The organism is Ochrobactrum chromiisoli (assembly GCF_026241335.1).
GTDB lineage: Bacteria > Pseudomonadota > Alphaproteobacteria > Rhizobiales > Rhizobiaceae > Brucella > Brucella chromiisoli.
The window spans coordinates 1-57671 of record NZ_JAPHAV010000018.1 but is presented as its reverse complement, the minus strand read 5'-3'; the positions used below and the strand labels follow the sequence as shown (position 1 = coordinate 57671).

Below are 57671 nucleotides of genomic sequence, written 5' to 3'. Positions count from 1 at the left end.
GCCAATACCTGTATTCTCTAAACGTGCGACCGCGCCCACTACGCTATCTGCGCGGCAGGCATTACACCGCTCGTCCTCGCGATTTCCTTGCCGCCCCTGAACAAGATCATGGTGGGAATGCCGCGGATCCCGTAACGGTCGGTGATCTGCTGTTCGGCTTCGGTATCGAGCTTGCCGAGACGGAACTGGGGTTCGAGCGAACGCGCCGCAGCCTCGAACTGAGGTGCCATCATCTTGCATGGCCCGCACCATTCCGCCCAGAAATCGACGAGCAGGGGCAGATCGGCATCGGCGTGTCGGTCGAAACTGGCGGCGGTCAGTGTGACTGGCCGGCCCTCGAACAGGGCGGCGCCGCAGCGGCCGCAGCTGGGGTTATCCGTCAGTCGTTCCTGCGGAACGCGATTGACGGAACTGCATTTCGGGCAAGCAACGGTGGGCATTCTGTTCTCCCTTTGAGTGTCGTTTCGGAGGGGCAGGCAGGGCGGCGCCGTTCAGCGCGAGGTCGTGACCCGCCGGGCCTCTCGGTGGCGGGGTTCGGGCAGGTATTCGACGCCGCCGCCCAGACGCAACCCCGCCGGTGGCCGTATCTCCGAGCGACATCAGACCGGGGATGAGCTGCATGACGAACCAGATCATCGCGAACGCCAGCGCGCTGATCTCAAAGAACAACGGGATGACCAGGATCGGCACGATCACGACCAGCCGCGCCGCCGGAAACATCCGCGCTTAGCACCCGATCACTCCCGCGATCGCGCCTGATGCTCCGAGGGCAGGCACGACCGAGTCGGGGTTGGCGAGGGCATGCGCCAGCCCAGCGGCCAGGCCGCAGAACAGATAGAACAGTGCGAACCGCACCGGCCCTAGCCGGTCTTCGACCGCTGGGCCGAAGATCCAGAGCGTCCACATGTTGAGGATGAGATGAAGCCATCCCGCGTGCAGGAAGATGTTTGTCAGGAACGGCGTCCAATCGGACGGGGCGATGAGATGGAGCTGACCGAAGACGCGCGACGGCACCAGCGCGAAGTCGAACAGGAACCGGTTGAGCGCACGCGGCGGCAGGCCGCTCTGGTAGAGGAAAGCGAGAAGGCTGATCCCGACGACTGACCAGACGGCCACGGGGGGGTATCTGCGAGCAACGGTATCGGCCCATGGAAACATCTTATTTCCCGAGCGCATGCAGCTGGCCGTCATCACGTCGTCTTTCTTGCAATTGTCACACCCGTCCACGCCGGAGGATCAGAGGCGGGGAAGGATTCGAGCGAGGCTTCGAGGACCGGATCGAAACTCTCCCTGTCGCTGGTAGACGGGTCGGCCGTGCTCTCATGCTGGACGCCTCTTGAGAGGCGGCGATCGGGGCGGAACGGGACCCGGAAGGCTCCCGGGGCATCGACGCCCCTGTGCAGCCGGTGGCGCGTCTCACCCGCCCAAGGGTTCGCCATCCGGGCTCCCCCAGCGTCCTCGCGCACGACATAATGCCAGTCCTGCCGCTCTGCGAAGTCCACGGCGCTGTCGCGATCCGGAAACTTCAGCCGAATCGGACGATAGGGATCGCCGCTGGACGTGTATCCCATCAGCGGCTCGATCTGCGGCGGCCGGGACGGCTCGAACTCGAGGACCCAGTAGTTGGGCCGAGGCGCCGATGTCATCGCGGAACGGGCAGGACGGTAGATGATTGCCGTCGGCACGTCCCAGGATGGCAGATCGGTTCCGGGAATTTTCGGCGGGAATGGTGGACGATTATGGCCGCGCATATCAGTTCTCCCGGGTGTCGGTGGATACGAGAAGGTGACGTTCGAGATCGTCGAGTTTTTCCATTCGCCTCGAATTCAGGCGAACGGCGCGTTCGGTGTTCTGCGAAGGAAAGGCAGCAGCGTGCAGGACGTCCGACCGCATCGCTATCGTGAGATCGGCGACGGCATTCATCACGCCCTCTCCGTCCCCGTCCGAGAGCGTGCCGTCAGCAAAACCGGACTGCAAGCTCTCCAGTACCTGCTCGAAGCTGGACACGACCCCTGCACTCGCGACCACAGCCAGCTTGTGGCTGAGAACACGCAGTTCATCGATCAGCTTCGCATCGTGCCTTGCGGTTTCCACGATCTCTGCGACCTTCTCGATGCAGGCCATGTAAATGTCGCATTGCTGCTGGAGGATGATGACCCTTCCTTCCTTGCGAAGCTCGAGATCGGTCTGGCGATTGAGAAGCGCCGCGGTCAGAATGATCGTCACGACAGCGCCGAGGAAGATGAGCGTCATCTCCTGCGCGAAAGGCAGTATGTCTTCGGCAAGATACATCGAACGAAAAACGAAAACGATGCCGATGCCCAAGGCAGCGGCCGCAGCAGCAAATGCCAAGTCAGGCAGGCGGTTCGACATCAGCACCTCGCATTTTCGGTGTCAGGTGGCATGCACGGCTTCGCATCGGCGTCCGGCGCCTCTGCGTCCCGGTGCCGCAGGAAGATTGGCGTCGGACCGCTGCCGAACGGATTGAAGCCGGTGCTCAGGCAACGGTCGAAGATCGTTTCGTCCCATCGGGTGAAATCGTGCTCCTCGCCGGCAAGTCGCCCGTCATCCACCACAGGGCACCTCACGCCTTTGCCGATGGGGGAGCGTCATCGAAGGCCGCACCGTCCGAACGATCCGCCTTGCGAAGCCGTAGCCCGAGGAGGATCATCATCACCCCGAAGACCGCGGCGTAGAAGCCGATCAGCCAGCCGAGCGCGAGGAAGCTTTCGACCGGGCGCGTCAGCAGCATCCAGGTCACGACGACACCGAGAACGACCGAGAGAAGGCCGCTCAGGATCAGCCAGATTTCGCCGTTGATTTCCTTTCGCAGGCGGATCGCTGCCGCGATCTCGAGGGCACCCGAGAACACGGACCAGAATGCGATGCTGGCCCAGAGGAATGTCGCAAGCACAAGCGTCGCCACGAACGGCGAGAAGACCACGACGACCCCCGTGGCGATCCCCAGAATGCCGCTGAACATCAGCCAGCCCCAGCGATCGCCCCCGCGGATGTTGCGGACGGCGGCGACGAGGCCGAACACGCCATCGGCGAAGGCGAAAGCGCCGAAGACCAGCGTCAGAGCAAGCAGCGACTCCGCAGGCATGAGGAAGGCGAGAACCGCGATCACCAGCGCCAGGACACCGCGCAGCACGAACAGCCACCAGTTCCCGGACAGGCTGCCCAGCATGTCCTGCATCGTGTCGGATTGCTTTGCAGAGGTTGTCGTCATTGGTCCATCTCCTGTTCAGGTTTCAACTCAGTAGTGCCGATTGTCTCCGCGCCGGCCAGGGCGGCCGCCACGCGGCGGCGGTCCTCGACCGGTTGAGGCAGACACTGCGTCCGGGCAATTTCCCTTTCCACGGGCGCGCGCCCCGATGCCTCGCCGATCAACCCGGCTTCGACCAGCGTGCCGCGCAGTGTCTCCGCCGCGTTCTCTGCAATCTTCAACACTTCCGCCTCAGTGAGACCCAGGAGGTGCGCCGTCTCCGCGATCGTGGCGTCTTCCAGGTACATCCGATACAGGACGCGGCGCTCGACCGGAGCAAGATCTGCGATAGCCCGGTGCAGTGCCATGGCGATATCATGACGATCCACTTCGGTCTCGGGGTCTGTGCCGCCGTCGTCGGCGATGAGATCCTCCAGCATCAGCACTTCGTCGGGCTGGTAGAACTCGAACATCGCCTGATCCGCCTCGGTCGGATCCTCCGCCGGGGCCTCGGGTTCCGCCTCGATGGAGGCGGCATCCTCGGGCACCGCGCGGCGCGCAGCCTGCGCCTCGGCCTCGACGGTCTCGAAGGCCAGCTGCGTCAGCCAGTCCCGGACGGAGAATTCGGTCGGCCGCCGCTCGAAGCGGTTGAGCCCGTTGAGGATCGTCGCATCGACAATATCGCCAACGCTCAGGTAGCCAGCCGGCACAGACCCGCTACACTCGAGATAGGTCAACTCGCGCCTGACTGTATCGTAGACCGTATCGAGATGATCCTCGATCAGGTCGAAGAAGAGTTGGCGCCGGTCCGCTTCCGCCGCATCCCGCGCGGGCGGCAGCGGGGCGCCGATCCGGCGCCGGCGGGCGGGACGCTTGTATTCAGGCTCGTGCTTGAGGCGCGCCACATGCCGATCGACCTGGTGGCGCAGGTCGGCAAAGGCCTTGCGCAGGACAGGCTCGATCTCGAATCCATCTTCCCGCGCCGCGATCACGCCCGACGGCAGTTGCAGGCGCAGGCTGACTTTGATGCGCGTCTTGCCCCTCGTCTGCGAGGCAACGACTTCGAGCCGGACCAGATCCTCGCGAAAGCGCGCAAGGTGCGGTTCAAGTTGCCGCACCTCTTCCTCGATGACCTCAGGCGCGCGCTGTTGGCCGTGCCGGTCGAGATTGCGGAATGATCTAATGACGTTCATGCCGTGGACCTTCCTATAACTCTCCGAAGAATTGGTCCGGCGCGACCGATATCGCGCCGGGCCAGTCTTTTGCGCTGTCACTCGGCGGACTTGTCGTCCTTGGACTGCACCTCATCCCCAACGCTGGGCTTCGGAACGTCCGTCTTGTCTTCGGCAACTTCGCTGGGCTCCTCGATCCCGGCCTTGACCTGATCGTCCGGGCTGTCGTCACCGGTGTCCTTTACGATCTTTTCGAACACGACCCTCTGTTCGTCTTCCGACCAGGCGACGCGGACCTTGTCACCATCCTCGATCCGCCCGGAGAGCATTTCGCGGGCCAACTCGGTCTCCAACTCCGACCGGATCAGCCGGCGCAGCTCGCGGGCGCCGAATTCGGGGCGGAAGCCGACCGCGCCGAAGTGATCCACGACGCTCACGTCGAATTCGAGTTCGACGCCCTGGGTAAGGGCGGTCCGCTTCACCCGGTTGAGCTGCAACTCGACGATCTGGCGGATCTCCGACTGATTCAGCGAATGAAAGACGATGATCTCGTCGATCCGGTTGATGAACTCTGGCCGGAAATGACCGCGCAACACCTCCATCAGTTCGGATTTCTGCTTGGCCTCGTCGAACTCACTGCTGCCGCGCTTCTTGAGGTTGCGCTGGATGATGTCCGAACCGAGGTTCGACGTGGCGATGATGATGGTGTTGGTGAAGTCCACCACGCGCCCCTTGCCGTCGGTCAGCCGACCGTCGTCGAACACCTGCAACAGAATGTTGTAGACATCCGGGTGCGCCTTCTCGATCTCGTCGAGCAGCACGACCGAGTAGGGCCGACGGCGCACCTTCTCGGTCAGTTGCCCGCCTTCGTCGTATCCGACGTAGCCGGGAGGCGCGCCCACCAGCCGGGCGACCGAGTGGCGCTCGCCATACTCGGACATGTCGATGCGGATGATTGCGTCCTGATCGCCAAAGATTACTTCGGCGAGCGTCTTGGCCAGTTCCGTCTTGCCAACCCCGGTCGGCCCGAGGAAGAGGAAGGTCGCCGTAGGTCCGCGTCCCTCGCGCAGGCCCGCGCGCGCCAGCCGCACAGCATCGGCCACGGCGCGGATAGCCTCTTCCTGGCCGATGACGCGCTCATGCAGCTTGTCTTCGAGCTTCAGAAGCTTGTCCTTCTCCTCGGCGGTCAGCTCGGTGACCGGAACGCCGGTGATCTTGGAGACGATCTGCGCCACATGATCGGCGCGCACCTCGGCGGTCGCCGAAGCCTGGTCGCGCTTCCAGATTTCCAGAAGCTCGTCCAGCTCCTTCTGCTTCTGCTCGAGTTCCTTCTTCAGTTCCGCTGCACGGTCGAATTGCTTGCGGGCTGCGGCATAGTCCTGCTCGCGCTTGATCTGCGCGGCTTCGGCCTCCAGCTCCTGGACTTCCACGGGGCGCGCCGTGGCGCTGATCTTCACCCGTGCGGCTGCCTGATCGATCAGGTCGATCGCCTTGTCGGGCATGAAGCGACCGGTGATGTAGCGATCCGAAAGCTCGGCCGCCGCAACGATGGCCTCGTCGGTGATCGTCACCTTGTGGTGTGCTTCCAGCGTGTCGCGGAGCCCCCGCAGGATCATGATGACCTGAGCTATCGTGGGTTCCTCGACATAAACCGGCTGGAACCGTCGCTCGAGCGCCGCGTCCTTCTCGATGTATTTCTGGTACTCGTTGAGCGTCGTCGCACCGATCAGGTTCAGCTCGCCCCGCGCCAGCGCCGGCTTGAAGGTGTTGGCGATGTCGAGACCACCTTCGCCACCGCCCTGGCCGGCGCCGACGATGGTGTGGATCTCGTCGATGAACAGGATCAGGCTGTCCTTCTCCTCGGTGATCTCCTTGAGGATCTTCTGGACTCGCTCCTCGAACTCGCCGCGATACTTCGACCCGGCCACCATCGAGTTGATGTTGAGCTCGACCAGCCGCTTGTCGCGCAGCGCCTCGGGCACTTCGCCCGCGACGATCCGTTGGGCAAGTCCCTCGACGATGGCGGTCTTGCCCACGCCGGGCTCGCCGATCAGCACCGGGTTGTTCTTTTTCCGGCGGGCCAGCACTTCGATCGTCGTCTCGATCTCGCGGGCGCGGCCGATGACGGGATCGAGCTTGCCCTCGCGGGCGAGCTTCGTCAGGTCACGGCTGAACTGGTCGAGATCGGGCGTGCTGGAAGGCGCCTCCACGCGGCCCTCCTCGGCTCCCTTGCCCACGACCTTGGTCACCTGCTGGCGAAGCGCCTGCGGCGTCAATCCGTATTTGCGCAGGATCGACGCAGCCAGGCCTTCACCTTCCTCGGCAAGGCCGATCAGCAGGTGCTCGGGACCGACATAGGAATGGCCGAGTTCGTTCGAGGCGATGAAGGCCCGGTTCAGCGCGTCCTTGAGGCGAGGACTGACGCCGATTTCGCCCTCCGCCTTGGCCTCTCCACGCTTCGCTTCCTTCTCGATCTGGTGCCGCAGATCGTCCACATCGACCTTGAACTGTTCCAGGATCGTCTTGACGACGTCAGACGAGGTCAATGCCAGAAGCAGATGTTCGGTATCGACCTCGCTGCGCCCGAATTCCCCGGCCTTCTGTGCGGCATCCTGCAGCAGCTTGTTGCCCTGTTCGCTCAGCCGGTCGGCGATGGTGCGTCCGCCGCCGCGCCGCGATCCACGCCGCGGCGCGCCCTCGCCGAAAGTGGCGTCGACGACAGCGTCATCGCCATCACCCATGGAGCCGAGCGTGCCGCCTCGCAGCGGACTGTCACCAAAGAGGCTGCCGAAACCGCTCTCGCCGAAGAATTCGTCAAGAAGGGAACGCCGTCCGAACAGGGACTCCAGCGGCGAGGCGCTGCGCCCCGACCGGCGCGCCATTTCGCTGTAATGCTGGTCGCACAGCTCCATGTTCTGAACTCTGCCGTTCACCGAAGCGCGCACGCGCGCCGTCGCCGGGCGACCGCAAATATCGCAAGTTCCGTTTGCCATTTTTCCTCTCCGTTTCTTTATCCAGTCAGGGTTGTCCGCGATCATCTGCGTCAGTGACGGTGTCAGGCAGCGACCGCTTCCGTTCTTTTCATCTTGGACCCAATTGCCACCAGATCGGGCTCGTCCAGTGTCTCGCGTTGCAGGAGATCCTGCGCGGATTGCTCGAGCAGCGCCCGGTTGGCTTCGAGAAGCGAGAGGGTGCGCTTGAACACGCCATCCACGATGTCGCGCACCTTCGCGTCCATTCGCTCGGCCGTGGCCTCGCTATAGCGGCGGTTCAGCCACGACGACTGGTCGCCGGTGCCGAGAAAGCCTGGCCGATCGCTGTCGTAGCTGACATGCCCGAGGTCTTCGTCCATCCCGTACCGCGCGACCATGGCGCGGGCGATATCGGTAGCCTTGACCAGATCGTCGGCCGCCCCGGTCGAGACATGATTGTAGATGATCTTCTCGGCCGCGCGCCCGCCAAGCAGGACTGCGATCTTGTTCTCGAGTTCCTCCCGCGTCATCAGGAAGCGGTCCTCGGTCGGGCGCTGGATAGTGTAGCCGAGCGCGCCAATTCCGCGCGGGATGATCGAGACCTTGTGCACCGGGTCCACCCCCGGCAGAGCCATCGCCACCAGCGCGTGCCCCATCTCGTGGTGCGCCACGATCTCGCGTTCGCGCGGATTGAGCACGCGGTTCTTCTTTTCCAACCCCGCGATGATGCGCTCGACGGCATTGTTGAAGTCGTCCATCGTCACCGCATCCGCCTTGCGGCGCGTGGCGAGCAATGCTGCCTCGTTGACGAGATTGGCAAGATCCGCGCCAGAAAAGCCGGGAGTAAGCGCTGCGACATTCTCGGCATCAACGTCTGGGGCGAGCGTCACTTTCTTCATGTGCACGTTCAATATCTGCACACGCCCCCTCTTGTCGGGCCGGTCCACCAGCACCTGACGGTCGAAGCGTCCCGCACGCAGCAGCGCGGGGTCGAGGATCTCGGGCCGGTTGGTGGCGGCCAGGAGCACGATGCCCACCGAAGGGTCGAAGCCGTCGAGCTCGGTCAGAAGCTGGTTCAGCGTCTGCTCACGCTCATCATGGCCACCGGCGATCTGGCCGGAGGAGCGCGCCCTCCCAAGAGCGTCGAGTTCGTCGATGAAGATGATTGCCGGGGCCGATTTCCTGGCCTGCTCGAAGAGGTCGCGCACCCGTGCGGCACCTACGCCCACGAACATCTCGACGAACTCGGAGCCCGAGATCGAAAAGAAGGTCACGCCGGCCTCGCCTGCCACCGCGCGCGCCAGAAGCGTCTTGCCGGTGCCCGGCGGCCCGACGAGCAATATGCCTTTGGGGATATGTGCGCCCAGCTTTCCGTATTCGGCGGGGTTTCTGAGGAACTCCACGACCTCCTCGAGCTCAGCCTTGGCCTCGTCCACACCGGCCACGTCGGCGAAGCTGACGCCGGTTTCCTTTTCCATGTAAACTTTGGCCTTGCTGCGGCCGACCTGCATGAACCCGCCGAAACCCTGCTTGTCGGCGAACTTGCGGAACAGCAGCATCCAGATTCCGAAGAAGACAAGCGCTGGCGCCACCCAGGAAATCAGCGTGCCGAAGAAAGTGTTTTGCGGAACGCCAGTGATCTCGATACCTGACCGGTCTATCCGTTCCAGGATTGCGGGATTCACTACAGTCGTCACGAACTGCTTCTTGCCGTCGACGGGTTCGGTGAAGGTGCCTGTGATAGTGTCTGACCCGACCGCGACAGAAGAAATTTTCCCGTCAGCGAGATACTTCTCGAACTGGCTGTAGCTGATCGGCGCGACGGATTGCCAGCCGGCGATCAGATCCTGGATGAAGATCACGGCTATGAAAGCCATCACCCAGTACCAGATGTTGTATTCGGTCTTCTTTTCCACACGGCTTTTCCTTTTCCCTAGCGCCCGAGCCGCGCCCTGATCCGCTCGAGCAGCGCCAGCAGAATGCGCCTCTCGTCCGCCGACAGATCCTGCAGGATCTCATCTTCGAGCGCCGATTGCCGCGGCGCGAGTTCCTTCAGCATCGCCCGGGCCTTCGACGTTGCCGTGACGATCTGCGCCCGTCGGTCGTCGGGTGACGCCCACCGCTCTACCCAGCCGCCCCGGACCATGCGATCGACGAGCTGGCCGGCTGTGGCCTGGCCGACCTCCAGCAGGTCGGCCAGATCGCCGATGGTCAGCCCAGGCGCATCCTCGACATGCGCCGCCGCCATCCAGGACAGGCGGGTCAGGCCGCTGCCGCGGATGTCTTGGTCGATCCGCTGCTGGATGAGCTGCGCGACCCGGTGGATCGTCGTCCCGATCAGCGCGATGTCCGAAGAGATCATGGGGATCCTTCCTCCGATTGCATGGTACACAGGAGAAACCGCCCCCCATCCAAAACACAATGCATCCATCATACATGCTTGCATAATAAATGGAACGGCCTATCTTGATAGGCGTTCTCCGAACCCACATCCGGCCGGCACCGTTGCCCGGTCCCTCCATGCCGACGGTTCGGGGGTATCGATCAGCAACAGGAGGCCAGCAATGCTCTACCCGACATATCTGCGCCGCAGCGATCCCTTTGCGCTGATGCGCTCCATGATGCGCGATCTCGACCGCGGTTTCTGGCCGCCGTCCCGCGCGGCGTTCCCGGCGGTAAATGTCTGGCAAGGCCCTGAGGCCGTTGCAGTCACCGCTGAACTTCCCGGCATCGAACCGGGCGACATTGAAATTTCGGTCAAGGACAACGTCCTGACGCTTTCGGGCGAACGCAAGGCGCCCGAGGTTCCCGACGGTGCGCGCTGGCACCGCAACGAACGCAGTTTCGGCAGGTTTTCCCGCACTATCCGCCTGCCGTTCGCGGCCTCGGATGACAAGGTCGAGGCGAGGATGACGAACGGCGTATTGCGGATCGTCATCTCCCGGCCCGAGGAAGAAAAGCCGAAGAAAATCGAGATCAAGGCAGCCTGAGAGGAGCTGGAACGATGAGCACCGACATCACGCAAGCCGCCGAAAAGACGCCGACCGACTCGCCCGAGACCACCGGCGGCGGACGCATCTACCGCCCGTTGACCGATATCGTCGAGACCGATCAGGGTGTCTCCATGATGCTTGAAATGCCTGGGGTCGCCGCCGATGCGATCGAAATCACGCTCGAAAATCGTGTGTTGACGATCCGCGGCAAGGTTGACCCGGTGCGGCCGAAAAACCTCGAACTTGCCTATGCCGAATATGGCGAGGGCGATTTCGAGCGTGCCTTCACGCTTTCCGAGGACTTCGACCCCGACAGGATCGAAGCCGAGATGCGAGGAGGCGTCCTAACTTTAACGCTCCCCCGGGCCCCTGAAGCGCAGCCGAAAAGGATCGCCGTCAAGGGCGCCTGAAAACCTAAGGAGACCAATCATGCAGATTAAAGACCTCATTCCCTGGGCGCGCAAGGACAGCACGCCAGATGCGAAGAGCAGCCAAGACAACCCGATCGCGACGCTCCAGCGCGAAATGAACCATGTGTTCGAGAGTTTCTGGGATCGGGCCGGTCATTTCGAATGGCCCTTTGGCAGTGGAGAGACGAAGTCCGACGTGGTTGAGACCGACAACGCGATCGAAGTGTCGATCGAACTGCCGGGCATGGAGATCAAGGACATCGAGGTGACGGTCAACGATGACATGTTGACTGTGAAGGGGGAGAAGAAGATCGAGCGCCAGGAGGAGAAGAAGGGATACTACCTCTCCGAGCGCAGCTACGGCGCGATCTACCGGACAATTCCGCTCCCCCCCGGCGTGGATGGCGAAAAGGCGCAAGCATCCTTCAAGAACGGGGTTCTGACGATCAAGCTGGCACAGACTCCCGAGGCGCAGGCCAAGGTCAAGCGCATCGAGGTCAAGAACGGCTGATTTGCCACATGGGGTGTCGCCGGTTTGCGGCGTCCCCTCCGCTCCGTGCGATATCGCACCGTCTGGCAAAGCCCCGGGGAGCTTGTCTCTCCAGGGCGGCTTTCGAGAGGCAATCATGAAAGACTTGCAACGATCTGGGCTGACCCGTGAACAATGGTCGGCGATGACGCTCTACGAGAAGTTCGAGCAAGTTGTCATTCTCGTCCTCAGCGTCATCATTGCGGCGATCGTCGTGGCGTCGGTCTGGGCGCTGATGCGCGAAGTCGTGAACCGCTTGCTTCTGGGGGCATTTGACACTCTCGACTACGCCACCTTCCAGGTGGTGTTCGGCATGGTCTTCACCGTGGTGATCGCGCTCGAGTTCAAGCGCTCCCTTCTTGTTGCGACCGAACGCAGCTTCGGGATCCTCCAAGTCCGCACGATCGTGCTGATCGCGCTCCTCGCCATCGCGCGCAAATTCATCATCCTGGACCTCGGCGAGACGGAATCATCCAAGATTGCCGCTCTTGCCGGCGCGGCGCTTGCGCTCGGCGCTGTCCACTGGCTGGTGCGCGATCAGGACCGGCGCGAACTCGGAGGCCACGAGACGCGATGACCGCGGCCTCCGCCAGCCACCGCCTGCTCAATTTCGTGCAATCGGCGCTGCTGCTCGGGCTCATGGCCGCGATCGCCTGGATCGCGGTGACAGCGATCGTCGGACCCGAGACCGGTCTCCTCATGGCGCCCGCGCTGCCACGCCGGCGCTCCTCTCGGCTTACCAGGCGCAGCGGCTCACCGGTCGTGATGCCCCCGGTCTCGTCGCGGCCCTGGCCGAACTCGCCCGCAGGGCCGGGCTGCAGCGCGTGCCGAGCCGGCTGCCGAACGCCTTCGCCCTAGGCAGCCCCGAGGACAGCGCCATTTGCGTCACCGACGGGCTGATCGACCTGATCGACGGCCGAGAACTGGCCGGGGTTCTGGCGGCATCGTAACTTAAGGGACAAATGGCCAGCGAAAGAGGCTGTCCGCGGATATTTCTCATGCTCGGGCAATTTTCGCCCATAGGCTCATCGCCTCTGCGCGCAGTTCGCGATGATGGCCGGAGGTTATGTCGTGGCACGGGATGTGAAACAGGTTGGCGATCGGATCGTGGATGGAGACGAAGCATTGTAGATGTCGCTGCGATTTGAAGCGCTTCATGATCCGCTCTCGTCGCCGGATCGGCTAGTGAGAATTCTCCGCCCGATTATTCAACCCTTTGTGGGAGTGATGCTCGACACTCAGCATGATCTCTCGCCTTGCTGCGCTATAGGATCGCAGCTTATCGGTGATGATCACACGGGGCATCCGTCCCTAACGCGCCGCTCTGTGGAACAGACGCCATACACACAGGCCTTCATCAAAGATCTCGTGGCCGGCACCACGAGGAATATGTGAGCGTCGGCGAACCTATGGCCAGCCAATCTTGTATTCTGATCAGTTCGTGAAGATCCAGTTTTCCAAAAGGCGTAAAAGCCAGCAATCAAGGAGCCCCTGTTCGACACTCCTCAAGAGCAGGCGTCTCGATCGCCCTCAGTGGAAAACCTCGAGCCTATGGGCTGCGAGAGGTTCAATCTTCGCTCTCCTATCGGCCGGCACAACCAAGAGTTTGCGGGAGTGGTGTCACCCTTCGATGGCGACCACTCCTCATATTCACGTAGTCCTGCCGCGAGTGACAACTAGGGTGGGTACGGAGAATTCGCTTTTGGCTCCGGTAAGAAGCAGGGTGCCAAAGAGGTTGGTGACCACGCAGGCACGATCCGGACCTTGTCGCCGACGGCGAGGCCGATCGGTCCGGAACTCAGCAGACGCCCGTGCTCCCCGGATATACTGGTCGATGGCGATATCATCGTGGCCGAGCACGTGCCCGTGACCCTGAGGGCCAAGCAGATCCGAGGTCAGGGCCTTGGAGCCGGCAATGATGATGGCACGGTTTTCCATTGGCACCGAGACGACGGTTGCCAGCACGGTCAGCGCGCAATCTGCCCAGCTGCAGACGCCAAGTGAGACGAGTGAGCGTTCATTGTAGACATAGGTGCCTGGCCGGTACTCGCTGACCACGGGTGCGTTGGCCGTCCGCATCATCGACGGCGTGCCGCCTGAGGTGATGACAGGCACTGCCAGGCCGCGGGCGTCGATGAGCGCTTTCGCCTCGCGCATGTAACGTTGCACCGCGGCCTCGCCACCGGCGGGAGGGGGATAGGTCATTAGGCCACCGAAGGCGAGGCCCGACGCGGCATCGAGATAGGCTGCGAGCGCGTCCGCCGCCTGCGGATCTCCGACACCGCAGCGGTTGGCACCGGTATCGTGTTCCACCAGCACGGCAAGCGGCTCGGCCGCGTTTTCAAAATGGCAGAGAGACCATCCATCACCGCGCGGCTGTCGGCGACCACCAACAGATGGACCTTGAGGGCGAGCGCCTTGAGACGTGTAAGCTTTTCGGCGCCGATCGCGAATGACGGGGCTGCCGGCCACCATCGCTGCGGCTTCCGACACCTTCTGGCAGGTGATACCGAATGCGCCTGCGCCCAGCTGCATTTCGGCGAAAAGAGGCAGCTTGTGCGTCTTGATATGCGGTCGCACGCGCAGACCGTGTTCCTGTGCATAGGACTGAAAGCGCTCGATATTCCGCTTGGCAATGTCGAGATAGACCAGAATTCGCTCCGGTTAGTCGGCAGCTTTGGCGTGATCTCAATTAAAACAGCGAAGCGCCCGATGGGGTGCACCGGGTACTTCTTTCTCAAAGCAACTCAAGATTACTTGGCAGCGAGGATGTCGAAATTGCGGACGTTAGCCACCACACCGTCGTCCCATCCGCCTGAGACCAATTCTGAAGCCTTTTCATTCAAGAGTCCGGCGACTTGTCCGGCAAAGTGCGCTTCGCGGCCAGAGTTGTCGGCAAAGATGTCGAAGATGGCGAAGTTGTTCTCGTCAATCTGCAGCGCCGCCCAGAACAATGTCTTGGGTTCGGTATCTCCGACGATGGGGCCGGCGGCGGTCAGCAAAGCTGCCAGTTCGGGGCCTTTACCCGAAGCAGCTTCGAGCTTGATGTACGTTGCGGTCGTTGCCGTGTAGAGATCAACCGGCGCCTTTGCCGACAGGACATCGGAGTTGTTGATGTTCGCGACAACACCGTCTTCCCATCCTCCGTTGACCAACGTGTCGGCATTTTGGTTCAAAGCCGCAGCAACCGCTCCTGAAAAGTGAGCGTCGCGTGCGTCTTCATCTGCAAAGATGTCAAAGATTGCGAGCGTATCATCGGCTTGCAGAGCAAACCAAAGCACAGTGCCCGGCTCTGTTTCCCCCACGATGGGCGCGGCGCTAGTCAGAAACTCCGCGAAGGCTCCGGTCTGGCCTTCGGCGGCGGGCATGGTGATGTAGCTGGCAGCATGATTTTCCATTGGGCTGTCCTGTGCAGTTGAAGAAGTTGTGATTAGAGCCAGTGCGCCGAGTGCCTGAAGAATTCGCGTTTTCATGGTCGGCGCCTGCTTTGAAGTGCATCGTGCTTGTTCTCGATGCACTCTTGTCCCATGCCGGATACATCACATTCCAATTCCGAAATTCTATTCTTCGATAGACACGGACTATCGAAGTTGGTATGAGGTAGTGACGGAGAATGCGACAATGGAAATGAACCAGATCAGGTATTTTCTTGCTGTCTGCGAGCACCGAAACTTCACCCACGCAGCCAGTGCTTCCAATGTCTCCCAGCCTTCCTTAACGACGGCGATCAAGAAACTTGAAGGCGAACTTGGAGCTGAGCTGTTTGTCAGAGACCGTGCGGGCTGCAGGCTGACGGCCCTCGGAAAACTCATGCGGCCGAGGCTCCAGAAGATATACGACGAGACGCGACGGGCGAAGGCCGAGGCGGTCCGTCATATGCGTTTGGAGCGGGTGCCACTCTCTGTCGGTGTCGGCGAAACGATTGGCCACAGCAGAATTTCGGCAGCTATGGAGCGTATGCGCAAGCGAGTGCCGCAAGCCGAAATCGAATTGATCGTTGCGTCATCCTCCGGGCTTCTTGCCGCGTTGCGAGATGGTGACCTTGACGTTGTCGTCACCTCGGACAAGGTCAGTGAAGACCTCTATCGTATAGATCATCTCTATGAAGAGGACTATAGGGTCGTCGTGTCAAAGTCGCATCCGTTGTCTGAACTAAAGACGATTTCTCTTTCGACACTTGCTGAAACTGACATGCTTGACCGACTGAATTGCGAAATGCGGGATACTTTGCATGGAGCCTGCGCGGATCATGGTCACGAACTTTACGCGGCCTATCGGTCAAATCGCGTGGATTGGTTAGTCGATCTTGCCCGGCAGGGATCGGGTGCGGTGATCCTGCCAGTCACAGCTATTCCTTCAGACATCGGCTTGGTGTCGAAACCCATCGATGGCCTTGAAATATCTAGAACTGTTTGGGCCCTTCGATATCGGCACCAAGCGACGAGAGCAGAAACAAACGATCTGATCCGCGAGATGATGCGAACGCAAGCGTAGTGAGTTCGGCAATCGACAGTCGCCCATCGTGTATCATTCTGCACTTAGGCCTCAGACTAGGTCCTGTTGACAAAGTGGATTGAACGAAGCCGCTTTCGCGGCAATTGGGGCGTCTGATGATCTGTCTGATTTGCATGGCGTGGCTCTGGTTTGAAGGATTGGCTGCTTTGGCCAACCTTTGAACGGGAGATTACCATGAGTGAGATGAGCCCTCTACGCCGGCGGATGATCGAGGACATGACGATCCGGAACCTGTCGCCGGCGACGCAGCGATCCTAATCGCATGCGGTGACGAAGTTCTCGCGCTAATTCGGGCGATCGCCAGACCGACTTGGACTGGAACACGTGCGCGCCTTTCAGGTGCATCTGGTATCGACGGGTCTGTCATGGCCGGCCTTGAACCAGACGGTCTGCGCGCTGCGGCTCTTCTTTGGCGTCACCCTTGGGTATGATGAGATACCGGAGCGCTTCGCCTATCCCCGACGCCATCCAAGCTGCCGACGATATGTCAACATGTTCGCAGAAGCGATCAGCAAACCTCTTGATGGAAAGGGCGGCATTTTTTGGACTGCAGCTACGTCGTCCATTTGGCTGGTCCTATATGGGATACAGGACGTTATCACGTATTTTCAGTGCCTTGGTGTCAACTGAATTACGGGTCGTGCGTCCAGTTCCCATCAAGGCGTAGCGGTCTATGCTGTAACGATAGTTCGCTTCTTGAATGGCAATCTGGATGGGGCGTGCATGTCGCATTTGTCAATGCTGCTTGCCATGCCTGCGATAAGCACTTGCCGAGCGATTGCATTTCACTAATAGGTTTTAGGAATCTGAATTAATGGTAATGCCAATCGACTATATCAGAGACTTCTTCGAAGCTTGGTCCAATTAGAGACATTGATTATCAAATCAATTTGGTTTGAATGGAAGGAAGAAAACTCGTTCAAGCGAGAGGAAGTTTCATCGCCGGTTCATCAGCGAAGTGTCGATATTTCGTTCCTGATTAATTCTATTTTGGTTGCGCGTAATCAAGCTTCGCATTTGCTTCGAAAGAGATTCATTCAGCCGCGAGTCCTATGTGGATTTGTTGACCTAATTTGGGTCAGCACCACCGTTTTCAATTCCGGTTGAGCTGGTCAATCTTCCAAGCTTCGATAGCGAATGCGCAGCAGTTTCACGGTTAGGTGGAACAACTCGAAACGCAGAATCCACGACGAAAGAAAATCCTTTAAAGCTCTCTACGGGTCATCCCTTATCTGGCAGCGGTTAGTCATCCCGATTGACAGACAACCCACTGTGTGCAACAAATATTGCAAAATATAAAAGTAAGAAATTTTTGCTGTATTGCATGTTGGGATGTCGTCGCGAATTGGGAGGAGAGCGTGAAGAAGACAGGTATATTGCAGTCCCAGCCCCCCCTTCTGGAAGCAAGGGGCGTTTCCAAGTATTTCGGGGCGATTACTGCGTTGCGAGACGTAAATTTTCATGTTGATCCAGGCGAAGTACTGGGTGTTGTTGGCGATAACGGGGCTGGCAAGTCTACGTTGATGAAGATCCTGTCTGGTCTTTACGCGCCCAGCGAAGGAGAACTCATTTTCCAAGGCGTTCCGGTGCGCTTTTCGGGTCCGAAGGACGCCCGCCTGCACGGTATCGAGATGGTCTATCAGGACTTCGCGCTGGCCGGAAATATGCCGATCTACGAGAATATCTATCTAGGCCGAGAACCGGGCCGTAAATTCGGGCCGTTACGGATTGTCGATCACGCCAAAGCCCGTCTCATGGCGCAGGTGCACCTGGAAAAACTGAAGATCAGCGTCAAATCTATCGATCAGAATACTGAGAATTTGAGTGGTGGCCAGCGTCAGGCTGTTGCGATTGCACGTGCTACCGCCTTTGATGCCAAGCTAGTTATCATGGATGAGCCGACGGCTGCACTGGCGATCAAGGAAGTTGGAAAGGTGCTCGATCTGATACGCTCACTCAAGGAACATGGGGTCGCGGTTATCATCATTTCGCATCGCATGGACGACATTTTCTACTGCTGCGATCGTGTGATCGCCCTCTTTCATGGGACCAACTTCGCCGAGGCCAAGCTTTCAGAGACGAACCGTAACGAAGTTATCGGTTGGATCATGGGCGCAAAGGACCATGCCGATGAATTGGCTCACGATCGGGTGAAATAAAGTGCTGCACAATCCAAAATTTTCAAAATTTCTCGAAACTTACGGCATTGTCGTGGTCGTCATCGTCATGATGACGGCTCTGGCTATCATCAAGCCCGGTGTCTTCCTGTCTGCGGAAAACCTCTCCAATATCCTCAAGCAGAACGCCTCGCTAGCATTGCTCGCGCTCGGCATGCTGCTGGTGATCATAACCGGTGGTATTGATCTTTCCGTAGGTTCGACCATGGCACTGGCGATGGTCTGCATTGCCATGGCTGCCCAGGCGGGCGTGCCATGGCCGATCTGTTTGCTGGTCGGACCTGTAGTGGGACTGGCGGTCGGCTATATTAACGGCGCCGGACTGACGAAGCTAAGACTTCCGCATCCTTTCATCATGACCTTGGGCACGCTCAATATCGCACGCGGACTGACGTATCTGCTGACCGGCGGAGCACCTGTTTCCGGGCTTCAACCGGAAGTTCGTTATCTCGGTATCGCCTATTGGGACCTGGGACTGTTCGCGCCGCCAGCCGGGTTGCCGGTCAGTCTCGTCGTCGTGCTCGTCAGCGCCGTACTTGTCTGGTTGTTCCTCAACTACACTTCAACCGGACGTCATATCTACGCGATCGGCGGCAATCCGCAGGCTGCGCGCGTATCGGGCGTCAATGTCGATAGAATTCTGGTTCTGGTCTACATGATCTGCGGCTTCTTCGCAGGACTTGCCGGCCTTTTGCTCGTTGGTCGAAGCGGCAGCGGCTTTCCCAATGCCGGTATCGGCATCGAGTTGGATGCTATCGCGGCGGTTATCATCGGCGGCGCTTCCTTCTTCGGCGGACGGGGAACCGTTCTCGGAGTGTTGGCCGGGGTGCTTATCATGGGCCTGCTCCGCAATGGTCTCAACATCAACAATGTCAGCGCCTTCTGGCAGATGATCCTGATTGGTTTTGTCATCATCATTGCTGTCTACATCGACGTTTTGCGCAAGCACGCCTCTGTCCGGCGCTGAACGCCCAAGATCCCGGATGCTTTTGTCTCGGCACGCCCGGTGAAAAAACTCCAGCGAGACGTTCAAATTATGGGAGGAAACCGAAATGAATAGAATTCTTCTTTCCGGCGTCGCTTTCGCCGCCATGATCGTAACGGCCCAGGCCGCCGACACATATGTGGTCACCATGAAAGGGCCAGCCGCTGGCAATCCATACTGGGCCGCTTTTGAGGAAGGGGCTAAAGCGAAGGGCAAGGAACTAGGTGTCGATGTGGTTGTGGTATCTCCGCCAAGCGAAACGGATGTTCAGGCGCAGATCGGCCAGGTCGAAGACCTGATTGCACAAAAGGTGGCGGGCATCGCCATCGCGCCGACCGATCCTGCCGCTCTTGCGCCAGTCGTAGACCAAGCGAAAGAAGCCGGCGTCAAGGTAGTTTTCGTTGATGGAGCCGGTACGAACAAGGATGTGCCGTTCATCGGGACCAACAATCTGGAGGGCGGCAAGCTCGGCGGCGAATTCATGTGCAAGCAACTGCAACCTGGTTCCGAGGTTGCCATCCTGCAGGGTGTCATGACCACGACGAACGGTGCCGATCGTTATAACGGAGCCAAAGAAGCGCTCGAAGGTTGCGGTATGAAGATCGTCGCCGCACAACCAGCTGACTGGGATCGTGCCAAGGCGCAGTCGGTAACCGAAACCATCCTGACCGGCAATCCAAACATCAAGGGCGTTTTCGGTTCAAACGATAATATGGCGCTCGGTGCCGTGGAGGCTTTGAAGGCCGCCGCTAAGCTGAAAGACGTTCTGGTCGTGGGCTACGACGCCAACCCGGACGCGGCGAACTCTATTCTTGCAGGTGAGCTTACCGCATCCGTCGCGCAGGCGCCGCAGAAAATGGCAGGCCTCGGCATCCAGGCGCTCGTGGACATGAAGGCCGGCAAGGATGTGCCGATGGTGACCGATCCTGGCACCGTTCTGGTCACCAAGGAAAATGCCGAGCAATACAAGTGACGGTGGCACGGTCCCGCCACCGAGCGGGACCACATTTCTCCAGATGAGAAGAATTTGTCCGATGGCTGTAAACGCATCCTTTTCAGGTTTTCCACCACCTTCACGCCTGCTCAGGCTCGGCTTCGTCGGCGGCGGCGAAGGTGCATTAATAGGCAACGTTCATGCCAACGGCGCGCGATTGTCCAATCGGTGGCACATAGTCGCGGGTGCCCTTTCCTCCGACCCGGAACGCGCACGCCGCTCCGGTCGCGCATGGATGCTCGATGATGATCGCATCTACAGCGGTTTTGGGCAGATGGCGCAGGGCGAAGCCGAACGCTCCGACGGCATCGACGCCGTGGTAATCGCTACTCCGAACCATTTACATCACGCTGTTGCGTCGGCATTTCTGGACGCCGGGATCGACGTCATTTCTGACAAGCCGTTGACGACCAACCTCGATGACGCGCTCGAGCTCGTACGTCGCCAGCAGACCACCGGGCTTGTTTTCGGCGTCACCTACGCCTATGCCGCCCATGCCATGGTGCGGCAGGCACGCGAGATGATCCGCGACGGCATGCTGGGGGATGTTCGCCAGATACATGTCGAATATTTTCAGGAATGGGCAGTCAACCTGACGGACCAGGATGGCGAGTGTCCCTGGCGTCTCGACCCAGCGAAGGTAGGTGCGGCGTTCACAGTAGGCGACATCGGTACGCATGCCATGCATCTCGCGTGCTTCGCCACCAGCAAGGAGCTCGAACAGGTGCGGGCGTTTTTCCATGTCGCCGGCGCGCCGAAATCGCTTGAGGACACCGCCTTCATGCACTTGCGTTTCGAAGGCGGGTTGCCCGGCACATTGATGGTGTCGCAGGCGGCAGCAGGAACGCAATGCGGCTTGCGGCTCAGGGTGTTCGGTAGCCTGGCTGGACTCGAGTGGAACCAGGAGAATCCAGAACACCTTCTGTTTACGCCGCTGGATTCCCCGACGCAGATCATCAGTCGAGGTTATAGCGCGGGCATGTATCCCGCCGCCGCACGCTTCGTGCGCATGCCGCGCGGTCATCCCGAGGCGTTGACCGACGCCTGGGCCAATCTCTATACGGAGTTTGCGGTCGCGATCGATGCGCGTCGCTCTGGCAGGACGCTTCCCGAAGAGCTGCTTGCCTATCCCGATGTTATCGACGGTGCAAAGGGAGTCAGGTTCGTTCAGGCTGCGGTCCAGTCCAATGCGACCGGCGAATGGGTGGATTGCAGATTATGACCGCCACAAATTCCGGTAAACCCGTCATCCTGATCGCGGATCCCGAGCCGCGCACACTCGACATGATCTTCGAGCCGGACGTTATGGCGAGGTTTGCGCAGTTGGGAACCGTTCGAGTGCATGCGGATGGGCGTCGCCTTTCGAAACCGGACCTCGACGCCGCCCTGGTGGAAGCGACGATCTGCATCGGGCAGATCGATCTGCCGGCGGAACGCCTGGCGCAGATGACCAGCCTGCGGGCCATATTCAACGTCGAAGGCAATTTCCTTCCCAATATCGACTATACTTGGTGTTTGGACCACGGCGTCCATGTGCTCAACACCAGCCCGGTCTATGCAACATCGGTCGCGGAGACGGCGCTCGGCATGGCCCTGGATTTGTGTCGCGAGATCACGGCAACGCACCAAGCGTTTCGAACACGATCGGAAAAATGGGGGGTGGCGAGCAATGTCGACAGCTTCCTTTTAACTGACGCGCGGGTGGGTATTGTGGGCTTGGGCGATCTTGGCCGGCGCCTGCGCGAAATGCTGGTGCCCTTTCGCTGCCAAGTGCGGGTTTTCGATCCGTGGCTTGCCGAACGACGGATCATTGAACAGGATTGTATTCCATCCTCGCTCGATGATCTGTTCCGGCAATCGCAGGTCGTGTTTCTCTTTGCGAGTGCCACCAGCGAGAACCAGGGTTTTATCGGTGAGCGTGAGTTGTCGTTGATGCCGCGTGGTTCGGTGGTTCTGGTCATGAGCCGGGCCGGGATCATCGATTTCGACGCGCTGGAGTGTGCGGTCCGAAGCAGACATGTACGGGCGGGAATAGATGTTTATCCCGTCGAGCCACTACCGGGGGACGCACCTCTTCGACAACTCGACGGTGTGGTCCTGTCCAGTCATCGCAGTGGCGGTATGCGAGAGAGCTTTCTGGAGATCGGCAGGCTCGTCCTCGCCGATACGGAACTTATCCTGCGCGGGCTACCACCCCAAATCTGTCGACGCGCCGAGCGGGAAACAGTGACACGTATGCGCAGCCGTCCGGTGGCGAAATCCTAGAAGGATTTTATGGTCGAGCGAAACCGCTCGTGTCACATAAGTGCCCGCGTAGCTGGAGATGGCCCATTCGCGCCCATCGGCCAGCCCCAAGGAGACATTTCAGTTCCTGATTTGCGATGGCTGGGGTTTGTCAGCTGGATATCGCATCGAGAACAGATATTGCAAGAAATAATTTCTGCAATTTTTGTTGAAATGTTATTTTACCGTGGCTATGATGCTATCGGGAGCAGGAGGTTGCCCGTTGTCGGTAGAAATGGCGGATATTCAAACCGCCATGATGGGTAAGGCTTTCTCATTCGCTTTCGAATGATGACGACTGAACGTTCCGACCGCACGAACCAAGCGGCCGGACGATGGCGCCGCATTGCCTCCAGACAGGCGGTGGCGTCGAAAGATCAGGGAGGCGTCCCCGATAGACGCTGAGGAGGAGCGAACAGCATGATTAGGAAGATTACGTTTGCGGCCGCGTTTTGCGCGGTACTAGCAGGGCAGGCTCATGCCGAAAAGATCGGTGTTGCGATGTCGTTATTCGACGACAATTTTTTGACCGTCCTGCGCCACAACATTCAGCGTCACGCCGGCGAAGTCGGCGTCGAAGTGCAGATGGAGGATGCGCAGGGCGATATAGCGCGCCAGCAGTCCCAGATCGAAAACTTCGCGGCATCAGGTGTCGACGGCATTATTACGATGCTCGTTGATGCGGATTCGGGCCGGGCAATGTCGAAGATTGCCGAAAGAGCAGGGGTACCTCTCGTATTCGTGAATATGCTGCCTGCAAATATGGATGAATTCCCTGAAAAACAGGCATGGGTTGGTTCCGATGAGGAGCAGGCGGGACGGCTCGAAGCCACGGAAATATGCCGTTTACTCGGTGGAAAAGGCGATGCCGTCATTCTTATGGGCCAACTCGGCACTACTGGACAGCGAGGCCGCACGAAAGCAACAGAGGAAGTTCTCAAATCCGATGCATGCAAGGACATAAAGGTGCTCGATTCACAATCGGCGAACTGGATGCGAACGCCTGCTATCGATCTCATGACCAACTGGATAACGTCCGGTATGAAGCCCGCCGCCGTGATCTCGAACAACGACGAAATGGCGCTCGGTGCCATCCAGGCGATGAAGTCTGCTGGCGTTGACATGAAGGGCGTCATCGTCGGTGGTGTCGATGCTACGCAGGACGCTTTGGGCGCAATGGAAGCCGGCGATCTCGACGTTACAGTTTATCAATCGGCCAAAGGGCAGGGTGAAGGTGCGCTGGACACGGTCCTGAAAATCGCGCGCGGGCAGCTGTTCGAGCAAAAGGTGGTCGTTCCGTTCGAACTCGTGACGCCAGAGAATCTCGCGCAGTACAAATCCAAAAACTGAAAACGAGCGGCGCCGGAATGCCCGGCGCCAATCCCATGGGGCAAAACAAACGATTTGCTCGGCAGCGCATTGGGGATTGAGCAAATGATTTCCACGACGACGATGCAGGCAGTTGAACAATTCAAGGCGCAACAAGGCGACTATCTTCTTGAAGTTGAGGGAATACGCAAGGAGTTTCCGGGCGTCGTCGCCCTTGACAATGTGCAGTTCCGCTTGCGCCCGGGAACGGTTCACGCGCTGATGGGCGAGAACGGCGCGGGCAAATCGACCCTTATGAAGATCATTGCAGGCGTTTACACGCCGGACGAAGGTCAAATACGCCTTCGCGGTGAGTATATCAGCCTGAAAAGTCCCCGAGATGCTTTGGAACGTGGCATCGCCATGATCCATCAGGAGCTCGCTCTCATGAATTTCATGACCGTGGCCGAGAATATCTGGATCAGGCGCGAGCCAACGAATTCAATCGGGCTTATCGATCACGCTGAAATGGCGGACCGAACGAGGACACTATTCAAACAGTTAAAAATCGACATCGATCCTCTGGCAGATGTTCACACGTTGACGATCGCCCAACGACAAATGGTCGAAATCGCCAAGGCCGTCAGCTACGAATCCGGCGTCCTGATCATGGATGAACCGACTTCCGCATTGACCGAAACCGAGGTGGAACATTTGTTCGACATCATCCGCGATCTGCGCTCCCGGGGGATCGGGATTGTTTACATCACCCATAAGATGAACGAGCTTTTTGAGATCGCGGACGAATTTTCGGTGTTCCGTGACGGTTCCTATGTAGGCACTCATGCCAGTTCCGATGTAACGCGCGACGACATCATCCGTATGATGGTGGGGCGCGAAATAACCAACATGTTTCCCAAAGAGAAGGCCGAGATCGGCGACGTTATATTGTCGGTAAACGGTCTTACCCTTCGTGGTGTGTTTCACGATATCAGTTTCGATTTGCGGCGCGGTGAGATTCTCGGTGTCGCCGGGCTTGTCGGTTCTGGCCGTTCGAACGTAGCCGAAGCCCTGTTCGGCGTAACACCCGCGACCTCGGGTAGTATTCGCATCAACGGAAGAGAAACTGATATTCGGGCACCCTCGGATGCGATGCGGGAAGGCATGGCATTATTGACGGAGGACCGAAAGGAAACCGGCTGTTTCCTGCCTCTTTCTATTCTTGAGAATATGCAGATTGCCGCATTGCAGGAAAACTATGCCCACGCCGGGTTTGTCGATGAGCGGGGGCTGACACTTCAATGTGAGGAAATGCGCAAGACGCTGCGGGTGAAAACACCCAACCTCGACGAGCGGATCGAAAATCTTTCGGGCGGTAATCAACAGAAGGTTCTGATCGCACGCTGGCTAATGACCCAGCCTGAAATTCTCATCCTTGACGAACCCACGCGCGGCATCGATGTGGGCGCCAAGGCGGAAATCCACCGGCTGATATCGCAACTGGCGCAACGAGGTGTCGCTGTCATCATGATTTCGTCCGAACTGCCCGAAGTGCTGGGCATGTCGGACCGGATACTGGTCATGCACGAGGGCCATATGACCGGCATTCTTGATCGTGCCGACGCCGATCAGGTGAAGATAATGGAACTGGCAGCTCGGTGAAGAGGAAACAATGGATAGTATGAAAATCGAGCCGGTTGGGGAGCAAAAGCGCAAACTGCCGCAGGAAGTGAACATTCTAAGCGTTCTGATCGGCGTGGCGTTGGTCTTTGAGATTCTTGGCTGGATTTTTCAGGGGCAAAGCTTCCTGATGAATCCACAACGTTTGACAATTATGATATTGCAGGTCTCGGTCGTCGGTATCATCGCTGTTGGGGTGACACAGGTCATCATTACGGGCGGCATTGACCTCAGTTCGGGTTCTGTGGTCGCCATGACCGCCATGATTGCAATGAGTTTCGCTCAGGCAGGCAGCTATTCCCGCGCAATATATCCAGCCTTGACGGACCTGCCGGTCATCGTACCGCTGGCGATCGGCCTTGGCCTTGGTCTACTTGCGGGAATCATCAATGGTGTCCTGATCGCACGCACCGGGATTCCTCCATTTATCGCCACGCTTGGCATGATGGTCACCGCCAGGGGCATTGCGAAATGGTATACGAAGGGTCAGCCGATTTCGTTTCCGACGGATAGCTTTGCGGCCATCGGCAGCGGCGCGTGGCCCGTCGCCATATTTCTCGTGGTGGCGATTATCTTCCATATTGCGTTGCGCTACACCCGCTATGGCAAGTTCACTTATGCGATCGGAGCAAATGCGCAGGCCGCCCGTGTGTCCGGCATCAACGTTCAGACCCATATCATCAAGGTCTATGCTATAGCGGGGCTTCTTTCCGGATTGGCGGGTATCGTTACCGCTGCCCGGGCCGAGACAGCACAGGCAGGGATGGGTATGATGTACGAACTTGACGCCATCGCAGCCGCAGTTATCGGTGGAACTTCCCTTTCAGGCGGACGTGGGCGGATTTTTGGAACTGTGATCGGAACCGTCATCCTGGGACTGATGCTTTCGGGTTTCACATTTCTTCGCGTTGACGCCTATTATCAGGAAATCATCAAAGGCCTTATAATCGTCACTGCGGTCATTGTGGATGTCTATCGGCAAAAGGCCCGTAGCGCGAAGAATTGATGCCAACCATTCGTATTCAATGAACAGCCCTGCGGTCCTGATACCGCAGGGCTTTCGTGTTCCCCGACGTCATTTTGATACATTCCCGGGACCATAACGGCCTGGATACCCTGTTGCGGGGCTCTCGGCATAGATACCGAGCGTCAAAATTGTCGGACTAGTCGCAAAGTCCAGCCAGGGATAGAAGCTTTTATTGACATATTATTTATTCTGCAATTAGTATTGCATTATTGTTGGGAGGGACTGCAATGCATGAAGTGAGGCTACCTACAAAGCCACGGATATGCGGCCTCTGGCGCGCTAGTCATAGCGTGTCGTTTTCTGCCACGCGTTTGTGCTGACCATGGCTCTCCTCTCATTCGAGAAGGTTGCCAAGACGTTTGCTGGCATCCCGGTGCTTCAGAGCATCGACCTTGATGTGGACAAAGGGCAGGTGGTGGCACTCGTCGGCGAGAACGGCGCGGGAAAATCCACGCTGATGCGCATCGCGGCAGGTCTGATGGCGCCTAGCACGGGAAGGATAACGTTCGACGGTGCGCCGGCACCCGCCACATTGGTTGCGGCCGAACAGGCCGGCATCGTCATGGTTCATCAGGAATTCTGCCTGGCTCCCCATCTCAGCGTGGCGGAAAATGTCTTTCTCGGGCGTGAGATCGTCCGTGGTCCTTTCATCGACCGCCGTGCGAGCGAGGCGGAGGCCGCGCGGATGCTCGCGGAACTCGGTTCATCGGCTTCGCCGAAGGCGCGTCTTCGCGACCTTCCCGTTTCCGACTGGCAGATGATCGAATTGGCCAAGGCTTTCGCCCGCCGTCCGAAAATCATTCTTATGGATGAACCGACAGCTGTTCTTTCGGCAATGGAAGCTGCAAGGCTTTTCGAGCGTATTCGTGCTTTCACGGAAGGAGGCGGAGCGGTGATCTTCACGTCACATCGTCTCGACGAGGTCGAGGAGATCGCCGACCGTGTCGCTGTGCTGCGCGACGGACGGATCGTGCGCGTGGAAGACGTCCCCCAGATTTCGCAGAAAGACATGGCCGAAGCCATGGTGGGCCGCCCGCTTTCGGAAATATATCCGGCACGACGCTCGGCCCGTGATGGAGACGTGCTGATGGAGGTCTGCAACCTCACTTCTCCAGGTGCGGTGAGCAATGTATCACTCGCGATAAGGCGCGGCGAAATTCTCGGACTATCCGGTCTCGTCGGGTCGGGCAGGACCGAGCTTTTCGAGGCGCTGTTCGGCCTGCGACCTGCCTCTTGCCAACATTTCCGGGTATGTGGCCGGGATCGGGCCCTGCCGAATGCACGTGACGCCTGGCGGTTGGGGCTCGCCTATCTGACCGAAGACCGAAAGGGCAAAGGCCTGCTGCTCACCCAGTCCATTGCGCAGAATGTGGCACTTGTGAAGGGCGCACTTGCCGGGCCGGGCTGGATCGATGCGGCAGCCGAACGGCGCGGCTTTCAGGAAGCGGTGCGCGCTTACGATATCCGCGGTACCCGTCTCGACGGGATGGTCGGCGCCTTGAGCGGTGGCAACCAGCAAAAGGTCCTGATCGCGAAGACGCTGGCGATCGAGCCCGAGATTGTGGTTTTCGATGAACCTACGCGCGGCGTCGATATAGGGGCCAAACAGCAGATCTATGAAGTCATTGCTCGTCTCGCGGAGGCAGGAAAAGGCGTCGTCGTCATTTCCTCCGAGATGCAGGAGATAGTGGGGCTCGCGGATCGGGTTCTCGTCATGCGTCAAGGCCGTATCACCGGCGAACTGCGAAACGGCGAAATTAGTGAGCAGGCGATCATTCGCTTCGCGATGGGGTTGCAGGAGGAAATGCAGCATGTCTGATCGAACCGCTGAAACGACCGGTGCAGCTGCGGAGAACCGCGCGGCTCTGTCGAGGATACTCACTTCTACGGGACCGTTGCTGGCACTTGTACTGTTGATGCTGATCGGCCTTCTGATGAGTGATAGTTTCCTCACCTACGAAAACCTGACCAATGTCTTCACCCGCAGCGCGATCATAGGCATCATCGCCATCGGTGCGACCTTTGTGATAACTGCTGGGGGCCTTGATCTTTCGGTCGGTTCGCTGTCGGCGCTAATCGCTGGTCTTACCATCATGGCGATGAACGCCTTGGCGGACTGGTCCGACACAGGCTGGTTTGTGGTGATTGCCGGGATCGCGGTTTCCTTGCTTCTCGGTGGTTCGGCGGGCTTCCTTAATGGAGCCATGGTCGTCAAGGGTCGTGTCGAGGCTTTCATTGTCACGCTTGGTACAATGGGCATCTTTCGCGCGCTCGTGACCTGGCTTTCCGACGGTGGCGCGATCTCACTGAATTTTTCGCTGCGCGATGCCGTGCGCCCGATTTACTACGATGCCGTACTGGGAATCCCTATCCCCGTGATCGTGCTAATCGTGATCGCGATCGCTGCCGAACTCGTTTTGTGGAAAACGCGTTTCGGTCGCCACACCGCGGCCATCGGTTCCAATCGCAATGTCGCGCGGTTTTCAGCCATTCCGGTCGATGGGGTGCGCATCGCCACTTATGTGATCCAGGGAATTTGCGTCGCCATTGCCACGGTTATCTACGTGCCGCGTCTTGGATCGGCCACACCTTCGACGGGTCTGATGTGGGAGCTTGAGGCAATCGCTTCGGTCATCATCGGCGGTACGGCGCTAGCGGGCGGTTATGGGCGCATTTGGGGCACCATCGTCGGTGTGCTGATCCTGGGTTTTATTGCCAATATCCTCAATCTGACGGGCGTTGTTAGTCCATATCTCAACGGAGCCTTTCAAGGCGTCATCATCATCATCGCCGTGCTTTTGCAACGGAACAGAGCGCCCGATTGAGTTGGGACATCGGCAGTGCCGCATCCATGAACTATCGATCACAGGAGGAGACGAAACATGCGAGGAAGAATAAGGACATATTTTGCCGCAGTCAGTATCGCGATCGCAGGCTGGGCCATGCCCGTACATGCTGCGGACACGCTGATCGGTGTGTCGATCCCGGCCGCCACGCATGGCTGGACCGGGGGATTGAACTACCATACAAAACGCACGATTGATGCGATGAAGAAGGCGTTTCCAAATGTCGACTTCGTGCTGACGACATCATCGAGTGCCACGCAGCAGGTCAACGATATAGAGGACATGATGGCGCGCGGGATCAAGGCGCTCGTCGTTTTGCCCATGGAATCGGATCCTCTCACCGAGCCCGTCAAGACCATTAAGCAGAAAGGCGTTTTCGTTACCGTCGTCGATCGCGGGCTTTCAGAACCGGGTATAGAGAACCTCTACGTGGGTGGCGACAATCCCGAATATGGCAAGGTAGCCGCCGAATACTTCAAGGGAAAATTCCCTGACGGCGCAAAAATCGTGGTTTTGCGCGGTATTCCGACGGCCATCGACAATATTCGCATCGAAGCGTTCAACGACGTCCTGAAAGGAACGAAGATCGAGGTTCTTGATATGCAGTATGGGAACTGGAACCCCGACAAGAGTTTCGAAGTGATGCAGGACATGCTGCAGCGCTTCCCCCAGATCGACGGCGTTTGGGCGGGAGATGACGATGCAGCTTTAGGTGCAATGGAGGCGATCAAGCAATCTGGCAGGAAAAATGTCGCAGTGCTTGGCGGCTCTGGCATGAACAAGGTCGTGAAGATGGTAATGGATGGCTCCGACCATGTGGACGCAGACATTTTCTATCCGCCGACGCTGATCATCCCGGCAATTGAATTGACGACCATGAAGTACGCTACGCAGGCACCAATTACCGGTCGCTATGTGCTTGGCAGCCCGCTCATCACGAAGGAGAATGCTGCGGAGTTCTACTTCCCGGATTCCCCATACTGATGACGGTCAACCTCACAGTTTTACGTCCGGTGCCACGTGCACCGGACGTTTTCATTTCCGCATTCATTTTCGTGCGTCGGCACCTGTTACGGTAGGAATTCGAGGGGCCGAATGATCATGCTGTACCCGCGCTGCCACGGCAACGACCAGAGCTTGCGCCAGACACATGGGTGCAGCGAGCGAGCGAGAAAATGTGTAGTCATGTTCGGGAACAGCAAAGAGCACCCGGGCGGATTTTGCCAGCGGCGAAAGCGTGCTGTCTGTGATCGCAACGATCTCTATTCCCTTGGCACCCGCTTCCTCGACGATGTTCACGACTTCATTGGCGTAAGAGCGGAACGACACTGCCACCAGCACATCGTTGTTGCGCATCGTCCTAGCCATATGCGTGGCGAGCCCACCGGAGGAACTGAGCAGAACGCAGCGCTTGCCAAGCATTGTCAGGACATAGCGCAAAAGCTCAACGACAGGCTCAGAGCGTAGCTGTCCGAGCAGATAGATTGTATCCGCCTTGAACAGAGCGTCGGCGGCATAGGTCAGATATTCCTGTGAAATATCCTCCAGCAATTCCTGCAGGGAGGCGATATCGCGCACAACCAGTTCACGGAGCAGGCTTATTTCCGAATGGTCGCTGCTCTGTCGCAATTCAGTTTCCAGTGCCCTGACGCGGGCTTCGAATCCCGGTGCTGCTGTGGCCAACCTTTGCTGGAATAGAACCTGCAGTTCCTTGAAGCCCTTGTAACCGAGTGACTGGGCAAAACGCACAAAGCTGGACGCATGAATCCCGCATCGTTCCGCGATGGCGTTGACCGACTGGACAGCGACGTCGTTCGGATTTTGCGTCAGGAATACGGAGATGCGCTGATAGGTCTTGCTCATCTGATCATGCTGCTCGTGAATGAGCTTGATCAGTTCTTCATAATTGCTCGGAATGTTCGCTGAACCCATACAATTCTCCGTTGCGTCATTGTGCAATAAATATTGCAGCAAGCCAAGTGTGGCATAACCGCAAGGAACAAAAAGGCGCCCGGCTCTACTATCCGGGCGCCAGGAAGGCGATCGTTGCGCCTTGGGAAGCAATTAGCGTGGTAACTTCATCCATCGCCCCGCCTTCGAAGATTGCTGGATTGTCTCCACTAGCGTCTGGATGCGCAGGCCAGCGGTGAAGCCGAATGGCTCGGGAATTTCGCCCGCAATGGCGCGTAAAAAGCCTTCGATCTCGATGGCCTTGAGATCATTGAAGCCGAGCTGGTGGCCGGGCGCGACGCAGAAACGGCCGTAAGGCGCATGATCCGGCGCCGCCTCGATCCGTCGAAAACCCCGGCGGCCGGCGACATCTTGTGTCGAATAGAAATGTAGTTCGTTGAAGCGTTCCTGGGTGAAGGCGAGCGCGCCTTTTTCGCCATAAATCTCGAAATCGTGCTGCATTTTGCGGCCGGTAGCGATCCAGTTGCCCTCAATCGAGCCCTGCGCGCCGCTGGCGAAGCGCAGGAACGCGCGGCCCACGTCGTCCACCTCGACTTTGCGCACCCCGCCTTTCCCGTCGGGGCGTTCCGCGATCATGGTGATGCAGTCGCCCATGACGTCACTGATCGGGCCGATCAGAAATTCGGCTGTCGCCAGCGCATGGCTGCCGATATCCGCAAGCGCGCCACCGCCGGCGGGATCGTGCCTGAAGGTGAAGGTACCCGTTGCGTTTGCCATATAATCCTCGGCGTGCAGGCCGCGATAGCCGCGAATTTCCCCCAGTTCGCCGGCGGCAATCATATCACGCGCTAGACGCATCATGGGATTGCAGAGATAGTTGAACCCGACTTGGGTCTTAATTCCTTTGGCTGTCGCAGCCTCGGCCATTTCCCGCGCATCCGCTGCCAGTGGCGCGAGCGGTTTTTCGCAATAGACGTGCTTGCCCGCAGCGATGGCGGTCAGCGCCATTTCCTTGTGCAGTGCATTGGGCGCGGTGATGTCGATCAGATCGATTTCGGGGTTGGCGACCAGGTCACGCCAGTCGGCGGTCGAGTGATCGAAGCCGAAATCCGTTGCCGCGCGTTCTGCTGCCTCAGGGGTGATATCGGCCACTGTATGCAATTCGATCCGATAGGGAAGGTCAAAAACCTTCTGGGCGGACGCGAAGCCGAACACATGGGCCTTGCCCATAAAGCCGGTGCCGATCAGGCCAACGCGCAGTTTCGGCTTGTCACGCATGGGCGAACTCCTGATTGACGATCAGATGCGGCTCGATGGTTCCCGCCAGAAAATTGACCGCATTTTCGATCGATGCGATCGCCATTCGCTCCCCGCACTCGGCGGTGAGGCCGGCGATATGGGGAGAGAGAAGGACTGCGTCATGGAAGAACAGTGGCGATCCGTCAACGGGCGGCTCCTCTTCGAACACGTCGACGCCCGCAGCCCCGACTTGTCCGGATGCGAGCGCGTCCGCGAGCGCCTTTTCGCACACCACACCTCCGCGCGCTGTATTGGCGAGGATGACGCCGGGTTTCATTTTCGCGATTTCCGCGGCGCCGATAGCCGGCGTGTCACTTCTGGGGATGTGGACCGAAATGCAGTCTGCCCAGCCCAGTCCCTCATCGAGCGAAACCGGCGTTACCGCGCCTTCCGGCCAACCAGCCTTTTCGAGCAGGGGATCGCAGGCGCGAACTTGCATTCCGAAGCCAGAAGCCATGCGGGCCAGATGCCGCCCGATGCGGCCATAGCCGAGGATAAGCAGGTTCTTGCCGGATATTTCCCGCTGTTGCAGCTTGTTGCGCCAGTCCCACTGGCCTGGCTCGCGCACGGCGCGGTCAGCGCGGAGCGCCCGTTTGGCCCCGGCCAGAAGCTGCATCATTGCGTGTTCGGCGACCGACACCGAATTGACGTCGCCGACGATGGTGAGTGCGATGCCGCGCGCATTCAGCGCCCCAAGATCGACGGCGTCATAGCCAACGCCGTGGCGCGACACCACCTTGAGATGCTCGGCCCGCGCGATGGTCGCAGCGGAAAGCGGCTGCGTGCGCAGCACCATTGCATCCGCCCTGGCGATCAGTGGCGCATAGGAGGCTTCCGACACTTCCTCGACGTAATCGACGGTGAAATCCCGGCTTTTCAACTGCTCTAGCAGCGCCTCGCCGGACGGGTGAAGTTTTCCCGCCACCAGAAGATGCGGCATCAATAGGCTCCTTCCGTCGCCTTTGTGAGGGTCGCGCCGGTTAGTTCGCGCCATCTCGCGACGGAGGCGGCAGCGGCGGCGGCGAGCAGGCGCGTGTCGCCGGAGACGGTGGTGAGATCGAAACCCCATTCTACTGCGCGGGCGGCATATTCGGCCGTTCCGCAATGCAGGCAGGCGCGGATATCATTCTTTCTGCAGACGGCGACAATATACTGGATTAGTTTAATCATTTCCGGCTCCTCCCGATCGAAACCGGGCGGCAGACGACCTTCCTGCGTGCCGAGTGTCAGATCGGCGGGGCCTACGTAGATGCCATCGAGGCCCGGCGTCGCGGCGATCTCCTCTAGATTGTCTACGCCCTCGCGGGTTTCGATCATGGCGAGCGCCACGACCTCGTCATTGGCAGCCACGCCATAGCTTCCATAGGCGAAGGCGGCACGGGTGGGGCCGAAACTGCGCTGGCCCTTCGGCGGATAGCGCATATAGCTGACGAATTCCGCAGCTTCCGCTGCCGAATTGATCATCGGGCAGATGATCCCCTGCGCCCCGGCGTCGAGCGCCTTCATAATGACGCCGGGCTCGCGCCATGGCGCGCGCGCCATGACCGTGACGCCCGAAGCGCGCATGGCCTGCAGCATCGGCAACGCCGAATTATAATCGAGCGCACCATGCTGCATGTCGATGGTGATGGAATCATAGCCCTGCGCCGCCATGATTTCGGCGGTGAAAGGATTGCCGATGGAAAGCCAGCCATTCATGGCTGGCTGGCCCTCGGACCAGAGTTTTTTGAGCCTGTTGGTGAACATGCGGCCTCCTCAGAACACGATCTGCGCTAGTTTGGTATCGAGATAGTCCTGTATCCCCTCCAATCCCCCTTCGCGCCCCATGCCGGAATGATTGGTCCCCCCGAAGGGCGCTTCAGAAGCGGCGAGCGCGAAGCTGTTGATCCCGACCATGCCCGCCTTGAGCGCGGCAACGGTGCGCCGGGCGCGATCCGGCGAGCGGGTGAAGGCGTAGGCCGATAAGCCCATATAGGACGCGTTGGCACGGGCCAACGCCTCTTCTTCGCTCTTGAAGCGGGTGATTGCGGCGATGGGGCCGAAATTTTCCTCCGCGAATACTTTCATGTCATCGGTCACGTCGGTGAGAACCGTCGGTTCGAAAAAATATCCGGCGTTGAACTGGGCCGGGCGCTTGCCACCATGGGCGAGCGTCGCCCCGGCGGCGATAGCGCTCGCGACGATGGCATCGATTTCCGCGAGCCGGTTGGCGTTGATTAGCGGCCCCATGCCGGTTTCGGGATCGAGTCCGTCGCCGAGCCGGATCTTCTTTGTCCGTTCGATGAAGCCTTCGACGAAGGTGTCATGCAGGCTCTCATGAATGAAGAAGCGGTCCGGCGTGACGCATACCTGCCCGCAGTTGGCGAATTTGGTTGGCACGGCGAGATCGAGCGCCGTTTCCAGATCGGCGTCGTCATAGACGATCAGCGGCGCGTTGCCGCCGAGCTCCATCGAGACTTTTTTGACCGTATCCGCGGCGTCACGGATCATCTGCTGGCCGATGCGGGTCGAGCCCGTCAGCGACACTTTACGTACGCGGTTGTCCGCCATGATCGGCGCATAGGTCGAGCCCGTGTCGCCGACCACCAGATTAAAAGCGCCGTCAGGCAGGCCCGCCGTACGCAGGCAATCCACCATGACCATGGCGACGCCCGGCGTCTGCGACGAGGGACGCAGCACGACGGAACACCCGGCGGCGAGCGCTGGCGCGAGCTTTCGCGCCGGCAGCGCCGCCGGAAAGTTCCAGGCGGTGAAGGCGCCGACGACGCCGAGCGGTTCATGCGTGACCTCGAAGCGCCCGCCCGCCACGCGGCTGTCGACGATACGGCCATAGATGCGCCGTGCCTCCTCCGCATACCAGCGGAACTGGTCGCAGGCGAGGCCCCATTCGCGTCCCGCCTGCGCCGCTGGTTTACCGGTTTCGGCGGTTATCATTCGCACGGCTTCGTCCGTGCGGCTGATCATTTCGTCGGCGGCCTTGTGCAGCGCGTCGGCTCGCGCGAAGCCGCCCATTGCGCGCAACGGCTGCAAACCCGCGGTGGCGGCGTCGAGCGCTCTGCGGGTATCTTCGAGCGACGCCAGCGGCACGGAGCCGAGCGGCTTTTCGGTGACTGGCGAAACGACCTCTCCCAAGGCCGAACCTTTCGACCAATGGCCGCCAATGAAGAGTCCAAAATTCGTATACATGATCTATCCAATATCGCGGGTGGGAATGGTGCGTCCTTCGGTCAGAGAGCGGATCGCCGCTTCGGCCAGAATGAGTGCCTGCCTGCCGTCCTCGAAGCTGACTTCCGGTTGACTGCCCTGTTCGACGGCGTCGACAAAGGCGCTGATCTCGGCGGCGAAGGCTTCGGCGTAGCGGTCGATGAAGAAGTTCATCAGTGCCGGCTTGCGGTCGGTGAATTCCGCGCCGTATAGGCTGAGTTTGGTGAGGGTGCGGTTTTCCGAAATCGCCATGCCGCCGCTGCCGAACGCCTCGACGCGCTGGTCGTATCCGTAAACGGCTTGGCGAGAATTATTGATAATGCACTGCCTGCCGGACGCGGTTTTCAGCAACACCGTGACCGTATCGTAATCATTGCAGTTTTCCATCAAAGCTGGATCAACCAGCCTCGAACCGGTAGCGAAGACCTCCTCGATTTCCTCACCCAGAATAAAGCGCGCCATATCGAAATCGTGGATAGTCATGTCGCGGAAGATGCCGCCCGACACCTCGATATAGGCCGCGGGAGCCATGCCGGGATCGCGCGAGGTGATGAAGACCTGATGTACGTCGCCGATCTGGCCATTTTCGATGGCCTGGCGCACTGCGCGGTGGCCGCTGTCGAACCGGCGCACGAAACCGAGCATGATCGGCAGTTTGCTGCCCGAGATCGCTTTCGCACAGGCGTTGACGCGGGTGAGCGACAGGTCGATCGGCTTTTCGCACAGGACAGGCTTGCCAGCGGCGACGGCCTGCTCGATAAGGTCCGCGTGGGTGGCCGTGGACGTGGCGATCAGCACGGCGTCGACGGCGTCGGAGGCGAAGATCGCCTCAGCCGAATCGAACAACGGAACGCCGAATTTCTGAGCTATTTCCTGCGCAGCCGGGACATGCAGGTCAAAAACGCCTGCCAATCCGGCGCGCGGATGCGCTGCGATATTTTCGGCGTGCATCCGTCCAATGCGGCCGACGCCGAGCACTGCAATATTGAGCATGAAGTCTCCTCCCGGAATTTTGTGCAATAATCATTGCAAGATTGTTGCATTGTCAATATGTATTCCGTAATCTTCAGAAATACCCATCCGCAGGAGGAGGCGAGATGACCAGAAACACAGTGCGTCTGACCATGGCTCAGGCTCTTGTCCGTTACCTTTGCAACCAGTTCACCGAGATTGACGGTGTGCACGTGCCGCTGTTTGCTGGCGTATTCGGTATTTTCGGCCATGGCAACGTGACGTGTCTTTCGGAAGCGCTGGAGCCGGTTCAGGACCAACTGCCGACATGGCGCGGCCAGAACGAGCAATCTATGGCCCTGGCCGCCATCGGCTTCGCTAAGGCGAAGCGCCGCCGACAGATCATGATCGCGGCGACCTCCATCGGGCCGGGCGCGGCCAATATGGTGACGGCAGCGGGCGTGGCCATGGCCAACCGCCTGCCGGTGCTGCTTCTGGCCGGCGATACTTTCGCCAACCGCCTGCCGGACCCGGTCCTGCAGCAGGTCGAGCACTTCGGCGACCCGACGATCACCGTCAACGACGCTTTCAAGCCCGTCGTGCGCTATTGGGACCGCATCACCTTACCGGAGCAGATCATCCACTCGTTGCCCCAGGCGATTGCGACCATGCTTGATCCCGCCGATTGCGGGCCGGCCTTTATCGGTCTGGCGCAGGACACGCAGGAAATCGCCTTTGATTATCCCGAAATCTTCTTCAAGCCGAAAGTCTGGAAAATCCCGCGCCCGCGCCCCGATCGTGACGCGGTCACAGCGGCCGTGGAACTGCTCAAATCGGCCAAACGCCCGCTGATCATTTCGGGCGGTGGCGTGCGCTATTCGCTGGCCGAAAACGAAGTGGCCGACTTCGCGCTGAAGCGGGGGATCCCAGTCGTCGAAACCATCGCCGGCAAGGGCGCGATGACGCACGAGCATCCCGCGCATGCGGGGCCGCTCGGCATCGTCGGTTCGACCTCGGCCAACGCGCTCGCCAAAGAGGCGGACGTCATTCTAGCCATCGGCACGCGCTTGCAGGATTTCACCACCGGCTCATGGACCGCCTTCGCCGAGGCCGCGCAATTTATTTCGGTCAACGCGGCGCGCTTCGATGCGGTCAAGCACCGGGCATTGTCCGTAGTCGGCGATGCGCTGGAGACAGTGCGGGAACTGGACGCGGGACTTGGCGATTACAAGGCTGACGCCGGCCTGATGAAGCAGGCCAAGACGCTGTTCGCCGACTGGAACAAGGTGCTCGACGAGCACCAGATGCGCACTAACGCGCCAGTGCCGTCATATGCGCAAGTGGTGGGTGTGCTCAACGCGGTGGCGAAGCCGGAAGATACCCTGATCGCGGCGGCGGGCGGCACACCCGGCGAGGTGGTCAAGGGCTGGAGGGTCAAGAATCCAAACACGTTCGATTGCGAATTCGGCTTTTCCTGCATGGGGTATGAGATTTCGGCGGGCTGGGGCTGTGCCATGGCGCAAGAGGGCCCAGGAGCAACCGGCGGCACGCCGATCGTCATGCTGGGCGACGGCACCTATATGATGATGAATTCCGATATCTATTCGGCAGCGCTCACCGGCCACAAGATGATCGTGGTGGTGTGCGACAATGGTGGCTATGCGGTGATCAATCGATTGCAGCAGGCTAAGGGCGTGCCGGGCTTCAACAATCTCCTGACCGATTGCCGCGTAAAAAATCGCCAGAATCCGCTTCATGTCGATTTCGTCAAGCACGCTGAGGCCATGGGCGCTCAGGCTCGCAAGGCCGACAGTCTCGCCGACCTGGAGGAGGCGATGAAATGGGCGCAGGGCAATGACGGAGTGACCGTCATTTCCATCGTGTCCGACGCATGGAAATGGGTGCCGGGCGACGCCGACTGGGACGTAGGCGTGCCCGCTGTCTCAACATTCGAGAAGGTTCGCGCCGCCCGCAAGGCACAGGAAAAAATTCGTGAAGCGCAGCGGACAGGTGTTTGATATGAAAGCCAAACTGGGGATAGCCCCGATAGCCTGGTGGAACGACGATCTGCCGGAACTCTCGGATGATGTGAGTTTGGAAGAATGCCTGCGTCAGGCCTCCATTGCCGGTTTCACCGGCATGGAGACGGGACGCCGCTTTCCGATGGATATGGGGGAACTCGGGCCGGTTCTGAATAAATACGGAATTTCCGTCTGCGGCGGCTGGTTTTCAGGCCAGTTGCTCGACAGCGATATTGAGGCGGAGAAAGACCGTATCTCCCAGCAAATGGCGTTCTTCATCGCCGCGCGCGCGCCCTGTATCGTCTATGGTGAGACGGCGCGGTCAATTCAGGGCGTGCGCTCTGCGCCGCTTGCAACCAAACCAAAGCTGGACGAGGCCGAAATGGCGGCTTATGGGCGCAAGATGTCGGATTTTGCCGACTGGTGCGCCAGGCAGGGCATGCCGATTTCCTATCACCACCATATGGCGGCAGCAGTCGAGACGGAAGCCGAACTTGACCTGTTCATGAAGCATTCGTCAGTGCCGCTGTTGTTCGACGCCGGGCATATGGCTTTCGCTGGCGGCGACGTCATGCGCGTGATCGACAATCATCACGAGCGCATCAGCCATGTCCACACCAAGGACATACGCTGCGCGGTGGTGGACGGGCTCGACCGAACCCGGGAAAGCTTTCTCGACGCCGTCATCAAGGGCGCGTTCACGGTTCCAGGCGATGGTGATTTGAACTTCGAAGCCATCGTTGGGGCTTTGATGGGCAAGAATTATGAGGGATGGTTCGTAGTCGAAGCGGAGCAGAATCCGGTTGCCAATCCGCCATTGGAGATGGCGCGTAAGGGTCACATGGAGTTGCAGCGCGTTATGGCGGCGGCGGGATATGAGGTTGTAAAATGAACAGGATCGAAGGAAAGGTCGTCGTTGTCACCGGTGGCACGCAGGGACTTGGCGCGGCTGTTGCCCGGCTCTTCTCGCAGGCCGGCGCGGCGGGTATCGCCATTATCGGGCGCGGCGTCGAAAAGGGACAGGCGGTCGCAAAAGAGATCGCCGAAGGCACTGGTGTTCCTGTCGAGATGATTGCAGCCGATCTGGCTGATATCAACGATGTGCGCGGCATCGTTCCCGCCGTTGACGAGCGGTTTCGTCGGGTAGACATTCTGGTCAACGCCGCTGGCCTGACCGATCGCGGCAATCTGCTCAACACCACACCCGAACTTTTCGACCGCATGTTCGCGGTTAATACGCGCGCGCCATTCTTTTTGATGCAGGATGCCGCCAAGGTCATGATCCGCGAAGGGATCGAGGGCCGCATTGTGAATATTGGTTCGATGTCTGGATTGGTTGGACAGCCATTTCTTGCTCCCTACGCCGGTTCCAAGGGCGCGCTGGCCACGCTGACGCGCCATGCCGGCTTCGCCCTGATGCGCCACCGCATCCATGTCAACCAGTTGGATATCGGCTGGATGAACTCGGACCATGAGCGTGCGCTGGTGCTGTCGGAAACCGGCGACCCGGATTTCATCGACCGTGCGGCCACGCAAAAGCCGTTCGGTCGCATTCTCGATCCTGCCGAGGTCGCCCGCGCTGTCCTTTGGATGGCGTCGGACGATAGTGGCATGATGACCGGCGCAGTGGTTCCCTTCGACCAATCGGTCCATGGCGGTTACGACGACGCGCCGGTTCCCGCCAGCAAGCTGGAGGCATGATGATGCGCACCATTAAGGGCCCCGGCGTCTATCTGGCGCAGTTCGCGGCGGACGACGCTCCCTACAATACGCTTCCTGGACTGGCGAGATGGGCCGCGGACAAGGGTTTTAAAGGCGTGCAGATTCCCACATGGGACACGCGCCTGATCGATATGAAAAAGGCGGCGGAAAGCGACGCCTATTGCGACGAGATCAAGGGCATGCTTGCCGATTTTGACTTGCAGATCACCGAATTGGCATCGCATATCACCGGGCAGCTTGTCGCTGTGCATCCGGCGCACGACACGATCATGGACAGTTTTGCACCTGAGCATGTTCGGGGCGCTCCGGCGGCACGGCGCGCGTGGGCGGAAGAACAATTGCGCTTTGCCGCCCGGGCCTCGAAGCGGCTCGGCATTGACCGGCACGTCACCTTTTCCGGCGCGCTGCTCTGGCCTTATCTCTATCCCTATCCGCAATGGCCCGAAGGGCTGATCGAGGAAGGTTTCGATGAACTGACGAAACGCTGGATGCCGATCCTGAATGACTTCGACGCACATGGCGTCGACGTCTGCTACGAGATTCATCCGAGCGAGGACCTGCATGACGGCCATAGCTGGGAGTTGTTCCTCGACAAGGTTAAGGAGCATCCCCGCGCCAATTTGATGTATGATCCGTCGCACCTCGTTTTGCAGGCGCTGGATTATCTGGCATTCATCGATCATTACCACGACCGGATCAAGACGTTTCACGTCAAGGACGCGGAGTTCCGCCCCGATGGAAAGTCGGGCGCTTACGGCGGTTATCAGCCTTGGTCGAAGCGGGCGGGCCGGTTCCGTAGTCCTGGCGACGGTCAGGTCGATTTCGGTGCGATCTTCACGAAGCTGACGACCTACGGTTTCGACGGCTGGGCTGTGCTGGAATGGGAATGCTTCGTCAAAAACCCCGAGGACGGTGCCGCTGAAGGCGCGAAATTCATAGCTGATCACATCATCCGCGTTTCCGATCGCGCCTTCGACGATTTTGTCAAGTCGGGGGCCAATCGCGGCGCGAACCGGGCTATGCTCGGATTGGAGGAAAAATGAGCGCTCAACGCGTATTGCGTCTTGGTATGATCGGTGGAGGGCATGGTGCCTATATCGGCAACATCCACCGGCTGGCGGCGCGGCTCGACGGCCAGTGGCGGCTGGCTGCCGGAGCTTTCGACGTCGATCCCGTCCGGGGACGGGAATTCGCCATCGCCCAAGGGCTCGACCCAGCGCGTAGCTACGGGACCTATCAGGAATTGATTGCCGGCGAGACGGCGCGGGACGACCGGGTCGACGCGGTCGCCATCTGCACGCCGAATTTCACGCATTACCCGATCGCCAAAGCGCTGATTGAAGCGGGCTTCGACGTCATCTGTGAAAAGCCGTTGACGGCGACGTTGGACGACGCCATGTCACTGGAAAAGCTCGCGCGCGAAAGTGGGCGCTTCGTCGGTGTGACCTACACCTATTCCGGCTATCCGATGGTGCACGAGGCTCGCGTGCGGGTGGCACGCGGCGAGATCGGCGACATCCGCACGGTGCAGGTGGAATATCCGCTGGAATGGATGGCGACGGCCATTGAAAAACAAGGAAACGCGCAGGCCGCATGGCGTACAGACCCTAAAAAGAATGGCCGCGGTGGCTCAATCGGTGACATTGGTACCCATGCCTATCATCTCGCAGGCTCCGTGACCGGGTTAAAGCTACAATCGCTGACGGCGGATCTCGCCACCTTCGTCGAGGGCCGCGCGCTGGACGACAACGCCCATGTGATGATGCGCTATGAAGGCGGCGCGCGGGGCCTTTTGTGGTCGTCGCAGGTGGCGCTCGGCAATTCCAACGGCGTGCGCCTGCGCGTGTTTGGATCGAAAGGCTCCTTCGCATGGTTTCAGGAGCAGCCTAACGAATTGATCTATGCGCCTCTTGACGGGCGCGTGCAGGTCATAAAGCGAGGGGCCGACGATTTGTCTGAAGACGCTAAATTGCGCAGTCGTACACCTCCCGGTCATCCGGAGGGGTATTTGGAAGCCTTCGCCAATCTCTATGCGGGCTTCGCCGAAGCAATCCTGGCGAGGAGCGAAGGTCGAGAGCCCTCCCTGCTTGGTAAAAACCTACCGCTTGCTTATGATGGGCTGAAGGGTGTCGCCTTTGTAGAGGCCGTGGTCGATAGCAGTGAAGCCAAGGATTGTCACTGGATCACGCCAGTTGCGATTTAAGCGGATGGACTGATGGGTATCAAGCGATGTTCGATCTGAACGATGCACGTTTCAAGCCGCTCTGGTTGCGGGTAATGTTGGTTGCCATTTGCTTTGGCTGGGCTGCATTTGAGTTTGTTAGCCGCAGCCCGGGATGGGCTGCAATCTTTGCTGCGATAGGTGCATGGGCCGTCTGGGGTTTCTTCATTAATTTCCATCCAGATGGGAAGAATGCGCCGGAGTGACGAGATCGTATCAAGGCATCAAACACACGATAGAATGCGCCAATACGGATATATTTGAGTTATTATCTGTAGCCTCCGCTGCGCGAATGACTGCTATTGTGAGGTGATTGTTACCGCGGATCGGGTGTCGATTTGTGCGGCTTACCGTCAGGGCTGGATCAGTGAATAAGGTCACGATTCTTGACTGGCAATCAATGCGTCACGCGCTTTTCAGATTCTCGGAGAGGCAAATACCTTTCACACTGCCGGACATAGCTAGAATAACATGCACACGGCATCAACTGTGCAAATATAGTTATGTCCGAAGAGCGCTATAATCGGATTCGCATTTGAGGTTGATCGCTCAAATAACGCTAGGCCTCCTCCGCTGCTTTCACAGGACGAGTGACGCGATAAATTTCTTCTAGGCTCATCATGTTCGTGAGGTCCACGCTCATGGAACTCTGATGTCCAAAAGCGCCGTGCATCTGGCACGTATGAGCAGCAGCTTCTGCTGCTTGCCGAAGGATAGTTTCGGGCTTCAGGTCGCTCAATAAGCCGACAAGGACATTGGCGATATAGGTGTCACCGGCTCCGAGCGTATCGAGGGCGTCGACGGGTTTGGCCGGAACCTCGAAAACACCGGTGTCACCGGCGAGGATAGCCCCTTCGATGCCGCGAGTGACTAGACTCCAGCGAGCGCCAGCGGTGCGGACACTCATAGCTAACGCAAGTGCCTCCTCACGCGAACCTCCACCGGCGGAGCAGGCCATCAGAAAACAGTGCGGTGCTATTTGGGCGATGCGGGCAGGGTCTTGTACGGTGGCAAGATCGTAGGACACTTTCGTGATCTCGGCAAAATGGGGCAGCCAGGCGTCGACATGGCTTGAACGGCCGGTGTGAATGGCGTCGAAATCCGAAAGTCGAGCAATATCGGCCCTCGACGGTGCGATAATCGAGACACCAAGATTGGCGCCGACGAATACGCGATCGCCATCTTGCGTCTCAATCACGCAATAAGCCGTTTGCCCAGACACCACGCGTAGCGAGGAGACGTCCACCCCTTCTTCGATCAATGCGCGCCGGATCAACCGCCCGGCGTCATCATCGCATACGGCACCCACATAGGCAGTTTCGGCCCCGGTACGGCGCGCAAAAACGGCATGATTGACGCAGTTTCCGCCTGGAAACATCAGGTTTCGATCACGGTAGCAGTCAACGACATTATCGCCGAAGGCGAGGATTTTGACGGGACGGGGCATTAGACGAGCTCTCCTGAGAAGAAACTGAGAGCGTTCTCATTTATAGGGCTGTAGCGAAAAAGGCAAATGGTTTCCTTCACCGGGCGATGAAGAGCCGAGAAACTGCGAGGAGATAAGCGGACGTGCTGGCGTCCGTTAAAACAGGCACGTCCGCATGCGGAACACTAATAGATAACTGGGCGACTGCCGTCATGCATCAGCATGCGATGAAGGTCTTCTTGCTCGATTTTGCGGAATCAGCGTTGTGCGACAGAACCGCGCTCGATCAGTTCCGCCGGCATAAGAACGGTGCGTGGCGGATAATCCTCGCCGCGAATGCGCTCAAGGAGCATCCGTGCAGCGGCTTCCCCCATGGCAAGGCGCGGCTGCGCAACGGTGGTGATGCCGGGGCGATGAAAACTCATCCAGTCAAGATCGTCGAAGCAGATAAGCGAAATGCTCTCGGGGATCGAAAGCTTCATTTCCGCGAGCGCACGCATCGTGCCTTCCGACATGGTGCCGTCTGTTGTGAAGAGCGCCGTCGGTGCTCCGGAAGTCGCCATTAAACCGAGCACAACAGCCTGTGCAGCGAGCGCTGAATAGCTTCCGGCTCGGAGCGTCAGGCGTGGGTCGACAGGCAGACCTTCGATCCGATGGGCGCGAATATAACCGAGCAGGCGTTGCCAGCTGGGATAGAGTGTTTCGCTTTCGATCGGATCACCCGAGATCGCCCGAGCGAGGAAGGTTTCCAAACCACCACCTTCTTCATCGACAAGTTCAGCGACGATGCCGATCCGACGGTGTCCGGCAGCGATCAATCGGCGTACAGCAATTTCAGCGGCTGTGACGTTGTCGGTTGCAACTCGGTCCACCACCAAGCCGGCGACTGCACGGTCGATGAGGACGAGAGGGACGCCCATAGCTCGCAGATTATGCAGATGTCGCGCTTTGCGCGTATCGCTGGGAGTGACGATCAGCCCGTCTACCTGCTTTCGAGCAAGTAGCTCGACCGAATTAACTTCCTTGGGCTGGGCTTCATCGCTATTGGTAATCAACAGACCAAAGCCATTGGCTTCCGCGACGTTGGAGATGCCACGCAGGACTGAAGCGTAGAAGGGGTTCTGAATGTCACCGGCCACGACACCAAGTGTGCGGGTCTTGCCGGTAATGAGACTACGCGCCAGTGCGTTGGGCTGATAGCCCAGGCGCTGAGCTGCCTTGAGGACCTGTTCCTTCTTGTCTTCGCTGGTATAACCATAGCCGCCGAGCACACGTCCCGCGGTCGCCGTGGAAACCCCTGCTGCACGCGCAACATCGGCAATCGTCGCTTTGCTTTTCGGAGCCAATTGGCAATTCCTCTCACATTTATCACTCGCCGATCTGAGAATAGTATCATACGTGGCGTTGGAAAACGACATATCTGCTTAGGTGTTAGCAGATCATCACCGGTTTTCAATGGCCATAAGCGCAATGCTTTGATAAAACGGTGCTTGACGGATGGGTTATGTCCGTGTCTCTTATATGAGAACGTTCTCTAAACTTTTTCAAGGGGAACCAGAGGACGCAGATGCGAACCCATCGGGTTAGCCACAACAAGGAGGACGTCATGTTTAAATCCATTCTCGCCGGATGTGTCCTGAGCACGGCATTGGCAATGCCAGCCATGGCCGACGCCATTCCTGCGTTGCACGATGCGCTAACGCAGGAATACAAGGACAACGGTATCAAGGCTGCAGTTTTCAATGACTGGGCGCCGGACGAATATCAGGATGCTGATGGCCAACTCAAAGGCTGGAGCGTCGACATAGCCAAGGAGATGCAAACACGCCTTGGCGTGCCGTTCACCTTCGAGGGCACGAGTTTCGATGCCATTATCCCTGGGCTTCAATCCAAACGCTTTGACGCAGGTTTCGCTTCTTTCGGTACCACGGCTGACCGCTTGAAAGCGCTTGATTTCGTGTCGCAACGGAGAATAGGAACTTCGTTTGCCTATCCCGCGCAAAGCTCGCTTGATATCAAATCCGCAGCCGATGTCTGCGGTCTGACGGTAGCTGTTCTCAACGGTTCGTGGGACATAGGTCTCTTGGAAAAGCTGAATGCGAATGAATGCAAGGACAAGCCGGTGCTCATGCAGACGCATGGCACACAGGCGCAGGCCGAACTTGCCGTGCGCTCTGATCGCGCCCAAGCCACGGTAGGTGGTTCAGTCAAGCTGACCTATATGGCAAAACAGACCAGCGACATGAGGGTGTCCGAACTGGTTTTGTCGCCGGTGAACAGTTGCATCGGCGTGCGCAAAGGAGATCCGCTCGGCCAAGTGCTGACGAACACGATCCAGTCGATGATCGACGACGGCACCTATGAGAAGATCATGGCCAAGTGGGGCCTGAACGACAACGGGATGCTAAGTAAGGCATTGTTGATTACTGAAGAGAACCCCGCCGATCTCTAAGGCGTCCGGCTTCCGGAACAAAAGCCAAATGGCGGCCCGCGGAACCGTGGGCCGGCTCCGCAAGGTTGAAGAAGAGCAGCAAGGAATTAGGATGTCTGAAAAACCACTGCCACCGCCCTCAATCCACGAGACAAAGCCTATCGCGGTGCCAAGGATCGGTCATTGGATCGGTGGCGTGGCGCTTGCCATTCTTGCAGTCGTCTTCTTGCAACTATTGTTTACCAACAGGAACATGCAGTGGAGTGTGGTTGCTGAATATATGTTCAGCTCCGCCATCCTCTCGGGTCTGGGTATGACATTGCTACTCACCGTGCTCGCCATGGTACTTGGCCTTGCCCTCGGCGTGGTGCTGGCTATCATGCGCCTTTCAACCAGTCCCATTTTTCGGTCGGTCAGCTGGGGCTGGATCTGGTTCTTCCGCGGTGTGCCTCCGTTGGTCCAGATGATTTTTTGGTATAACCTTGCTCTGCTCCTGCCAGAACTCTCAATTGGCATCCCGTTCGGCGGGCCGAAGCTCCTCTCCTGGAACACCAACCAGCTCATTACTCCTTTCAGCGCTGCCATCATGGGGCTTGCCTTTACTGAAAGTGCCTATGCCGCTGAAATGATCCGCGCGGGCATTCAGGCCATCAACATCGGCCAGACTGAGGCAGCCGCGACGCTCGGTATGACGCGCGGTCAGACGCTTCGCCGCATCGTGCTGCCGCAGGCATTGCGTATTGTCATTCCACCGATTGGCAACGATACGATCTCGATGCTGAAATTCACTTCGCTCGTCTCGGTACTCGCCTTGCCAGACCTGCTTTATTCGGCCCAGATGGTTTATGCCCGCACCTATCAGACGGTGCCGCTGTTGCTTGTAGCAACCATCTGGTACCTCGTGCTTACCACCATATTGACCGCCATCGAACATGCGGTCGAGCGCCGGCTGAAATCCGAACATCGTGCTGGAGCGAATTCCGGCGGTCTCTTCCGTTTCTTCGCGCGGCAGCAGGAGACCTTATCATGAATAACCAGACCAATGCTCAGCCACTTCTGAAGGTGGAAAAGCTACGAAAAAGCTTCAGCGCACATGAGGTGCTGCGAGGCATTGATGTTGCGGTAAACCGCGGAGATGTGACCTGCATCGTTGGACCGTCCGGCTCGGGCAAGAGCACGCTCCTCCGTTGTTTGAATTATCTCGAAAAGCCTACATCTGGCGCTATTTTCCTCAACGGCGAACCAGTAGGCGTGCGCTGGAAAGGCGCGAAGCTTTATGAAATGAGCTTCAATGAACTCGCCCGTCAGCGCCAGCGTATGGGGATGGTGTTTCAGGGGTTCCATCTCTTTCCACACAAGACCGTACTCGAAAACGTTATAGAAGCGCCGATTCTCGTGAAGCGAGTGCCGCGTGCTACCGCCATTCAAGAAGCGATGGTTCTTCTGGAGCGTGTCGGCATGAAGGAGCGAGCAAACTATTATCCCGTTCAGCTTTCAGGAGGCCAACAGCAGCGAGCGGCAATCGCCCGTTCTCTGGCAATGAAGCCCGACGTGATGCTTTTCGACGAGCCGACTTCAGCGCTCGACCCGGAACTTGTAGGCGAGGTTCTTGCCGTGATGCGTCAGCTCGCTGATGATGGTATGACTATGGTCGTCGTCACGCACGAAATGGGATTTGCTCGCGATGTCGCCGATCACCTGATCTTCATGGATGGAGGAGTCATTGTGGAACAGGGAAAGCCGGCGATCGTGTTGACGCGTCCGCAACATGAACGTACGAGAGCATTCCTGGCACGGGTTCTGGCTGATGCGTAACGCATTTTCGGAACCTATGTGAAGCGTCTGCATGACCAGAAGAGGGTTGAAAATGGTAGATGCGTTTCCGCCGATGGTACCGCGGAAACGCTTAATTGTCAGCTCAAGGTATGGGATAAGGCGGAGGCTGTGAAAAGGTCGAGATGGGCACCGCCATTGTTCTTGAACACGGTAATCTCATCTACGCTGGTTCGGCCTGCCTTTTTACCTTGCATCAGCTCGAAAAGATCGGCTTTGACCGCATCCCAGCTGATCGTACCCGACGCGACCGCTTGCGAAAGATCGCCACCACCCTGCATGTTGTTGCGGCTGTCGACGAAGATTGTGCCGCGTGCAAGGGCAATGTCGTCTGCCTCGCGAAGGTGGGGAAGGTAGGCACCTACGAGGTCGAGGTGGGTGCCCGGCCGCAGGAACGCACCCTTGATCAACGCCTTATCCGACATGGTGACGCAGGATATGACATCGGCACAGGCGGTGGCGTGGTCGAGATCATCGCTAACGACAGCGTCGATGCCTTTTTCCCGCAACCGGGCTGCAACGGCCTCAGCACGTGCCGGAGTGCGATTCCAGATCGTGACCTGTCGTAGGGAGGGTCGCGCCGTCAGATGCGCCTCGGCAAAATGCGGCGCGAGCGCGCCAGCCCCGACGACCAAAAGTTTTTCGACATTCGCGCGGGCGAGGATGGTAGCACCTAAGGCGGAATCGGCTGCGGTTTTCCGCGCGGTCATTGCCGCACCGTCCGCTACGAGAAGCGGCCCGCCGGTCGTGCCGTCGAACAGCGCTACCAACCCCTGAACTGCGGGCTGGGGAGGTGTAAGGCCTTCATTGTGCGGAAACACGCCGACCATCTTCACGACGACAGGGCCATTGGGCGCCCAACCGGGCAAGGTGACGAATTGGGCATTGCCGCCAGCGGGATCTGACTGCACGATGACATCGCAAGCAGGCACCGGCCCGCAATGAGCCTTGCGCAAAGCCTCGATCAAAAATGTCCACGGAAGCGCCGCGTGAACGGAAGTGGCATCGAATACATGCATGTCGAACCTTTCAGGTCTTGATCGTGTAGCTGACCAGATGGCTTGGAGTGACGAGTTGTGACAGGGCGAGCGGGCGCCCTTCGGAATCGGTGACGATTTTCTCGATCCTGTAGACGGGTTGTGTGGCGGTGACCGAAAGGATGTCGCGTTCAGCCGGTAGTGCAAGGCCGACATCAATCTGCCGCTCCGCGTGGGCAGGCACAATGCCAGCCTTGTCGCGCAACGCGGAGAAAAAGGAACCGCCAGCCGCAACAGGCTCGATCACCTCGGGAAAACGGCTGGGATCGAACCAGAGCGTTTCGAGCGTCATCGGTCGATCGTTATCCTCCAGCAGCCTTTCGAAACGCACCAGCACCTGTACGTGCAGACGCTCGCGAACGGCAGGTGCATCGGGATTATCAGTCCGTGACAGAATGCGATGACTGGCCTTTCGGCCAAGCCCGTCCATCGTTTCGGAAAAGCCTGATAGGGAAATGAGCGTCTGACGCACCTTGCGCGGCATGATGACAGTACCGCGCCCCTGCTGCCGTTGCAGCAGCCCTTCGGCGCATAGATCGCCTATTGCTCGCCGAAGAGTGATCCTGCTGACGCCGTAAAGCGACATCAGCTCGGGTTCGGCGGGCAGGAAGCTGCCCACCGGGAACTGGCCGGTTTCGATACCGGTCATGATCGCGCGCCGGACCTGTTCATAGAGCGGCAAAAGCTTCGATTGTTCGTCCATCCGCCCCTTCCAGGCTCAATCAGTAGGTGATCTTCTTCATGTAGCGTCGCGCCGCAAGCATTTCATGCTTGCGTAGGTCAGCAATCTTATATGCGAAACGCCAGAGCGTGTCGAAGAAGATCAGCGGCACGACATTGCCCCGGAAACGTGGGTCGATACCGGAGAGATCAAGCTTCTCAGCGTCGAGAACCAGGATGTTCTCAGGCGAGCCGAACCGATGCAAAAATTCGTCTGCACGTTCTTCAAGCGCCCGGGTACTATCGAGCCCCTTCATCAAGATGAAGGCGCGGTTTTTGTCCAGCACTTCGAAGGGGCCATGGAAGAACTCGTTGGCGTGAATCGCTTGGCTGTTGATCCATTGCATTTCCATCAGCACACAGATGGCAAAGGAATAGGCCGCACCATAGCTCGCCCCACTGGCCACCGTATAGATGACGTCTTCTTTGGCAAAGCGCGGGGCATAATCTTCGAACTTTGGTGCGAACGTTACCTGAGCGCGGTCAATCGCGGGCTGCAAGGCCGAAAGGCTGCTGATGAGCGTTTCAGTGAGATCCTCGCCGCCAGTCAGGGCAACAAGGCCCATGATGAGCTGGTATATTCGCGCGTAGTTGCTGTCCTTCGCCTCGATCGCTACGCCGGTCGTATAAGGCGCTTCAAAGCCGACGACGTGATTGACGGCTTTGGCAAGCGGAGAAGAGGGCTCTACAGTCAGTCCAATGGTGGTGGCGCCTTTAGACCTGGCGAATTCAGCGGCGGCCGTGGTTTCCTTCGTGGTGCCGGTCATCGAACACAAAATCACCAGCGAATTCTTGTCGAGCGAGCGCGGCGCGCGGGTGAGGAATTCGGCGGCATTATAGACATCCGAAGGCAAGGTTGAATGTTGGTCGAGGAGGAATTTTGCCGGATGCATGATCGACAGGGAGCCACCGCATGCGATGAAGAATACATGCTTCACCGACTTTGCGTCGAGCGCAGACAAGGTGGCGGCGACGCCGGCATCAAAGGCGGAAGGGAGGGGCATAGGATGTACCTTTCTATATGACGTTATAATACGTATTATAGACATGGTGGCGACGTCAAGCGGGTCTTGACACCGCGGTCGAAATTTTGCGAACGTTCTCACATATTGAGGCCTGTTGCTACGACTGACGGGAGTTGAGCGTGAGAGATATTTACGACACCGTAGTTGTCGGTGGAGGCATCATCGCCGCAGCTGCAGGTCAACACCTAGCAGCCGCAGGCTATCGCACGTTGCTAGCCGAGCAAGGCGATTACGGTGCAGGCACTTCCAGCAAGACTTCGCGTCTTCAGCATTGTGGACTTGGTTATCTCTCCGCCGCTAGTGGCTCGATCGCAGCGTTTCTCGCCCATCCACGTAGTGCATTGGATTGCTTGGGTCTCATGCGGCGCGCGATGCGGGGACGAGCGGAATTCGTGCGACTTGCGCCCGAGCGGGTGAAGCCCATTACCTTCATCGTTCCGCTGACGCCGGAAAACGCTATCCCACGCTGGAAGGCGCAACTGGCCTTTCGCCTGATGGCGGCCAGCGACGGCGGCCAGGTGCCGCTCAACCTTCGCATCCTGTCGGCTAAAGACGCGCAGATGCACCCAGCGCTTCAGGGCATGGCAGGGCTTGAAGATATTCGCGGGGCGATGTGTTTCACCGAATATCAATATCATTGGCCAGAGCGCATCGTCGTTGATACGATCAATAAGGCACGCGCAATCGGCATGGAGGCGCTGAACCATACGGCGGTGACGGCGCTGGCGCGACAAGGCGATCTCTGGCGGGTGACGCTCGCGGCCGCTGATGGATCTCGCGATATTCTGGTTCGGGCGGTCGTGAATTGTGCCGGCGTCTGGATCGATAAGGTCACTGCTTTGGCTGGGGTGCCACATATCCGAAAGAACATCGGTGAAAAAGGCACCAATATCGTCGTTCAACTGCCCGAGAGACTGCGCGGTCTCGGCTTCGAGACCGTGACCGAGGCGGGGGCACCCTTCTATCTGATCCCTTGGGGTGAGCTTCATTATGTCGGCCCTTGGGATTCCGTTTCGGATTACCGGCCGGAAGGGTTTCGCGCGACGGAGGCGGAAATATCTGCCGTTCTTGATCAACTCGGCCGCCTGTTTCCAAGCTTCGGCTTGAAGCGCGAGGATGTGGTATATGCATGGGCCGGCGTGCGGCCGCGCAGCCTTTCCGGGAACGGCAGAAGCGCCACGCCTTCTGTCCGCGAGCACGACCTGACAGATGATGGCCTGCCAAATGTCTTTACCTTCACCGGCGGTTTGCTGATGACCCACCGCGATGCCGGACGGCGATTGACGCGCGCTGTTCGTCGTCGACTGAAACCATCCGGCTCGTCACATCCGCTCGATCCACCATTGCCCCCGTCTCCGGATATGAATCGCGTCACCGAAGCCTCCATCGCTTATGCCATCCTCAACGAGCAGGCGCGTTCGCTGTCGGACATCCTGCGCCGTCGTCTTTCTGTCGGCTGGGAGCCGGATCTCGGCCGGCGCCACGCGGAAAGGGCGGCAAAACTGGCCGCACCACATCTCGGATGGACAAAGGAAGACGAGGCTGTCCAGGTTGCCGCTTTCTTCGAAGAGACAGTGAGAGAATTCGCTCTTCGGACGTCTTGAACCCCCAACAAAGTGAAACTGTTTGCGCCGTGAACAGAGAACGTTCTCATAAATGGATAAGAATCGCCGCACGGACGGCTAATGGAGGAATACCGATCATGCCACTGGATGAACGCAATATCAGCGTTATGAATTTTCACTATATACGACATACGATGGACCGATTTCTGGCCGATGTCTGCGATGCTGGTGTCTCGCGCATCGAGCTTTGGGCCGCGGCTCCCCATTTTTATATCGGCGACAAGACCCTCGCCGACGCGCGGGCCTTGCGGCAAAAAGTGCGCGGCATGGGGCTCGAGATTGTGGCCTTCACACCGGAGCAATGCATCTATCCCATCAATATCTCGGCTAAGGAACCCGAATTGCGCGACCGTTCGCTGCGCTATTTTCTGGAATCAATGGAATTTGCTACCGAATGTGGAGCCCCGGCTCTTCTGGTGACCGCTGGTGGCGGTTACCGCGACGAACCGGCCGAACAGGCATTGGCACGTTGCGTAGATTCCATGGGCATCCTCTGCGATCGTGCTCAGAAGCTCGGTGTCGATCTGTGGATGGAGTCACTGCCGGATGCCTTTGCCAACATCATCCGATCGGCACGTGAAATCCGCCAGCTGATGGACAAGCTCGGCAGTCCAGCATTGCATGCGGTGTATGATGTCGCCGGCGCAGTGATGACCCATGAGACGCCACAGGATTATTTTACCCATCTTGCTGGCCGTGTCGCCCATGTTCATTTCACCGATTCCGATGCTGGCGGCAGCCATCTTGCTTGGGGCGAGGGCATCATCGATCTTGATCAGCTGGTCACCTATCTGCGGAGCCAGAATTACGAGGGTTCGTTGACGATCGAACTGACGAACTGGAAATACAACGTCGATCCGACTGCGCCGCTGAAACAATGCGTCGAGGCCATGCGCAAAACCCTCAGTTTGGCATAGGCGGATATGGAGATGGAAGAGAAAAACTTGGTCGCTTCGTCGACAAAAAGGGCCGATCCGTTGCTGATGCCGCTACAGCTTGGTCGGTTGACCCTACGCAATCGGATTATGAGCACCAGCCACGAGACCGCTCTCGACGAAGGTGGTTATCCGCTTGATGCCTATCAGCGCTATCACGAGGAGAAGGCGAAGGGCGGGCTCGCCTTGACAATGTTCGGTGGCTCAGCGCGTGTTTCGGCAGATTCAAGTTGGGGTGGCACACAGCTTGATGTGTCAAGCGATGCCGTCATCCCTGTGTTCCGCGCCTTTTCCGAACGAATCCATAGCCACGGTGCGGCACTCATGTGTCAAATCTCCCATGTAGGCCGGCGGGCTAACGCCACTGTTGGCGACTGGCTCCCAGCGCTTGGCCCCTCCCATTCGCGCGAAGATTATAACCGCAGCTTCGCTCATGAGATGGACCGCCATGATATCGCACGCATTGTACGCGACTTTGGTCAGGCGGCGCGGCGCGCGCGCGCGGGCGGACTTGACGGCATCGAGACGATGACCGGCGGCCATCTGATCGGACAGTTTCTGTCGCCGATGGTCAATCGCCGTACGGATGAATTTGGCGGCTCGCTTGAAAACCGGATGCGCTTCCTGCGCATGGTCTATGAGGAAATCCGACACGAAGTCGGCAGCGATTATCCGGTCGGTATCCGCTACACGATCGATGAAGATCACGAGAACGGCCTGAACTTCACCGAGGCGGTTGCGGTTGCCAACATGCTCGAGCGCGAGGGGCTAGTCGATTTTTTCAACTGTATTTTCGGCCGTTTCGACACGCGTCTTAATCTGCTCGTCTACAACATCCCCGATATGACAGCTGCCTCGGCGCCGTGGCTGCACCAAGTTGGAGCGTTTAAGAAGCATACGGATCTACCGGTCTTCCACGCAGCCAAGATCGCGGATGTTGCAACGGCACGCCACGCGGTTGAAGCGGGACTGGTCGATATGGTCGGTATGACGCGCGCGCATATGGCTGACCCGCAGATTGTCAACAAGCTCCAGGAGGGGCGTGAAGCGCAGGTTCGTCCCTGCGTCGGTGCTTCGCACTGTCTCTACCGTCCGGTGCATTGCATTCATAATCCGGCAACGGGCCGCGAGACCTGGTTACCACAGGTGATCGAACGCTCTCCGCAGGCGGGGTGCAAGGCGGTCGTCGTGGGTGGTGGTCCGGCAGGACTTGAGGCGGCGCGGGTGCTAGCGGAGCGGGGACACAAGGTTGTGTTACTCGAGGCGGCCAATCGATTAGGCGGACAGCTAGTTCTGGCCGCGAAAGCGCGGCTTCGTCGCGATTTGACCGGCATTGTCGATTGGCGCATCGCGGAGCTGAGCCGTCTCGGCGTTGATGTGCGGTTTAATATCTATGCGGAAGCTGCAGATGTTCTTGCCGAGAAACCGAACCTCGTCGTCATCGCGACCGGTGGTGTTCCGGATTTCGGTTCGGTTGTCGGCAGCGATCTATGCCTCAGCGCCTTCGATGCGCTCGGAAACCCCTCGTTACTCGCCGACGACGTGCTGATCTACGATGCCACCGGTCGCCATCCTGCCCCCGCGGTCGCCGTAGAAATTGCAGCCGCAGACAAGAAAGTGACTTTCGTTGCCCGCGACCCCTCTATTGCTGCAGAGATGGAGCATCATTCGAGCATCACCTATCGCAAGGCGCTCGCCGAACAGGAGGTACGCGTGTTGCTGGAATATGAACTGGTCTCGGTAGGCGGACAGACGGGGCAGCGCGAAGTAGTTCTCCGTCATGCGCTGACAGGCCGAGAATTCCGCGAGATCCACGGGCAGGTCATCGTCGAGCATGGCACGCTGCCCGTGAACGACCTCTTCGATGCATTGCGCCCGCTTTCAACAAATGATGGTGTCACCGACATCAAAACCCTGGTTGGGCCAGCTCCGTTGCGCACCCCAACGTCCACCGGCTTTGAACTGCACAGGATCGGCGATGCTGTCAGCAGCCGGTCGGTTCATGCAGCCATGCTAGACGCTCTGCGGCTGGGGATACAGTACTGAAGTGTCTTAATACCTAAGCGGATGCGTCGGCGACGGAGGCGCGCTGTAGAATCTGCGTCTTCAAGATAATGCAACTGGCCTCTGCGATGTTTCGGTTCAACCTATCTGCCGCGTCGCCGAGCGGATAAACAGGCGGACAACGGTGTCGGGTCGTTATCGCGCTTATCCGCTCCGCTGTCAGCGGTCGCTAGGAAGATTGCTGACCACCTTGATCGTACAATTAGAGGATAATGAAATGACAGATACCATCATCTCTTCGGCCGTCATCATCGGCGCCGGTATTTTCGGCGTTTCTACTGGGGTACAGCTTGCTCGTCGCGGCATTCGCGTGACTATCATCAATGACGGTCCGCCGGCGAATGGGGCATCGGGCCGCTCACTGTCCTGGCTAAACTCATCGCGCATGCGTTCGGAGCCCTATCATCGTCTGCGCATGGCCGGAATCGACCGATATCGAACACTCTCGGCGCGCTTTCCGGATGCCAAGTGGCTGCGCTTTAATGGCGGCTTGACCTGGGATGCCGATGATGAGCGCAATGAGATCGATGCCGCTTATCGCCACGAGGTCTCGCTTGTTTATGATGCGCAGCGACTTTCGGCATCCGATGTTGCGCGTGTCACCCCGGGGGTGGCAGCTAATGCGGTAACGCCACAGGGCGCTATTTTCAATCCTGGCGAAGGCTGGGTCGATCTGCCCTCACTTATAAATCTGCTTCTTGAGGAGTTTGCCGCGCTTGGGGGCGTTCTAGTAACGAACCAGGGGCAGGCCCGGATCGTGATTGAAGGTGCTCGTGCAGTGGGGGCTGAAACCGCTGTGGGTAACCGCTTCGCGGCAGATGCCGCTGTGCTGGCGACGGGGCCAGCCGTCCCGCGAATGGTAGCGGAAACCGGACAAACGATGAGTGACAGTACCCTCCTGGCCCTTCTCGTCCAGACAAAGCCGCTCGCTCATCCGTTACGTGCTGTCCTCAACACGCCGCGTGTCGCCGTTCGCCCTGCGCCGGGTGGAATATTCTCGCTGGATGCAGATTGGGCGGCCGATGAAGGCGTTACGGTGCTCCCCAACGGTAGTTATGAAATCGACAATAACGTCGCTTCAACCCTTCTTGCCGAAGCGGCGAAGGTAATGGAGGGCAATCCAGCGCTCGAGCTTGCTTCGATTGGCGTCGGCGAAAAGCCGATCCCCGGAGACGGTGAGCCTGTGATTGGCGCCTTGAAAGCCGTTCCAGGCTATTATGTAGCCTTTAGCCACAGTGGTGCGACGCTCGGCCTCATCGTGGGCGAACTGCTTGCCTACGAGATCGCCACTGGCGCCGAGCATCCCTTGCTGGAAACGTTCCGCCCGGAGCGGTTCTCCTCACGATAAACTCCTTGAAAAAGTAGTTATGAAAAGAACCCGCCGCCAAGGGCGGCGGACGCGATACAGAAATTTTCCTGCTCCGATTGGGAGATTAGGCTCAGGACTCATTCCTTTCTGAGCCAGAAGATCACGGCAGCCGCGAGCTCTATAGCTGCTCGGAACACAATCGGGCAGCGATCGTAACGGGTGGCAATTCTTCGCCAGTCTTTGAGTCTGCCAAACATGATTTCGATACGATTGCGCCGCTTGTATCGGCGTTTGTCATATTTGATGGCTTTCTTGCGGTTTTTGCGCCCCGGGATGCACGGCTTTATCTCTTTGTCTTTTAACCGTTTTCTGAACCAGTCTGCATCATAGCCTCTGTCAGCAAGAAGCCAGTCGACCTTCGGTAACGTCTCGATTAGGGCTGCTGCTCCGGTATAGTCGCTGATTTGTCCCGCCGTGATGTGTAACCTAATGGGGCGACCCTGTGCATCGGTGACGGCGTGCAATTTGGTATTCATGCCACCCTTCGTCCGACCGATCAGGCGTCCATCGCCCCCTTTTTTATCCGTAGGCTTGAAGCCGTGCGGTGTGCTTTCAAATAGGTCGCATCTATCATCACAGTCCTGCCGACCGACGACTTGGAAGACAGGCCTGTCATTAAGCATGGAATAAGGACCCCATTTGAGGGGTTATCGGCATCCGGTAATCCCCCCGGCAATTAATAGGCTTTAAAAGTAGAATTTTCTCGGCATTATTATCGAGGAGATTGTTGATGAAGATAAGCAGATTTAGCGAACCGCAGATTCTTGCGATCCTGCGT

General features: G+C 58.8%; 51 protein-coding genes and 4 pseudogenes. 31 read left to right on the top strand and 24 right to left on the bottom strand.

The genetic code is table 11. From position 1 onward, the window contains the following. Positions 1-38: 38 nt before the first annotated feature. The 9 genes from trxC to OPR82_RS20370 form a co-directional block, all read right to left on the bottom strand. Positions 39-440, bottom strand: a complete 402-nt coding sequence (gene trxC, locus OPR82_RS20410) for a thioredoxin TrxC (protein ID WP_265986742.1) — start codon at positions 438-440, stop codon at positions 39-41. A 286-nt stretch (positions 441-726) separates the two neighbouring features. After that, positions 727-1116 carry a rhomboid family intramembrane serine protease gene (locus OPR82_RS20405; protein WP_265986740.1) on the bottom strand — a complete coding sequence of 130 codons (390 nt, stop codon included), beginning with the start codon at positions 1114-1116 and terminating at the stop codon, positions 727-729. 74 nt (positions 1117-1190) lie between these two features. Further along, complete coding sequence (locus OPR82_RS20400) at positions 1191-1751, bottom strand: NADH dehydrogenase ubiquinone Fe-S protein 4 (protein ID WP_037094077.1); 561 nt, start codon at positions 1749-1751, stop codon at positions 1191-1193. A 1-nt stretch (position 1752) separates the two neighbouring features. Further along, the gene (locus tag OPR82_RS20395) at positions 1753-2373 is read right to left on the bottom strand and encodes a hypothetical protein (protein WP_037094075.1); all 621 of its coding nucleotides are present in this window, start codon (positions 2371-2373) and stop codon (positions 1753-1755) included. Between the two features lie 211 nt (positions 2374-2584). Next, positions 2585-3232 carry an HdeD family acid-resistance protein gene (locus tag OPR82_RS20390; RefSeq protein ID WP_043767813.1) on the bottom strand — a complete coding sequence of 216 codons (648 nt, stop codon included), beginning with the start codon at positions 3230-3232 and terminating at the stop codon, positions 2585-2587. Continuing rightward, the gene (locus OPR82_RS20385) at positions 3229-4401 is read right to left on the bottom strand and encodes an RNA polymerase sigma factor (RefSeq protein WP_012754158.1); all 1173 of its coding nucleotides are present in this window, start codon (positions 4399-4401) and stop codon (positions 3229-3231) included. Before OPR82_RS20385 ends, OPR82_RS20390 begins: the two co-directional genes overlap by 4 nt. 77 nt (positions 4402-4478) lie before the next feature. Further along, positions 4479-7373, bottom strand: a complete 2895-nt coding sequence (locus OPR82_RS20380; protein WP_012754157.1) for an ATP-dependent Clp protease ATP-binding subunit — start codon at positions 7371-7373, stop codon at positions 4479-4481. Between the two features lie 62 nt (positions 7374-7435). Then, a complete protein-coding gene (gene ftsH / locus OPR82_RS20375) occupies positions 7436-9268 on the bottom strand; it encodes an ATP-dependent zinc metalloprotease FtsH (RefSeq protein ID WP_265986735.1) in 1833 nt (610 codons plus the stop codon). A 17-nt stretch (positions 9269-9285) separates the two neighbouring features. Then, the gene (locus OPR82_RS20370; RefSeq protein WP_265986734.1) at positions 9286-9714 is read right to left on the bottom strand and encodes a MarR family winged helix-turn-helix transcriptional regulator; all 429 of its coding nucleotides are present in this window, start codon (positions 9712-9714) and stop codon (positions 9286-9288) included. 202 nt (positions 9715-9916) lie between these two features. On the opposite strand from OPR82_RS20370, the gene OPR82_RS20365 reads away from it, so the two are divergent. From OPR82_RS20365 to OPR82_RS20345, 5 genes are all read left to right on the top strand, one after another. Then, complete coding sequence (locus OPR82_RS20365; protein ID WP_012754154.1) at positions 9917-10342, top strand: Hsp20/alpha crystallin family protein; 426 nt, start codon at positions 9917-9919, stop codon at positions 10340-10342. A 14-nt stretch (positions 10343-10356) separates the two neighbouring features. Beyond that, the gene (locus OPR82_RS20360) at positions 10357-10755 is read left to right on the top strand and encodes an Hsp20/alpha crystallin family protein (RefSeq protein ID WP_012754153.1); all 399 of its coding nucleotides are present in this window, start codon (positions 10357-10359) and stop codon (positions 10753-10755) included. A 19-nt stretch (positions 10756-10774) separates the two neighbouring features. Beyond that, positions 10775-11266, top strand: a complete 492-nt coding sequence (locus OPR82_RS20355) for an Hsp20/alpha crystallin family protein (protein ID WP_094574580.1) — start codon at positions 10775-10777, stop codon at positions 11264-11266. A gap of 163 nt (positions 11267-11429) precedes the next feature. Continuing rightward, positions 11430-11861 carry a phosphate-starvation-inducible PsiE family protein gene (locus OPR82_RS20350; RefSeq protein ID WP_454623494.1) on the top strand — a complete coding sequence of 144 codons (432 nt, stop codon included), beginning with the start codon at positions 11430-11432 and terminating at the stop codon, positions 11859-11861. 247 nt (positions 11862-12108) lie between these two features. Then, positions 12109-12234, top strand: coding sequence for a M48 family metalloprotease (locus tag OPR82_RS20345; protein ID WP_265986728.1), 126 nt, complete (start codon positions 12109-12111; stop codon positions 12232-12234). 46 nt (positions 12235-12280) lie between these two features. Here OPR82_RS20345 and OPR82_RS20340 read toward each other — a convergent pair. The 3 genes and pseudogenes from OPR82_RS20340 to OPR82_RS20330 all read right to left on the bottom strand — a co-directional run. Then, positions 12281-12595 (bottom strand): annotated as a pseudogene (locus OPR82_RS20340) (DDE-type integrase/transposase/recombinase); the annotation flags it as partial. 437 nt (positions 12596-13032) lie between these two features. Then, positions 13033-13939 (bottom strand): annotated as a pseudogene (locus tag OPR82_RS20335) (alanine racemase); the annotation flags it as partial. Between the two features lie 98 nt (positions 13940-14037). Then, a complete protein-coding gene (locus tag OPR82_RS20330; RefSeq protein WP_265986727.1) occupies positions 14038-14757 on the bottom strand; it encodes a putative quinol monooxygenase in 720 nt (239 codons plus the stop codon). A 148-nt stretch (positions 14758-14905) separates the two neighbouring features. Between OPR82_RS20330 and OPR82_RS20325 the strand changes: the two genes are divergently transcribed. The 13 genes and pseudogenes from OPR82_RS20325 (at position 14906) to OPR82_RS20265 (ending at position 30083) form a co-directional block, all read left to right on the top strand. Beyond that, a complete protein-coding gene (locus tag OPR82_RS20325; protein ID WP_265986726.1) occupies positions 14906-15778 on the top strand; it encodes a LysR family transcriptional regulator in 873 nt (290 codons plus the stop codon). 195 nt (positions 15779-15973) lie between these two features. Next, positions 15974-16284 (top strand): annotated as a pseudogene (locus OPR82_RS20320) (phage integrase N-terminal SAM-like domain-containing protein); the annotation flags it as partial. An 873-nt stretch (positions 16285-17157) separates the two neighbouring features. Further along, entirely contained in the window at positions 17158-17958 is an 801-nt protein-coding gene (locus OPR82_RS20315; RefSeq protein WP_265986724.1) for an ATP-binding cassette domain-containing protein, read from the top strand. A 1-nt stretch (position 17959) separates the two neighbouring features. Next, a complete protein-coding gene (locus OPR82_RS20310) occupies positions 17960-18943 on the top strand; it encodes an ABC transporter permease (RefSeq protein ID WP_094515331.1) in 984 nt (327 codons plus the stop codon). 85 nt (positions 18944-19028) lie between these two features. After that, complete coding sequence (locus OPR82_RS20305) at positions 19029-19934, top strand: sugar ABC transporter substrate-binding protein (RefSeq protein WP_265986722.1); 906 nt, start codon at positions 19029-19031, stop codon at positions 19932-19934. 61 nt (positions 19935-19995) lie between these two features. Further along, positions 19996-21177, top strand: a complete 1182-nt coding sequence (locus OPR82_RS20300; protein ID WP_265986720.1) for a Gfo/Idh/MocA family protein — start codon at positions 19996-19998, stop codon at positions 21175-21177. Further along, on the top strand, positions 21174-22220 hold the full coding sequence (locus OPR82_RS20295) for a hydroxyacid dehydrogenase (RefSeq protein WP_265986718.1): 1047 nt from the start codon (positions 21174-21176) through the stop codon (positions 22218-22220). The genes OPR82_RS20300 and OPR82_RS20295 overlap by 4 nt, the downstream gene beginning before the upstream one ends. Before the next feature lie 441 nt (positions 22221-22661). Continuing rightward, positions 22662-23588 carry a substrate-binding domain-containing protein gene (locus OPR82_RS20290; RefSeq protein WP_407673285.1) on the top strand — a complete coding sequence of 309 codons (927 nt, stop codon included), beginning with the start codon at positions 22662-22664 and terminating at the stop codon, positions 23586-23588. An 84-nt stretch (positions 23589-23672) separates the two neighbouring features. Beyond that, a complete protein-coding gene (locus tag OPR82_RS20285) occupies positions 23673-25208 on the top strand; it encodes a sugar ABC transporter ATP-binding protein (protein ID WP_094515326.1) in 1536 nt (511 codons plus the stop codon). Between the two features lie 19 nt (positions 25209-25227). Then, positions 25228-26232 carry an ABC transporter permease gene (locus OPR82_RS20280; protein WP_376786641.1) on the top strand — a complete coding sequence of 335 codons (1005 nt, stop codon included), beginning with the start codon at positions 25228-25230 and terminating at the stop codon, positions 26230-26232. Between the two features lie 343 nt (positions 26233-26575). Then, on the top strand, positions 26576-28072 hold the full coding sequence (locus OPR82_RS20275; RefSeq protein WP_265986713.1) for a sugar ABC transporter ATP-binding protein: 1497 nt from the start codon (positions 26576-26578) through the stop codon (positions 28070-28072). Further along, complete coding sequence (locus tag OPR82_RS20270) at positions 28065-29078, top strand: ABC transporter permease (protein ID WP_265986712.1); 1014 nt, start codon at positions 28065-28067, stop codon at positions 29076-29078. Before OPR82_RS20275 ends, OPR82_RS20270 begins: the two co-directional genes overlap by 8 nt. A gap of 57 nt (positions 29079-29135) precedes the next feature. Continuing rightward, positions 29136-30083 (top strand): substrate-binding domain-containing protein, encoded by a 948-nt coding sequence (locus tag OPR82_RS20265; protein WP_265986710.1) that lies wholly within the window; start codon positions 29136-29138, stop codon positions 30081-30083. 63 nt (positions 30084-30146) lie between these two features. Here OPR82_RS20265 and OPR82_RS20260 read toward each other — a convergent pair whose 3' ends face one another. The 6 genes from OPR82_RS20260 to iolG all read right to left on the bottom strand — a co-directional run bounded on the left by OPR82_RS20260 (position 30147) and on the right by iolG (position 36506). Then, entirely contained in the window at positions 30147-31031 is an 885-nt protein-coding gene (locus tag OPR82_RS20260; RefSeq protein WP_265986708.1) for a MurR/RpiR family transcriptional regulator, read from the bottom strand. Between the two features lie 132 nt (positions 31032-31163). After that, on the bottom strand, positions 31164-32288 hold the full coding sequence (locus tag OPR82_RS20255; RefSeq protein WP_265986707.1) for a Gfo/Idh/MocA family protein: 1125 nt from the start codon (positions 32286-32288) through the stop codon (positions 31164-31166). Further along, positions 32281-33249 carry a hydroxyacid dehydrogenase gene (locus tag OPR82_RS20250; RefSeq protein WP_265986706.1) on the bottom strand — a complete coding sequence of 323 codons (969 nt, stop codon included), beginning with the start codon at positions 33247-33249 and terminating at the stop codon, positions 32281-32283. The genes OPR82_RS20255 and OPR82_RS20250 overlap by 8 nt, the downstream gene beginning before the upstream one ends. After that, positions 33249-34055, bottom strand: coding sequence for an HpcH/HpaI aldolase family protein (locus tag OPR82_RS20245; protein ID WP_265986705.1), 807 nt, complete (start codon positions 34053-34055; stop codon positions 33249-33251). Before OPR82_RS20245 ends, OPR82_RS20250 begins: the two co-directional genes overlap by 1 nt. 9 nt (positions 34056-34064) lie before the next feature. Continuing rightward, positions 34065-35495 carry an NAD-dependent succinate-semialdehyde dehydrogenase gene (locus OPR82_RS20240; protein ID WP_265986704.1) on the bottom strand — a complete coding sequence of 477 codons (1431 nt, stop codon included), beginning with the start codon at positions 35493-35495 and terminating at the stop codon, positions 34065-34067. A gap of 3 nt (positions 35496-35498) precedes the next feature. Then, a complete protein-coding gene (iolG, locus tag OPR82_RS20235; protein ID WP_265986703.1) occupies positions 35499-36506 on the bottom strand; it encodes an inositol 2-dehydrogenase in 1008 nt (335 codons plus the stop codon). A 104-nt stretch (positions 36507-36610) separates the two neighbouring features. On the opposite strand from iolG, the gene iolD reads away from it, so the two are divergent. The 6 genes from iolD to OPR82_RS20205 are packed head-to-tail and all read left to right on the top strand — an operon-like array spanning position 36611 to position 42634. Then, positions 36611-38482 carry a 3D-(3,5/4)-trihydroxycyclohexane-1,2-dione acylhydrolase (decyclizing) gene (iolD, locus tag OPR82_RS20230; RefSeq protein ID WP_265986702.1) on the top strand — a complete coding sequence of 624 codons (1872 nt, stop codon included), beginning with the start codon at positions 36611-36613 and terminating at the stop codon, positions 38480-38482. Between the two features lies 1 nt (position 38483). Beyond that, complete coding sequence (iolE, locus tag OPR82_RS20225) at positions 38484-39377, top strand: myo-inosose-2 dehydratase (protein ID WP_265986761.1); 894 nt, start codon at positions 38484-38486, stop codon at positions 39375-39377. Then, the gene (locus tag OPR82_RS20220; RefSeq protein WP_265986701.1) at positions 39374-40186 is read left to right on the top strand and encodes an SDR family oxidoreductase; all 813 of its coding nucleotides are present in this window, start codon (positions 39374-39376) and stop codon (positions 40184-40186) included. The genes iolE and OPR82_RS20220 overlap by 4 nt, the downstream gene beginning before the upstream one ends. 2 nt (positions 40187-40188) lie before the next feature. Then, positions 40189-41250: a sugar phosphate isomerase/epimerase family protein gene (locus OPR82_RS20215; RefSeq protein ID WP_265986760.1), complete on the top strand. Its 1062-nt coding sequence runs from the start codon at positions 40189-40191 to the stop codon at positions 41248-41250. Then, complete coding sequence (locus tag OPR82_RS20210) at positions 41247-42410, top strand: Gfo/Idh/MocA family protein (RefSeq protein WP_265986700.1); 1164 nt, start codon at positions 41247-41249, stop codon at positions 42408-42410. Before OPR82_RS20215 ends, OPR82_RS20210 begins: the two co-directional genes overlap by 4 nt. A gap of 26 nt (positions 42411-42436) precedes the next feature. After that, positions 42437-42634 (top strand): DUF3329 domain-containing protein, encoded by a 198-nt coding sequence (locus OPR82_RS20205; RefSeq protein WP_265986699.1) that lies wholly within the window; start codon positions 42437-42439, stop codon positions 42632-42634. Positions 42635-42987: 353 nt separating this feature from the next. Here the strand turns inward: OPR82_RS20205 and OPR82_RS20200 are convergent, their stop codons facing one another. Together OPR82_RS20200 and OPR82_RS20195 are read right to left on the bottom strand one after the other, a co-directional pair. Then, the gene (locus OPR82_RS20200) at positions 42988-43875 is read right to left on the bottom strand and encodes a PfkB family carbohydrate kinase (RefSeq protein WP_024899102.1); all 888 of its coding nucleotides are present in this window, start codon (positions 43873-43875) and stop codon (positions 42988-42990) included. Positions 43876-44111: 236 nt separating this feature from the next. After that, positions 44112-45200, bottom strand: a complete 1089-nt coding sequence (locus tag OPR82_RS20195) for a LacI family DNA-binding transcriptional regulator (protein WP_024899103.1) — start codon at positions 45198-45200, stop codon at positions 44112-44114. A gap of 260 nt (positions 45201-45460) precedes the next feature. Between OPR82_RS20195 and OPR82_RS20190 the strand changes: the two genes are divergently transcribed. From OPR82_RS20190 to OPR82_RS20180, 3 genes are all read left to right on the top strand, one after another. Beyond that, the gene (locus OPR82_RS20190) at positions 45461-46306 is read left to right on the top strand and encodes a transporter substrate-binding domain-containing protein (RefSeq protein ID WP_024899104.1); all 846 of its coding nucleotides are present in this window, start codon (positions 45461-45463) and stop codon (positions 46304-46306) included. Between the two features lie 91 nt (positions 46307-46397). Continuing rightward, the gene (locus OPR82_RS20185; RefSeq protein ID WP_024899105.1) at positions 46398-47315 is read left to right on the top strand and encodes an amino acid ABC transporter permease; all 918 of its coding nucleotides are present in this window, start codon (positions 46398-46400) and stop codon (positions 47313-47315) included. After that, positions 47312-48100: an amino acid ABC transporter ATP-binding protein gene (locus OPR82_RS20180; RefSeq protein ID WP_024899106.1), complete on the top strand. Its 789-nt coding sequence runs from the start codon at positions 47312-47314 to the stop codon at positions 48098-48100. The genes OPR82_RS20185 and OPR82_RS20180 overlap by 4 nt, the downstream gene beginning before the upstream one ends. A gap of 98 nt (positions 48101-48198) precedes the next feature. Here OPR82_RS20180 and OPR82_RS20175 read toward each other — a convergent pair whose 3' ends face one another. Genes OPR82_RS20175 through OPR82_RS20165 form a run of 3 tightly spaced genes read right to left on the bottom strand, consistent with a single transcriptional unit; the run spans position 48199 to position 50879 of the window. Next, positions 48199-49137 carry an ornithine cyclodeaminase gene (locus OPR82_RS20175; protein ID WP_024899107.1) on the bottom strand — a complete coding sequence of 313 codons (939 nt, stop codon included), beginning with the start codon at positions 49135-49137 and terminating at the stop codon, positions 48199-48201. Positions 49138-49147: 10 nt separating this feature from the next. Further along, positions 49148-49858, bottom strand: coding sequence for a GntR family transcriptional regulator (locus tag OPR82_RS20170; RefSeq protein WP_024899108.1), 711 nt, complete (start codon positions 49856-49858; stop codon positions 49148-49150). A 19-nt stretch (positions 49859-49877) separates the two neighbouring features. Next, complete coding sequence (locus tag OPR82_RS20165; protein WP_024899109.1) at positions 49878-50879, bottom strand: SIS domain-containing protein; 1002 nt, start codon at positions 50877-50879, stop codon at positions 49878-49880. Positions 50880-51019: 140 nt separating this feature from the next. Here OPR82_RS20165 and OPR82_RS20160 point away from each other — a divergent pair, with 140 nt between their 5' ends. The 4 genes from OPR82_RS20160 (at position 51020) to OPR82_RS20145 (ending at position 56872) form a co-directional block, all read left to right on the top strand. Continuing rightward, entirely contained in the window at positions 51020-52504 is a 1485-nt protein-coding gene (locus OPR82_RS20160) for an FAD-dependent oxidoreductase (protein ID WP_024899110.1), read from the top strand. Positions 52505-52602: 98 nt separating this feature from the next. After that, positions 52603-53442, top strand: coding sequence for a sugar phosphate isomerase/epimerase family protein (locus OPR82_RS20155; protein ID WP_024899111.1), 840 nt, complete (start codon positions 52603-52605; stop codon positions 53440-53442). Positions 53443-53454: 12 nt separating this feature from the next. Beyond that, positions 53455-55506, top strand: a complete 2052-nt coding sequence (locus OPR82_RS20150; RefSeq protein ID WP_024899112.1) for an NADH:flavin oxidoreductase — start codon at positions 53455-53457, stop codon at positions 55504-55506. A 235-nt stretch (positions 55507-55741) separates the two neighbouring features. Next, positions 55742-56872, top strand: a complete 1131-nt coding sequence (locus OPR82_RS20145) for an NAD(P)/FAD-dependent oxidoreductase (protein WP_024899113.1) — start codon at positions 55742-55744, stop codon at positions 56870-56872. Positions 56873-56970: 98 nt separating this feature from the next. Here the strand turns inward: OPR82_RS20145 and OPR82_RS20140 are convergent. Continuing rightward, positions 56971-57473 (bottom strand): annotated as a pseudogene (locus OPR82_RS20140) (IS5 family transposase); the annotation flags it as partial. Positions 57474-57671 lie beyond the last annotated feature (198 nt).

What these genes read in the sequence shown, in the direction of transcription:
- trxC (WP_265986742.1), bottom strand. Translation starts at nt 440, where the DNA reads ATGCCCACCGTTGCTTGCCCGAAATGCAGTTCCGTCAATCGCGTTCCG.
- OPR82_RS20400 (WP_037094077.1), bottom strand. Translation starts at nt 1,751, where the DNA reads ATGCGCGGCCATAATCGTCCACCATTCCCGCCGAAAATTCCCGGAACC.
- OPR82_RS20395 (WP_037094075.1), bottom strand. Translation starts at nt 2,373, where the DNA reads ATGTCGAACCGCCTGCCTGACTTGGCATTTGCTGCTGCGGCCGCTGCC.
- OPR82_RS20390 (WP_043767813.1), bottom strand. Translation starts at nt 3,232, where the DNA reads ATGACGACAACCTCTGCAAAGCAATCCGACACGATGCAGGACATGCTG.
- OPR82_RS20385 (WP_012754158.1), bottom strand. Translation starts at nt 4,401, where the DNA reads ATGAACGTCATTAGATCATTCCGCAATCTCGACCGGCACGGCCAACAG.
- OPR82_RS20380 (WP_012754157.1), bottom strand. Translation starts at nt 7,373, where the DNA reads ATGGCAAACGGAACTTGCGATATTTGCGGTCGCCCGGCGACGGCGCGC.
- OPR82_RS20370 (WP_265986734.1), bottom strand. Translation starts at nt 9,714, where the DNA reads ATGATCTCTTCGGACATCGCGCTGATCGGGACGACGATCCACCGGGTC.
- OPR82_RS20365 (WP_012754154.1), top strand. Translation starts at nt 9,917, where the DNA reads ATGCTCTACCCGACATATCTGCGCCGCAGCGATCCCTTTGCGCTGATG.
- OPR82_RS20360 (WP_012754153.1), top strand. Translation starts at nt 10,357, where the DNA reads ATGAGCACCGACATCACGCAAGCCGCCGAAAAGACGCCGACCGACTCG.
- OPR82_RS20355 (WP_094574580.1), top strand. Translation starts at nt 10,775, where the DNA reads ATGCAGATTAAAGACCTCATTCCCTGGGCGCGCAAGGACAGCACGCCA.
- OPR82_RS20350 (WP_454623494.1), top strand. Translation starts at nt 11,430, where the DNA reads ATGACGCTCTACGAGAAGTTCGAGCAAGTTGTCATTCTCGTCCTCAGC.
- OPR82_RS20330 (WP_265986727.1), bottom strand. Translation starts at nt 14,757, where the DNA reads ATGAAAACGCGAATTCTTCAGGCACTCGGCGCACTGGCTCTAATCACA.
- OPR82_RS20325 (WP_265986726.1), top strand. Translation starts at nt 14,906, where the DNA reads ATGGAAATGAACCAGATCAGGTATTTTCTTGCTGTCTGCGAGCACCGA.
- OPR82_RS20305 (WP_265986722.1), top strand. Translation starts at nt 19,029, where the DNA reads ATGAATAGAATTCTTCTTTCCGGCGTCGCTTTCGCCGCCATGATCGTA.
- OPR82_RS20300 (WP_265986720.1), top strand. Translation starts at nt 19,996, where the DNA reads ATGGCTGTAAACGCATCCTTTTCAGGTTTTCCACCACCTTCACGCCTG.
- OPR82_RS20295 (WP_265986718.1), top strand. Translation starts at nt 21,174, where the DNA reads ATGACCGCCACAAATTCCGGTAAACCCGTCATCCTGATCGCGGATCCC.
- OPR82_RS20285 (WP_094515326.1), top strand. Translation starts at nt 23,673, where the DNA reads ATGATTTCCACGACGACGATGCAGGCAGTTGAACAATTCAAGGCGCAA.
- OPR82_RS20280 (WP_376786641.1), top strand. Translation starts at nt 25,228, where the DNA reads ATGAAAATCGAGCCGGTTGGGGAGCAAAAGCGCAAACTGCCGCAGGAA.
- OPR82_RS20275 (WP_265986713.1), top strand. Translation starts at nt 26,576, where the DNA reads ATGGCTCTCCTCTCATTCGAGAAGGTTGCCAAGACGTTTGCTGGCATC.
- OPR82_RS20270 (WP_265986712.1), top strand. Translation starts at nt 28,065, where the DNA reads ATGTCTGATCGAACCGCTGAAACGACCGGTGCAGCTGCGGAGAACCGC.
- OPR82_RS20265 (WP_265986710.1), top strand. Translation starts at nt 29,136, where the DNA reads ATGCGAGGAAGAATAAGGACATATTTTGCCGCAGTCAGTATCGCGATC.
- OPR82_RS20260 (WP_265986708.1), bottom strand. Translation starts at nt 31,031, where the DNA reads ATGGGTTCAGCGAACATTCCGAGCAATTATGAAGAACTGATCAAGCTC.
- OPR82_RS20255 (WP_265986707.1), bottom strand. Translation starts at nt 32,288, where the DNA reads ATGCGTGACAAGCCGAAACTGCGCGTTGGCCTGATCGGCACCGGCTTT.
- OPR82_RS20250 (WP_265986706.1), bottom strand. Translation starts at nt 33,249, where the DNA reads ATGCCGCATCTTCTGGTGGCGGGAAAACTTCACCCGTCCGGCGAGGCG.
- OPR82_RS20245 (WP_265986705.1), bottom strand. Translation starts at nt 34,055, where the DNA reads ATGTTCACCAACAGGCTCAAAAAACTCTGGTCCGAGGGCCAGCCAGCC.
- OPR82_RS20240 (WP_265986704.1), bottom strand. Translation starts at nt 35,495, where the DNA reads ATGTATACGAATTTTGGACTCTTCATTGGCGGCCATTGGTCGAAAGGT.
- iolG (WP_265986703.1), bottom strand. Translation starts at nt 36,506, where the DNA reads ATGCTCAATATTGCAGTGCTCGGCGTCGGCCGCATTGGACGGATGCAC.
- iolD (WP_265986702.1), top strand. Translation starts at nt 36,611, where the DNA reads ATGACCAGAAACACAGTGCGTCTGACCATGGCTCAGGCTCTTGTCCGT.
- iolE (WP_265986761.1), top strand. Translation starts at nt 38,484, where the DNA reads ATGAAAGCCAAACTGGGGATAGCCCCGATAGCCTGGTGGAACGACGAT.
- OPR82_RS20220 (WP_265986701.1), top strand. Translation starts at nt 39,374, where the DNA reads ATGAACAGGATCGAAGGAAAGGTCGTCGTTGTCACCGGTGGCACGCAG.
- OPR82_RS20215 (WP_265986760.1), top strand. Translation starts at nt 40,189, where the DNA reads ATGCGCACCATTAAGGGCCCCGGCGTCTATCTGGCGCAGTTCGCGGCG.
- OPR82_RS20210 (WP_265986700.1), top strand. Translation starts at nt 41,247, where the DNA reads ATGAGCGCTCAACGCGTATTGCGTCTTGGTATGATCGGTGGAGGGCAT.
- OPR82_RS20205 (WP_265986699.1), top strand. Translation starts at nt 42,437, where the DNA reads ATGTTCGATCTGAACGATGCACGTTTCAAGCCGCTCTGGTTGCGGGTA.
- OPR82_RS20200 (WP_024899102.1), bottom strand. Translation starts at nt 43,875, where the DNA reads ATGCCCCGTCCCGTCAAAATCCTCGCCTTCGGCGATAATGTCGTTGAC.
- OPR82_RS20190 (WP_024899104.1), top strand. Translation starts at nt 45,461, where the DNA reads ATGTTTAAATCCATTCTCGCCGGATGTGTCCTGAGCACGGCATTGGCA.
- OPR82_RS20185 (WP_024899105.1), top strand. Translation starts at nt 46,398, where the DNA reads ATGTCTGAAAAACCACTGCCACCGCCCTCAATCCACGAGACAAAGCCT.
- OPR82_RS20180 (WP_024899106.1), top strand. Translation starts at nt 47,312, where the DNA reads ATGAATAACCAGACCAATGCTCAGCCACTTCTGAAGGTGGAAAAGCTA.
- OPR82_RS20175 (WP_024899107.1), bottom strand. Translation starts at nt 49,137, where the DNA reads ATGCATGTATTCGATGCCACTTCCGTTCACGCGGCGCTTCCGTGGACA.
- OPR82_RS20170 (WP_024899108.1), bottom strand. Translation starts at nt 49,858, where the DNA reads ATGGACGAACAATCGAAGCTTTTGCCGCTCTATGAACAGGTCCGGCGC.
- OPR82_RS20165 (WP_024899109.1), bottom strand. Translation starts at nt 50,879, where the DNA reads ATGCCCCTCCCTTCCGCCTTTGATGCCGGCGTCGCCGCCACCTTGTCT.
- OPR82_RS20155 (WP_024899111.1), top strand. Translation starts at nt 52,603, where the DNA reads ATGCCACTGGATGAACGCAATATCAGCGTTATGAATTTTCACTATATA.
- OPR82_RS20150 (WP_024899112.1), top strand. Translation starts at nt 53,455, where the DNA reads ATGGAAGAGAAAAACTTGGTCGCTTCGTCGACAAAAAGGGCCGATCCG.
- OPR82_RS20145 (WP_024899113.1), top strand. Translation starts at nt 55,742, where the DNA reads ATGACAGATACCATCATCTCTTCGGCCGTCATCATCGGCGCCGGTATT.